At 55.3% G+C, this 56,925-nt stretch carries 54 protein-coding genes and 5 pseudogenes (2 of these 59 cut by a window edge); 31 read left to right on the forward strand and 28 right to left on the reverse strand.

The window, feature by feature from the left end; all coding sequences use genetic code 11:
• The 5 genes and pseudogenes from N6V40_RS05320 to N6V40_RS05340 all read right to left on the reverse strand — a co-directional run.
• A pseudogene (locus tag N6V40_RS05320) lies at positions 1-1,187 on the reverse strand (ATP-binding cassette domain-containing protein) (its annotated part extends 114 nt beyond the left edge of the window); the annotation flags it as partial.
• A gap of 85 nt (positions 1,188-1,272) precedes the next feature.
• Positions 1,273-1,980 (reverse strand): ABC transporter permease, encoded by a 708-nt coding sequence (locus tag N6V40_RS05325; protein WP_262199302.1) that lies wholly within the window; start codon positions 1,978-1,980, stop codon positions 1,273-1,275.
• Positions 1,977-2,909 (reverse strand): ABC transporter permease, encoded by a 933-nt coding sequence (locus N6V40_RS05330; RefSeq protein WP_262199304.1) that lies wholly within the window; start codon positions 2,907-2,909, stop codon positions 1,977-1,979. The genes N6V40_RS05325 and N6V40_RS05330 overlap by 4 nt, the downstream gene beginning before the upstream one ends.
• Positions 2,910-2,915: 6 nt before the next feature.
• Entirely contained in the window at positions 2,916-4,577 is a 1,662-nt protein-coding gene (locus tag N6V40_RS05335; protein ID WP_131089218.1) for an ABC transporter substrate-binding protein, read from the reverse strand.
• 131 nt (positions 4,578-4,708) lie between these two features.
• Complete coding sequence (locus tag N6V40_RS05340) at positions 4,709-5,317, reverse strand: NAD(P)-dependent oxidoreductase (protein ID WP_131089217.1); 609 nt, start codon at positions 5,315-5,317, stop codon at positions 4,709-4,711.
• 84 nt (positions 5,318-5,401) lie between these two features.
• Between N6V40_RS05340 and N6V40_RS05345 the strand changes: the two genes are divergently transcribed.
• Positions 5,402-5,785: a winged helix-turn-helix transcriptional regulator gene (locus tag N6V40_RS05345; RefSeq protein ID WP_262199307.1), complete on the forward strand. Its 384-nt coding sequence runs from the start codon at positions 5,402-5,404 to the stop codon at positions 5,783-5,785.
• A gap of 74 nt (positions 5,786-5,859) precedes the next feature.
• Positions 5,860-6,741, forward strand: coding sequence for an acyl-CoA dehydrogenase family protein (locus N6V40_RS05350; protein WP_262199308.1), 882 nt, complete (start codon positions 5,860-5,862; stop codon positions 6,739-6,741).
• Between the two features lie 7 nt (positions 6,742-6,748).
• Here N6V40_RS05350 and N6V40_RS05355 read toward each other — a convergent pair whose 3' ends face one another.
• Both N6V40_RS05355 and N6V40_RS17595 read right to left on the reverse strand, forming a co-directional pair.
• Positions 6,749-7,084: an NUDIX hydrolase gene (locus tag N6V40_RS05355; RefSeq protein WP_262199309.1), complete on the reverse strand. Its 336-nt coding sequence runs from the start codon at positions 7,082-7,084 to the stop codon at positions 6,749-6,751.
• 8 nt (positions 7,085-7,092) lie between these two features.
• A pseudogene (locus N6V40_RS17595) lies at positions 7,093-7,332 on the reverse strand (NUDIX hydrolase); the annotation flags it as partial.
• Here N6V40_RS17595 and N6V40_RS05360 point away from each other — a divergent pair.
• Complete coding sequence (locus N6V40_RS05360) at positions 7,225-7,473, forward strand: hypothetical protein (protein WP_262199310.1); 249 nt, start codon at positions 7,225-7,227, stop codon at positions 7,471-7,473. The pseudogene N6V40_RS17595 and the gene N6V40_RS05360 overlap by 108 nt on opposite strands.
• 238 nt (positions 7,474-7,711) lie before the next feature.
• A pseudogene (locus N6V40_RS05365) lies at positions 7,712-8,490 on the forward strand (3-hydroxybutyrate dehydrogenase).
• Positions 8,491-8,531: 41 nt separating this feature from the next.
• On the opposite strand, the gene N6V40_RS05370 reads toward N6V40_RS05365, so the two are convergent.
• The 6 genes from N6V40_RS05370 to N6V40_RS05395 form a co-directional block, all read right to left on the reverse strand.
• A complete protein-coding gene (locus N6V40_RS05370) occupies positions 8,532-9,545 on the reverse strand; it encodes an MFS transporter (RefSeq protein WP_262199311.1) in 1,014 nt (337 codons plus the stop codon).
• Positions 9,546-9,877: 332 nt separating this feature from the next.
• Entirely contained in the window at positions 9,878-10,396 is a 519-nt protein-coding gene (locus N6V40_RS05375; RefSeq protein WP_131089211.1) for a VOC family protein, read from the reverse strand.
• Between the two features lie 133 nt (positions 10,397-10,529).
• Entirely contained in the window at positions 10,530-11,240 is a 711-nt protein-coding gene (locus N6V40_RS05380) for a TetR/AcrR family transcriptional regulator (protein ID WP_131089210.1), read from the reverse strand.
• 264 nt (positions 11,241-11,504) lie between these two features.
• Entirely contained in the window at positions 11,505-12,515 is a 1,011-nt protein-coding gene (locus tag N6V40_RS05385; protein ID WP_262199313.1) for a cytochrome P450, read from the reverse strand.
• 20 nt (positions 12,516-12,535) lie between these two features.
• Positions 12,536-13,162, reverse strand: a complete 627-nt coding sequence (locus N6V40_RS05390) for a flavodoxin domain-containing protein (RefSeq protein WP_262199315.1) — start codon at positions 13,160-13,162, stop codon at positions 12,536-12,538.
• Positions 13,163-13,219: 57 nt separating this feature from the next.
• Positions 13,220-14,509, reverse strand: coding sequence for an FAD-dependent oxidoreductase (locus N6V40_RS05395; RefSeq protein WP_131089208.1), 1,290 nt, complete (start codon positions 14,507-14,509; stop codon positions 13,220-13,222).
• Between the two features lie 256 nt (positions 14,510-14,765).
• On the opposite strand from N6V40_RS05395, the gene N6V40_RS05400 reads away from it, so the two are divergent.
• From N6V40_RS05400 to N6V40_RS05435, 8 genes are all read left to right on the forward strand, one after another.
• On the forward strand, positions 14,766-16,235 hold the full coding sequence (locus N6V40_RS05400; protein ID WP_131089207.1) for an APC family permease: 1,470 nt from the start codon (positions 14,766-14,768) through the stop codon (positions 16,233-16,235).
• Positions 16,236-16,353: 118 nt separating this feature from the next.
• Positions 16,354-17,229: a Gfo/Idh/MocA family protein gene (locus tag N6V40_RS05405; protein WP_131089206.1), complete on the forward strand. Its 876-nt coding sequence runs from the start codon at positions 16,354-16,356 to the stop codon at positions 17,227-17,229.
• 95 nt (positions 17,230-17,324) lie between these two features.
• Positions 17,325-18,134 carry a cyclase family protein gene (locus tag N6V40_RS05410; RefSeq protein WP_262199316.1) on the forward strand — a complete coding sequence of 270 codons (810 nt, stop codon included), beginning with the start codon at positions 17,325-17,327 and terminating at the stop codon, positions 18,132-18,134.
• A gap of 154 nt (positions 18,135-18,288) precedes the next feature.
• Positions 18,289-19,200: a hypothetical protein gene (locus tag N6V40_RS05415; protein WP_131089204.1), complete on the forward strand. Its 912-nt coding sequence runs from the start codon at positions 18,289-18,291 to the stop codon at positions 19,198-19,200.
• A complete protein-coding gene (gene iolC / locus N6V40_RS05420; RefSeq protein WP_242632494.1) occupies positions 19,197-20,171 on the forward strand; it encodes a 5-dehydro-2-deoxygluconokinase in 975 nt (324 codons plus the stop codon). The genes N6V40_RS05415 and iolC overlap by 4 nt, the downstream gene beginning before the upstream one ends.
• Before the next feature lie 78 nt (positions 20,172-20,249).
• Positions 20,250-21,389 carry a Gfo/Idh/MocA family protein gene (locus tag N6V40_RS05425; protein WP_131089203.1) on the forward strand — a complete coding sequence of 380 codons (1,140 nt, stop codon included), beginning with the start codon at positions 20,250-20,252 and terminating at the stop codon, positions 21,387-21,389.
• On the forward strand, positions 21,386-22,390 hold the full coding sequence (locus tag N6V40_RS05430) for a sugar phosphate isomerase/epimerase family protein (protein ID WP_262199317.1): 1,005 nt from the start codon (positions 21,386-21,388) through the stop codon (positions 22,388-22,390). Before N6V40_RS05425 ends, N6V40_RS05430 begins: the two co-directional genes overlap by 4 nt.
• A 76-nt stretch (positions 22,391-22,466) precedes the next feature.
• Positions 22,467-22,691, forward strand: coding sequence for a hypothetical protein (locus N6V40_RS05435; protein ID WP_131089201.1), 225 nt, complete (start codon positions 22,467-22,469; stop codon positions 22,689-22,691).
• Positions 22,692-23,038: 347 nt separating this feature from the next.
• Here the strand turns inward: N6V40_RS05435 and N6V40_RS05440 are convergent, their stop codons facing one another.
• A complete protein-coding gene (locus N6V40_RS05440; RefSeq protein ID WP_262199318.1) occupies positions 23,039-24,100 on the reverse strand; it encodes a YeiH family protein in 1,062 nt (353 codons plus the stop codon).
• A 72-nt stretch (positions 24,101-24,172) separates the two neighbouring features.
• Here N6V40_RS05440 and N6V40_RS05445 point away from each other — a divergent pair, with 72 nt between their 5' ends.
• Positions 24,173-25,102 carry a LysR family transcriptional regulator gene (locus tag N6V40_RS05445; RefSeq protein ID WP_131089200.1) on the forward strand — a complete coding sequence of 310 codons (930 nt, stop codon included), beginning with the start codon at positions 24,173-24,175 and terminating at the stop codon, positions 25,100-25,102.
• 113 nt (positions 25,103-25,215) lie between these two features.
• Here N6V40_RS05445 and N6V40_RS05450 read toward each other — a convergent pair whose 3' ends face one another.
• Entirely contained in the window at positions 25,216-26,553 is a 1,338-nt protein-coding gene (locus N6V40_RS05450; protein ID WP_131089199.1) for an MFS transporter, read from the reverse strand.
• 152 nt (positions 26,554-26,705) lie between these two features.
• Here N6V40_RS05450 and N6V40_RS05455 point away from each other — a divergent pair, with 152 nt between their 5' ends.
• The 3 genes from N6V40_RS05455 to N6V40_RS05465 are packed head-to-tail and all read left to right on the forward strand — an operon-like array spanning position 26,706 to position 30,220.
• Positions 26,706-27,578 carry a shikimate dehydrogenase gene (locus N6V40_RS05455; protein ID WP_131089198.1) on the forward strand — a complete coding sequence of 291 codons (873 nt, stop codon included), beginning with the start codon at positions 26,706-26,708 and terminating at the stop codon, positions 27,576-27,578.
• Positions 27,578-29,431 carry a bifunctional sugar phosphate isomerase/epimerase/4-hydroxyphenylpyruvate dioxygenase family protein gene (locus tag N6V40_RS05460; protein ID WP_131089197.1) on the forward strand — a complete coding sequence of 618 codons (1,854 nt, stop codon included), beginning with the start codon at positions 27,578-27,580 and terminating at the stop codon, positions 29,429-29,431. The genes N6V40_RS05455 and N6V40_RS05460 overlap by 1 nt, the downstream gene beginning before the upstream one ends.
• A gap of 18 nt (positions 29,432-29,449) precedes the next feature.
• Positions 29,450-30,220, forward strand: coding sequence for an IclR family transcriptional regulator domain-containing protein (locus N6V40_RS05465; RefSeq protein WP_131089196.1), 771 nt, complete (start codon positions 29,450-29,452; stop codon positions 30,218-30,220).
• Positions 30,221-30,234: 14 nt separating this feature from the next.
• Here N6V40_RS05465 and N6V40_RS05470 read toward each other — a convergent pair.
• Positions 30,235-31,475: pseudogene (locus tag N6V40_RS05470) on the reverse strand (PLP-dependent aminotransferase family protein).
• Between the two features lie 178 nt (positions 31,476-31,653).
• Positions 31,654-32,043: a helix-turn-helix domain-containing protein gene (locus N6V40_RS05475; RefSeq protein ID WP_262199320.1), complete on the reverse strand. Its 390-nt coding sequence runs from the start codon at positions 32,041-32,043 to the stop codon at positions 31,654-31,656.
• A 380-nt stretch (positions 32,044-32,423) separates the two neighbouring features.
• On the opposite strand from N6V40_RS05475, the gene N6V40_RS05480 reads away from it, so the two are divergent.
• On the forward strand, positions 32,424-33,599 hold the full coding sequence (locus tag N6V40_RS05480) for an NAD(P)-dependent malic enzyme (RefSeq protein WP_262199321.1): 1,176 nt from the start codon (positions 32,424-32,426) through the stop codon (positions 33,597-33,599).
• Between the two features lie 161 nt (positions 33,600-33,760).
• Positions 33,761-34,279: a hypothetical protein gene (locus N6V40_RS05485; RefSeq protein ID WP_131089192.1), complete on the forward strand. Its 519-nt coding sequence runs from the start codon at positions 33,761-33,763 to the stop codon at positions 34,277-34,279.
• Positions 34,280-34,840: 561 nt separating this feature from the next.
• On the opposite strand, the gene N6V40_RS05490 is transcribed toward N6V40_RS05485, so the two are convergent.
• Positions 34,841-36,343, reverse strand: coding sequence for an amino acid permease (locus tag N6V40_RS05490; protein ID WP_396268417.1), 1,503 nt, complete (start codon positions 36,341-36,343; stop codon positions 34,841-34,843).
• Between the two features lie 180 nt (positions 36,344-36,523).
• Here N6V40_RS05490 and N6V40_RS05495 point away from each other — a divergent pair, with 180 nt between their 5' ends.
• Entirely contained in the window at positions 36,524-37,369 is an 846-nt protein-coding gene (locus N6V40_RS05495) for an HpcH/HpaI aldolase/citrate lyase family protein (protein WP_131089190.1), read from the forward strand.
• Between the two features lie 124 nt (positions 37,370-37,493).
• Here the strand turns inward: N6V40_RS05495 and N6V40_RS05500 are convergent, their stop codons facing one another.
• The 4 genes from N6V40_RS05500 to N6V40_RS05515 form a co-directional block, all read right to left on the reverse strand.
• The gene (locus N6V40_RS05500) at positions 37,494-38,984 is read right to left on the reverse strand and encodes an alanine/glycine:cation symporter family protein (protein ID WP_262199323.1); all 1,491 of its coding nucleotides are present in this window, start codon (positions 38,982-38,984) and stop codon (positions 37,494-37,496) included.
• Between the two features lie 175 nt (positions 38,985-39,159).
• Positions 39,160-39,282, reverse strand: coding sequence for a type B 50S ribosomal protein L36 (gene ykgO / locus N6V40_RS05505; RefSeq protein ID WP_131089188.1), 123 nt, complete (start codon positions 39,280-39,282; stop codon positions 39,160-39,162).
• Positions 39,283-39,320: 38 nt separating this feature from the next.
• Complete coding sequence (locus N6V40_RS05510; protein WP_262199324.1) at positions 39,321-40,361, reverse strand: GTP-binding protein; 1,041 nt, start codon at positions 40,359-40,361, stop codon at positions 39,321-39,323.
• 100 nt (positions 40,362-40,461) lie between these two features.
• The gene (locus N6V40_RS05515) at positions 40,462-41,319 is read right to left on the reverse strand and encodes a fumarylacetoacetate hydrolase family protein (RefSeq protein ID WP_131089186.1); all 858 of its coding nucleotides are present in this window, start codon (positions 41,317-41,319) and stop codon (positions 40,462-40,464) included.
• Positions 41,320-41,534: 215 nt separating this feature from the next.
• Here N6V40_RS05515 and N6V40_RS05520 point away from each other — a divergent pair, with 215 nt between their 5' ends.
• From N6V40_RS05520 to N6V40_RS05540, 5 genes are all read left to right on the forward strand, one after another.
• On the forward strand, positions 41,535-42,176 hold the full coding sequence (locus N6V40_RS05520; RefSeq protein ID WP_131089185.1) for an ABC transporter permease: 642 nt from the start codon (positions 41,535-41,537) through the stop codon (positions 42,174-42,176).
• A 52-nt stretch (positions 42,177-42,228) separates the two neighbouring features.
• Positions 42,229-43,431 carry an ABC transporter ATP-binding protein gene (locus tag N6V40_RS05525; RefSeq protein ID WP_165477343.1) on the forward strand — a complete coding sequence of 401 codons (1,203 nt, stop codon included), beginning with the start codon at positions 42,229-42,231 and terminating at the stop codon, positions 43,429-43,431.
• Entirely contained in the window at positions 43,428-44,156 is a 729-nt protein-coding gene (locus N6V40_RS05530; protein ID WP_131089183.1) for an ABC transporter permease, read from the forward strand. Before N6V40_RS05525 ends, N6V40_RS05530 begins: the two co-directional genes overlap by 4 nt.
• Positions 44,153-45,130, forward strand: a complete 978-nt coding sequence (locus tag N6V40_RS05535) for a glycine betaine ABC transporter substrate-binding protein (protein ID WP_131089182.1) — start codon at positions 44,153-44,155, stop codon at positions 45,128-45,130. Before N6V40_RS05530 ends, N6V40_RS05535 begins: the two co-directional genes overlap by 4 nt.
• Positions 45,131-45,509: 379 nt before the next feature.
• Positions 45,510-46,058, forward strand: a complete 549-nt coding sequence (locus N6V40_RS05540) for a YceI family protein (RefSeq protein ID WP_262199326.1) — start codon at positions 45,510-45,512, stop codon at positions 46,056-46,058.
• Between the two features lie 115 nt (positions 46,059-46,173).
• Here N6V40_RS05540 and N6V40_RS05545 read toward each other — a convergent pair whose 3' ends face one another.
• Positions 46,174-46,620, reverse strand: coding sequence for a DUF4190 domain-containing protein (locus N6V40_RS05545; protein ID WP_262199327.1), 447 nt, complete (start codon positions 46,618-46,620; stop codon positions 46,174-46,176).
• A gap of 214 nt (positions 46,621-46,834) precedes the next feature.
• On the opposite strand from N6V40_RS05545, the gene N6V40_RS17600 reads away from it, so the two are divergent.
• Together N6V40_RS17600 and N6V40_RS05550 are read left to right on the forward strand one after the other, a co-directional pair.
• Entirely contained in the window at positions 46,835-47,215 is a 381-nt protein-coding gene (locus tag N6V40_RS17600; RefSeq protein ID WP_396268623.1) for a LysE family translocator, read from the forward strand.
• Positions 47,098-47,445 (forward strand): LysE family translocator, encoded by a 348-nt coding sequence (locus tag N6V40_RS05550; RefSeq protein ID WP_262199701.1) that lies wholly within the window; start codon positions 47,098-47,100, stop codon positions 47,443-47,445. The genes N6V40_RS17600 and N6V40_RS05550 overlap by 118 nt, the downstream gene beginning before the upstream one ends.
• A 58-nt stretch (positions 47,446-47,503) precedes the next feature.
• Here the strand turns inward: N6V40_RS05550 and N6V40_RS05555 are convergent, their stop codons facing one another.
• Both N6V40_RS05555 and N6V40_RS05560 read right to left on the reverse strand, forming a co-directional pair.
• Complete coding sequence (locus N6V40_RS05555; RefSeq protein WP_262199328.1) at positions 47,504-47,875, reverse strand: ATP-binding cassette domain-containing protein; 372 nt, start codon at positions 47,873-47,875, stop codon at positions 47,504-47,506.
• A gap of 20 nt (positions 47,876-47,895) precedes the next feature.
• Positions 47,896-48,183 (reverse strand): ABC transporter ATP-binding protein, encoded by a 288-nt coding sequence (locus N6V40_RS05560; RefSeq protein ID WP_262199329.1) that lies wholly within the window; start codon positions 48,181-48,183, stop codon positions 47,896-47,898.
• Between the two features lie 20 nt (positions 48,184-48,203).
• Here N6V40_RS05560 and aztB point away from each other — a divergent pair, with 20 nt between their 5' ends.
• The 4 genes from aztB to aztD are packed head-to-tail and all read left to right on the forward strand — an operon-like array spanning position 48,204 to position 52,426.
• Positions 48,204-49,073: a zinc ABC transporter permease AztB gene (aztB, locus tag N6V40_RS05565; RefSeq protein WP_242632491.1), complete on the forward strand. Its 870-nt coding sequence runs from the start codon at positions 48,204-48,206 to the stop codon at positions 49,071-49,073.
• A complete protein-coding gene (locus N6V40_RS05570) occupies positions 49,070-50,317 on the forward strand; it encodes an ABC transporter (RefSeq protein ID WP_131089177.1) in 1,248 nt (415 codons plus the stop codon). The genes aztB and N6V40_RS05570 overlap by 4 nt, the downstream gene beginning before the upstream one ends.
• Positions 50,317-51,240 (forward strand): metal ABC transporter substrate-binding protein, encoded by a 924-nt coding sequence (locus N6V40_RS05575; protein ID WP_262199330.1) that lies wholly within the window; start codon positions 50,317-50,319, stop codon positions 51,238-51,240. Before N6V40_RS05570 ends, N6V40_RS05575 begins: the two co-directional genes overlap by 1 nt.
• A 19-nt stretch (positions 51,241-51,259) precedes the next feature.
• Positions 51,260-52,426, forward strand: a complete 1,167-nt coding sequence (gene aztD, locus N6V40_RS05580; RefSeq protein WP_262199331.1) for a zinc metallochaperone AztD — start codon at positions 51,260-51,262, stop codon at positions 52,424-52,426.
• 80 nt (positions 52,427-52,506) lie between these two features.
• Here the strand turns inward: aztD and N6V40_RS05585 are convergent, their stop codons facing one another.
• From N6V40_RS05585 to N6V40_RS05595, 3 genes are read right to left on the reverse strand one after another with little or no spacing between them, the layout of a single operon-like run.
• Positions 52,507-53,139: a LutC/YkgG family protein gene (locus N6V40_RS05585; RefSeq protein ID WP_262199332.1), complete on the reverse strand. Its 633-nt coding sequence runs from the start codon at positions 53,137-53,139 to the stop codon at positions 52,507-52,509.
• On the reverse strand, positions 53,136-54,587 hold the full coding sequence (locus tag N6V40_RS05590; protein ID WP_396268625.1) for a LutB/LldF family L-lactate oxidation iron-sulfur protein: 1,452 nt from the start codon (positions 54,585-54,587) through the stop codon (positions 53,136-53,138). The genes N6V40_RS05585 and N6V40_RS05590 overlap by 4 nt, the downstream gene beginning before the upstream one ends.
• Positions 54,588-54,604: 17 nt before the next feature.
• Entirely contained in the window at positions 54,605-55,369 is a 765-nt protein-coding gene (locus tag N6V40_RS05595) for a (Fe-S)-binding protein (protein WP_262199334.1), read from the reverse strand.
• Between the two features lie 111 nt (positions 55,370-55,480).
• Here N6V40_RS05595 and N6V40_RS05600 point away from each other — a divergent pair.
• Positions 55,481-56,925: pseudogene (locus N6V40_RS05600) on the forward strand (L-lactate permease); it runs 267 nt beyond the window's last position.

Here is a 56,925-nt window from a genome sequence, read left to right on the forward strand (position 1 = left end):
GATTTTCCGCGGCTCAACGCATCGGTGAGCAACTGTCCTACGGTGTAGCGCGGATCAAATGAGCCCAGCGGGTTCTGATAGATCGCACCCATCTGCTCTCGCAGGTTCTGTCGCTGTGAGGCAGTGCTGGGGGAGAAGCGCTCGCCGAGCAATTCGACGGTGCCGCTATCGGGCTTTTCCAGACCCAAAACCATACGCGCGGTCGTGGTTTTTCCCGAGCCTGATTCGCCCACAATGCCCAGCGTTTTACCTCGCGGTAGCTCAAAGCTGACCGAGCTGACGGCTAGGTGCTTGCCGAAGCTCTTGGATAAGTCTTTTACCGACAATGCCGGGGAGTGTTGTTCGGAGTCCTGAATCTTTCGTGCCGGACTTGTTGTTTCCTCGGCTCCAAGATCCGAGAGCGCGGTGAAGCGAGGGACCGAGGAAGGCACGGCCCGTAAGAGCTTGCGGGTGTAGTCATGTTGCGGGTGTTCCAGGATTTGCTGTGTAGGTCCGGACTCAACAATCTCACCGTGGCGCATCACTGCAATGTCATCGGCGAGGTGGGCTACCTGGGCCAAGTCGTGGCTGATCATGAGGATGCCACGGCCCTGTTGTTTCAGCGCGCGAAGCTGCGAGAGGACTAGAGCGGTAAGTTGCGAGTCCAACGCGGTGGTGGCCTCATCGGCAATGACCACCTGCGGGTTGCCAACCAAAGCCTGCGCAATCAACGCACGCTGACGCATACCGCCCGAGAGTTCGGTGGAGCGCTGCTTGGCTCGCACGTCAGGTTCTGGCATGCGTACGGATTTGAGCACTTCGAGAACTCGCTGTTTGCGTTCTGCGGATTTCAACGCAGTGTGTTCTTTGAGCCCGTCATTGATCTCGCGTCCCACCGGGCGTAAAGGATCCAACGCCATTAAGGCATCTTGCAAGATCAGGGAGAGAGTATTTCCGCGGATTTTCTGCCAGGCTCGGTCCGAAAGCGAACGAGCATCGTGCCCACAGATGTCCAAGGTACTTGCGGTGACGGTGCCACCGGAAAGTCCGAGAAGACTTCGTGCGGTCACCGATTTTCCAGACCCTGATTCGCCCACCAAGGCAAGGACCTTTCCCGCCTGAACGGTAAAGGAAATGTTTTTTACTGCCGGTGTTCCGTCAAAACTTACGGACAGATCTTTGACGGTGATCAGAGTTTGCTCGCTCATAGTGACTTCACCTTTCCGCCCAAAGCGCGGCCAATCAGGGTTGCAGAAACTGCCACGGCAACGATGGCCAAGCCAGGGAACAGACTCATCCACCACGCGAGGTGAAGGTAGGTGCGTCCTGCCGATAACATGGCGCCCCACTCAGGTGCTGGAGGGGCGTGCCCAATCCGAGGAAGGATAGCGCTGCCGCCCAAATCACTGCTTGACCGATGCCCAAGGTGACCAGCGCCAACAGTGGTTTCAGTGCGTTCGGGATTAAGTGGTTGCGCGACTTGCGCCACGTGCCACGTCCTAGGACCGTGGCAGCTTCAAGCATCTCTGAATTCTTCAGACTACGGATTTGGCTGCGTACCAGTCGGGCATAACCAGGGGCCGTTGACAGGCCCACGGCAACAATGGCCGGTCCGACGCCGGGCCCGGTGAAAGCAATTATCAGCAGGGCCATCAACAGAGATGGAATAGCGTAGAGGGCCTCAAGGATGCGCAAGATGATCTCATCAAGCCAGCGCGGAGACAGCGCAGCAATGGTGCCCAGCACGATGGCTAGTCCCATGCCCAATGCCGTCGCGGCCAAACCAATGGCTAGCGAATCGCCGGCCCCGTGGATGACGCGAGTATAGATATCGCGGCCCGATTCGTCGGTACCGAAAAAGTGGGCCAGCCCTGGCTTTGCAAACGCTTGCGTTGGGTTGATGGCCAGTGGGTCACCGGGAGCCAAAACAGATGGTGCCAACGCCATCAGTAGCCATAGGCCGATAACCAGTAGGCAACAGATTTTTGCGGTGCGGCTCATCGTGACTCACCTGCTGGATTGATCATTCGTTCAATGCCTTCGGAGATGGCCATAACCACGATGTAAACCAACGCGGAGAACAAAGCGATGCCGGTAACCATGGGAATATCCCGGGCCAGCACCGCTGAGAGTAAAGAACGTCCCAGTCCCGGGCGGGCAAAAATCGCCTCAACCACTACCGCGCCGGAGAGTAATGAAGAAAATGCCCAACCGGTCAGGCTCAGTGCGGGCAGGGCGGCATGGCGCAGGCCATGGCGCCAGAAGAGTTTCAGTCGGCTTTCACCGCGAGCTCGGGCGGCCAGCGCAAACTGGCTACCCATTGCTTCGCTGAGTGAATCTCGCATTAGCTGGGTGAGGAATCCAGCCAAAGGCAAAGCCAGGGTGAGAATCGGAAGTACCAAGCCGCGGCTGGTGCCGTTATCCACCGCTGGAAGCCATCCCAGCGCTGAGGAGAAGAGCATGATCAGTACGGCACCCAGCCAGAAGTGTGGAACCGCAGCAGCAATGATCTCTAGCAGGCTTCCTACCTGGTTTCCGATGCGGCCTGCACGCATGGCCAGTGCAGAAAAACAGAGCGCCAAAAGCCAGGCGGCGGCCAGCGCCATCAACGATAGCCATAGGGTGTTGGGCAGTACCTCGCCCATTACCTGGGTCACCGGCTGTTTCAGCGAATAGGAGGTGCCAAAATCAAAGGTGGCGAGCTTGCCAAGGTACAGCAAGTACTGGGTGATGACCGGTTGGTCCAGTGCATACTCGGCTCGGGCCGCGGCCAAAGCTTGAGCGGAGGCTTGAGAGCCTGGTCCGCCCATAATTGCCTCGGCCGGGTCGCCGGGGATCAACCGGATGGCGATGAAGATGGCCGAAGCCACCAGCCATAACACCACCAACGCCCCGCCGACCTTGCGACCGGCCCAAGCCAGCGTGTTCATCAGATGTTACTGATCCAAGAAGGTGTCGAAGTAGATCGGGGAGGACACCGCAGTGGTGGCGCCGACACCGTGCACGTTCTTGCCGTAGAGGAAGTGGTTCTGCTGGTCATAGAGCGGCAAAACGTAGTAGCCCTCAAGCACAATCTTCTGTGCCTGCTCGTAGAGCGATGCGCGCTGCGCTTCGTCCTCGGTCTCTTCGGCCTGCACCAGTAACTTGTCTAGTTTGTCGTTTTTCACCTGTGCATTGTTGGCGAAGTAACCCGACGGTGCTGGAACGGTGGAATCGGAGTGGTACAGCACGCGCAGTACCGATGGGCCAACCTTGGTGTAAGGAGCCGAGACTAGGTTGTACTCATGCTTGGCCAGTGCGCCGTACCAGCTGGACAGGTCAAGCAAGTCGATCTTCACTTCAAAGCCCACGGCCTTGGCCTGTGCTTGGAACTGCTCAAACAGGGACTGCTCGGCAGGTACAGACTGGTTGGTGGATACCGGGAAACGCACGGAAAGGCGCTTGCCATTCTTGGTGCGGTAACCCTGAGCATCACGTTCGCTCCAGCCGGCCTCATCAAGCAGGGTATTGGCCTTGGCAGTATCGGTGCCAAAGAGCGCTTCATCGGAGTAACCCAGTGGTTCTACCGAGGAGAGCAACGAGTAGCTACGCTTCGCTGTGCCGAAGAATAATGCGCCAACACCGGTGTTGGCGTCCACTGCGCGGATAAAGGCTTCACGCACTTTTTGGTCATTAAATGGTGCCTTGGAGCTGTTGAGCTCAATGCGGTTTGCCGAACCCGGACGCGGTGCATCCAGGTGGCCTAGGCCAGCATCTGCTGCAGACGCGATGGTATCTGGCTGGGCGTTATCAATGACATCAACTTCGCCGGACTGCAGGGCCGCATAACGGGTGGCCGCTTCCGGGATGAAGCGCCAGGTAATGCCGTCGAGGTAAGACGTGGAATTAGCACGCTGATCATTAGGGACCGGCAAGACGTAGTCATCGTTGCGGACCAAATTGACGGCCTTCTGATGTTCCCACGAAGCCACCTTGAAGGGACCGGTGCCAACTGGCGAAGTGCAATTGGTGGCCTGATCTCGCTCTAGTGCTTTGGGGGACTCGATGGCGGTCCAAGGCATAGAGAGCGATTCAAGCAGAGCGTTATCTGGGGAGGAGAGTTTCAGCGTCGCGGTCAGCTCATCTTTAACCTCAACCCGAACAACCTTGCCCACCGCGAGGTAGCCGGTGGAGGAAGCGGTGTTTGGGTCCTTGAGGTGTTCAATGTTCTTTTTGATTGCCTCGGCGGTGAGCTTGGTGCCGTCGGTGAACTTGATACCGTCATGCAAGGTAATCGTGCGGGTCAATCCGTCTTCGGAGACTTCGGTCTTTTCGGCCAGCCAAGGGATGATCTTGCCTTCAGAATCTTTGGTGAACAAGGATTCAAGGAATTGGCTTGCTACCAGGGCTTGTGGGTAATTGCCGCCCACATGCGGATCGAGGCAGCTTGGCTCGGCATCGCCCGAAGCGTAAACCATGGTGCCGCCGGTGACCGGTTTTGCATCTTGTGTTGATGAGCCGGTGCTGCCCGCAGATGAGCAGCTGGCCAGAAGTGCGCCGATCAGAGGCAGGGCAAAAGCCCCGGCCAGAATGCGCGAAGAGCGCGAGTTGCGTTGCATGAGAAGTGACTTACCTCGGTGAGCTAGTGGAATGACCATTCCAACTTTAGCCCTGTGCAGAGAATTCGTCAGATCGGCGCACTATGGCGCCGATCTGACGAACTTCAACGCAGGTTGGGCAACGCCAGTTTTTACTTTTCGCTGGCTACGGTCAGGCGACGGTTCTCGTGAGCTGGAGTTTCGATTTCGTCGAGAATTGCGACGGCGAAGTCCTGGCTGGAAACAAAATCGCCAGCAGGTGAATCGGTGCCCTGCGCGTAGCTACCGGTGCGGCGACCTGGTGCAATCACTGGAGCTGGTGCAACAACGGTCCAGGTGATTCCAGAGACCGAGGTGAACATGTCATAAACAGCTGCTGCGGTCAGTGCTTCAGCCTTGTAAGCTTCTGGGAAGTCTGGGCTTTCGACCAAGCGAACACCGTTAACTTCGGTTGCGCCTGCGCCGCCAACAACGATCAGGCGAGCTGGGATGAGGGTTTCGGTGATTTCCTCGAAGGCATCCAGGTATTCCTGGTGGTCCCCGCCCGTGCGCGATGGTGGCACGGAAATGACGATAACGTCATTGTTCTTGCCTAGATCGCGGTAGGTTGCGATGTCGTTGAGTTCAGCTGCGACGGCGGTGGTGCCGGCAACTTCGTTGCCTGAACGAGTTACCGAGGTGACTTCGTGTCCGCGGGAAATGGCTTCTGCAACAACTTCAGTGCCGACCATGCCAGTGGCTCCGTAAACTGCAATCTTCATAGTGAATCTCCTTGGTAGTGGAATGCGTTATGACACGATGGTATCCTTTGAATACTGACTACTACAACGAAACTAGGTTTCCTAATGGATAGCCATGAGTCATTTAACGTCTTCGTGCAAAACTGTCCTTCACGTGAAATTATGCAACGACTAGGGGATAAATGGACACCTCTGGTGCTGCTCGCGCTTGCTGAAGGACCACAACGTTTCTCTGTATTACGTTCGCGGATCGGTAGCGTCACCCCAAAGGTACTGACCAGCACCCTGCGCACCTTAGAACGCGACGGACTGGTCAAGCGAACGGTTTTTGCGCAGGTGCCGGTTCGTGTGGACTACGAACTCACTGATGTTGGACTCAGCCTGCTTGATCCCATGGAAATTCTGCGTCGTTGGTCAGAACAGCACGCAGCTAAGGTGCTCAAAGCACGCGACGAGTTCGATGCCCGCGATGATCTGATCCGTAGCTGACCTCGCCCTTGAGTTGTCGCCCAAGTCACATAGACTGTGCTCACATAGAGCAATAACGGGCAAAGGAGCCGGTGGTGTTTGAAATAAGCGACGACCAGAAATCGCTGATCGGCATGGTCCATGATTTCGCGGAAACCAAGATCGCACCGATGGCCCAAAAATGGGATGAAGAGCAGCATTTCCCCATTGATGTCCTCGCCCAGGCAGGACAACTGGGCATGGGTGGCATTTATGCCTCGGAGGAGCACGGCGGCTCGGCGCTCACCCGCAGCGACGCGGTGCTGGTCTTCGAGGAACTGGCCAAGGCAGACCCGACCCTTGCCGCCTACATTTCCATCCACAACATGGTGGTCTGGATGGTCGATAGCTTCGGCAACGACGAACAACGCGCAAAATGGCTGCCGGACCTGATCAGCATGGAACAGCTCGGCTCGTACTGCCTGACAGAACCGGGTATCGGCTCCGATGCCGCGGCCCTGAGCACCCGCGCCCGCAAAGACGGAGACGAATACGTGCTCAGCGGTGTCAAGCAATTCATCTCTGGTGCCGGAAGTTCCGGACTCTACATCGTCATGGCCCGCACCGCGGATACCGGCGCTCGTGGCATCAGCGCCTTCCTGGTTCCAGCGGATCTGCCGGGACTGAGCTTTGGCGCCAATGAGAAGAAGATGGGCTGGAAGGCGCAGCCCACACGCCAGGTCATCATGGAAGGCGTGCGCATTCCCGCCGAAAACCTGCTGGGCGAGGAAGGCCAAGGATTCTCCATGGCCAAGAAGGTTGCCACCGATGCCGGATTCAACGTGGCCAATAGCGCCATCCAATTGCACGGAGGCTATGGGTACCTTGCGGACTACGGCATGGAGAAGATCTTCCGTGATCTGCGAGTGCACCAGATCCTGGAAGGAACCAACGAGATCATGTCCCTGATTGTCGGGCGCAGCCTGCTCGATAACTGAGCAGGAATCAGGAACCTGGTGTGCCGATTTCGCTGGCGCGCACCGGGTGCGCGGAATACGAATCGCGGGGGTCTGGATGCACCGCGGTGATCACCGCATCATTGGCGATAATGGCCTGCACTGTTCCCAGCTCCATGGCATCAAGCAGGGTCCGCTGGGTTGGGCGCATCATCTTCAGCTCACCGCGTTCAAGCGCCGCAAAAAGCTCCTGCGGCTTAGCCCAGTCGGAGCGCACGGCTTCGGTGGTCTGGTGTGCAGGTTCCTGATCCGCAGCCAGCGCCGCGACAAAAAGTAGGTATCGAACCGGCGAGGGAAGCCCGCGGGAGTCACCCAATTGGCCCACGGGAAGAGCTGGCCGGGGTCGAGGACCAATCCGGTTTCCTCGAACACCTCGCGCAGGGCGGCGGCCAGGATTTCACCGGCCTTCTGCTGGGCGTTGGCTTCGCCCTGATCCCAAACGGAGGTACGCGCCCAGCGTTCGGCGTGAGTCCTGATGATCATCGGATCCAGCTGGCCGCTGCCGGCCGTTTCGCTGTCCTTGGGATCAACCCTGCCCCCGGGATAAACCACCATGCCAGCGGCAAAATCCATGGTGGCTACGCGATGCTGGACAAAAACCTCAAAGCCTTCAGCGCCTTCGCGCAGCATCAGGACACTGGCTGCGCGCCGAGTGGAACCGCAGGTGCTGGATCGTTGGTCGGTAAAGTCGTCATTGGCTGCCGATTCCTTTGAATGATGTACGGCCCTGACTTGTGAGGCAGGGGCAGGTGATCTTGTTTCAGCATATCCTCCGGAGGTTGACCGCTGTGTGCTGCCTCGGATCCTTCCTTGTGCATGAACGCACATTGACCTGCGGAATCTGCACAGCGTGAATCGTTGACCCGTGTCGGGAACTGGCCATAACTTTGCAGTAAACACCCGAGGTTCGGGTGCCTGCCGCAATGGTGCGCATGAAGGGATATCACCGGCCATGACTCAAGAATCAGAACTGCCAACGAGCACCACGGGCGGATTGCACGGCCGGCGCGCATTGGTCACCGGGGAGCCTCGGGAATCGGTTTCGCCTGCGCCCAGGCCTTGGCCCAAGCCGGTGCCAAGGTGACAATCGCTGACCTGAACGAGGAAGCAGCCCAAAAAGCGGCGAGCAAGATCGGCGGAACAGCGTGGGCAGTGGATCTTTCGGATACCGCGGCACTGGAGCAGCTCAGCATTGATACCGACATCTTGATCAACAACGCCGGCATCCAGAAAGTGGCCGCGATCCACGAATTCGAACCCGAAGCCTGGCGGCTGATCCACCGGCTGATGCTGGAAGCGCCCTTCCTGTTGATCCGCGCAACCCTTCCCGGAATGCGCGAGCGCGGCTTCGGGCGGATCATCAACATCTCATCGATTCATGGCCTGCGCGCCAGCGCTTTCAAGAGCGCCTATGTTTCGGCCAAGCACGGTCTGGAAGGGTTGTCCAAGGTCACTGCGCTGGAAGGCGCGGAGCATGGGATCACCAGCAACTGCATCAACCCGGGCTACGTCCGTACGGCCCTGGTGGAAAAGCAGATCGCAGACCAGGCCAAGCTGCATCAGATTCCGGAGTCGGAAGTGGTACAGAAAATCATGCTCACCGAGTCCGCAATCAAGAGGCTCGTCGAGCCTGATGAAGTCGCTTCCCTGGCTGCTTGGCTCAGCTCCGATAAGGCCGGCATGGTTACCGGTGCCTCCTACACCATGGACGGCGGGTGGAGCGCGCGGTAGATTCAGGGGCGTTTCCCCGAAGCAGGCCTGTGCGTACTTGCTTAGTGGGTCGCTACTGGCTCTTTCTTCGGTTCCAATACGTTGGCGGATGCTAGGCAGATAACCATGCCAATGATTGGCAGGATGAAGGCGTTGTTGATTCCAAGCTGGTCGGCGAGCCAACCGATGATCGCGGGACCGGCGAGCACCGCAATATATCCAGCGCCGACGACGCGGGCTAATTCTTTGGCATTTGAACCATGAAGGTTTCCTGTTGCGGTAAATACCTGCGGGACACAGCCAGAGAGGCCTAGCCCCGTAGCAGCCCAGCCAATGCACGCAAGCGGAAGGACTGGAGAGCAAATGACGGCTATGAGCCCGGCGATCGACAGGGCAGCGCCATAACGGAGAATTCGCGCGGGACCGATTCGTTCCGCGAGACGGTCGATTGTGAATCGTCCAATTGTCATTGCGCTCACAAAGCACGCCAAGGCTAGTGCAGCACCGCTGGATGTCGCGTCCAAGTGCTCCTGGGCGTGAAGGCTGCTCCAATCCATGGCAGATCCTTCGGTCAGCAAGAGCAGGAACGCCAAGCATCCGTAAGCGATGAGCTGCATCGTATGGCGTTTGCTTCGGTGAACCTTGCTTGAGGTAGCGGTTGAGCCGGTCACAATTGGTGGAGTCGGGTCTGTCTGAATTGTCATCAGCGTTTTTGCTGAGACAACAAGCAAAATGAGCACCATTAGGGCAATGGTAGGCAGCGTGAACCGATAACTGATGTTTAGAGCAAATGCGCCGGCTCCGATCACTGAGCCCAGCACACTGCCTACGGAAAACATGCCGTGGAAAGACGACATGATGGGCCGTTGGTACTCGCGTTCAACTTCTACGGCGGCGGCATTAGCTCCTACTTCAATGATCCCCACGCTAATGCCCAATGCCAGTGAAGCTATCGCTGCAGATGCCCAGGTCGAGCAGAAAAGTGGAGGAACGATGGTTATCGAGAGCGCCAATGAGCCGATGGCTGCGACTTTCCCGCTCCCGAATTTGTTGGCGGCATATCCGCTGGCCTGCATTCCGAAAATGCGCCACCGCCCAGTATGAGCAGGATGATCCCTAATTCGGATGTACTTGCGTGTAGATTGAATTTCAAAATTGGCAGGTGAACTGCCCACGACCCCAGAACCAGACCGAAAGCGACAAATGCCGCGAACACGGCGCGCCGACGTCGAGTCAGTTCGCCTCGTGCCGGGGAATTCGAAATGTGCATTGCAATTTTAACCTTTGAAGATTGTGGAAGCCGGGTGTGGCATAACGCTTGAGAACTTGTAGGGGAGTGGTTCAGTGAACTTGGAAACTACCGGATGCCTTCAGCGGAAAACATCAGCAGTTTTCAGTTTCTTGGGAATTAGGCCCAGCGGGGCAATGCCATTCGTGCCTGCGTCGTTGATTCGTAAGGCATTCCAGGAGACCACTGAATGAGTTCGAGTACTAACCCCCATGTGGTTCTGAAATAGGCCCACCTTAGTCCTTCCATATCCTGTTCTTCCTGGATGATGTCCGAAATTTGAGTGGTGTCTAGACGACTTGCTAATTCGTCGCTTGCCTTATCAATGTCGTCGACATGCAGGCATAGGTGCCAGCCTCCTGGATCCGCAGGTCGAGGCGCTGCATCAGGAAGGGTGGCAGTTCGATTCGTGTACTCAAGTAGCTCGATATTGAATGAATTACCCAGTACCAGGTTCGCTTGTCGCAGTGTTCCTGGCTCGGGTTCCAGCTCACCAGGCCAGACATATCCAAAATCATCAAACGGACCTGCCTTGATAACCACTTCGAATCCTAGGGCATCGACAAAAAAGTCGACTGCTTCCTCAAGATCGGGGACAGACATGCCGATATGGTCGAATGCTCTTTTAACTGTGATCATTTATCTCTCGATGTCTAGGGTTGCGAAAGCATCTTCTGCTAACTAACGGTCGGTAGGCAGAGATGGATATAAGGATTTGTGTTGAGAATTGGACAAAGAAACTAAGTGTTGATTCTGGTGGTGATCGGGCCGGTTAGGAAGCGGCCAATCCGAGAATTTGACGGGCGATGGCCACGGCTTGATCAGCGCCTCGAGACAGGCCCTTGGCTGTCTTTGTAGGTTCGAACCATCTGGTTGAACCCTCCAGCAGTGTGTTGACCATTTTCACCTTGATCGAGACATCTTCGAGTCCGAGGTCACGAGCAACCGCAATGTACAGCGATTCGTATAGATCGACCCAATGCGCCACTTGCACGCTGAGATCCACAGGAAGGATTTGCACTGATCGGTCGATACCAACAATCAAATCCCACAAATTGCTTTCGGGCAATTGAACCTGGCGTACGAAGTGGAGCCGGATCATCGAGTCGAGAAAGGACGAAGCGTCCTTCGCGGGGCGAACTGCATCAACAAGGGCGCTGCAAAAATGATGGAAGTGCCAGCGCAGGGATTCCGCGATGATTTCGTCGCGACCACCTGGGAAATGCGAATAAATTGTAGGTGCCTTGATATCAAGTTCTTTTGCCAACGTACGCATGCTAACGGACTGCATCCCGTGTACTACGCACAGCCTTAGGAATGCTTCGACGACACGACGCTTAGCAGGAGACATGTCGTCTATATGAGCGGTATCGAACTGACGCGCGAATTCATCCAACGCAAGCTGGCGAAAAGTTGTCGCCATAGGCTCTGACGTTGTCTTTTTCTTTTTTGTCGTTGCTCCATTAGCGGTCATAACCATCATCTTATCTGTTTATCCTGCAAATCTAACTTGCTCGCAGCTTGCTCTGCTCCACTGTAAAAACTGTTGTCTCCCGTTCGAATGTACTGTTCAATTCGAGATTGCGAGTTTTCGACGCAATGATCTTTCCTACGTAAAAGTCGAGTCCAGTTGGAGCTGATCATTAGACCTTCATTGAGGCAAAAGCTGACTAGTTTGCGTTGGTGCGATCAAGGCGATCGCTTGGTGGAGAGCTTTGCGGAGCTCTCCACCAAGCAAAACGGGTTACTACGACAGAGTGACAGGCATCTTGTCGTATGCGACTAATCGATCCGTGATGACGCGAATTGGCTCCTGAGCAATCGTGACTTCGGTAAATCGCTCCGCAATCATTGTGAAGATGATGTCAATTTCAGCACGGGCAATCAACTGACCTGCACAACTATGGGTACCCAAACCGAAGGTAAGGTTTCGGCTCGCATCGATCGGCCGCGTGAAATCAAACTTGTGTGGGCTGTCAAAAATTTTCGGATCGCGATTCACGGCCCCGATAGGGAATTTGACCATTGAACCAGCCGGAATGGAGATGCCCGCAATTTCGATGTCTTGGGTCGGGAATCGGGTAAGCAGGAGTTCGACGGGATTTAGCCGAGCGATCTCGTTGACAATCTGTTCGCGGGCTCCTGGATTATCCCGGTACTCTCGAAGGACTTCTGGATGCTCGGCGAAGATCTCAAGTCCGGCGCCTACTAGATATGCTGGATTCGGGGCGCCTGACATGTAGAAAAGTACCATATTTTCCAGAACTTCTCGTTCGGTGATTTCACCCCGTTTGCTTGCCGCTAGCAGCTCATCTGCCAAACCGTTGCCTGGACTCTCTTCCTTTTCCTTGAGCAGCTTCGCGGTTGTGTTAAACATGTAGTCTAGGCTTTCGATGGACTTTTCGCGCGTTCCAGGGGCAGGATCAGTTGCCTGAATCAACATTGCATTCCACAGTGCCCAGAACAGCGGCTCTACTTCGCCGTCTGGGAATCCCAGTACCTGCGCCATGGTTGTATGAGTCGGAACAACGCCCAAATCGAAGTGGCCGTCGATTACCTGTCCTGGCTTGTACCCAGCGAGGATTTCCTCCATGGAAGTCTTCGTCGCTTCGACCCACTGCTTGATCAGCTTCGGGGTGAACCAGCGAGAAAACAATCGACGTGCCTTTGTGTGATTAGGCGGGTCAAGAGAGAGAACGGTATTTCCAAAAGCCTTCCATGGATTCTCTTGAATCCAATCTGGCTCACGGATGCTCATGCTTGGTTCCTTGACGAATTTCATCGCCTCATCGTAGCCAAGAACGACGAATGTCGTGTCGTCAGTCTGATGAACGGGGCCCAGTTCGCGAGCTGCGTCGTACCAGGGATGAGGATTTTTTGGAAGTCTTCGTTGCTCCATGGGAACAGGTCTGAAGAGTGTGAGCTTTTTTCCACTTGTTCGGATTCACCTTCGGCATTGAGGATGGGCAGGATCTCGTTCGTGAGCCATTCTTGGGCAACCTGCGCGGGATCGAGTCCGGTCACTGCGTCATGCTTTCCGGTTGGCCCGATTTGTTCAGCTCCTAGGTCGATCAAAAGCGTAGAAACTGTTGCTACCGCGTTGTTGTAGTTTTCGTAGGTGCGATCTCCCAATCCGAAAGCGGCGAACTTGAGTCCGCTTAGATCTGGGCGTTCAGCCGACAGCGCGTCGTAGAAAGGTTCTGTCGTTGCCGGCAGCCCGCCCTCGCCGTAGGTGGAAGTAACGAAAATGGTGAGTTCTGCGTTGGAAACGTCTGAAACACTGGTGTCGGGCAGTTCGCCTAAATTGCTCGTGAACCCCGTGGAGGAAAGCGCTGCGGCGATCTCATCTCCCACCATTTCTGCGTTTCCGGATTCTGTTCCATACCAAACGTTGACTCGAGTCATCGGTGTTTCCTTTTGTGATTAGGTGTTGGTTGATTAGTGCGGTGAAGCAAGAAGTTATTAGCTGCGCGTCTGTGCGACTACGTCGCTCATTTCGGACCATGATGTGAACTTTTGCCTGATGCGACCGGGCCGTGCCCTAGTTACTTCAGCTTCATCAATGGCTTTCCAATCAGAAAACGAAACCGGAGTTTGAGCCAGGAATGGTGCAACGCCGGCCAAACCCGTGAGTTTAGATTGTTTTCCCACCTTTGCGGCGACCAGTTGCGCAGTCTGTTTTGCAAGCGCTCGGTTTTCGGCGAGGTTTCCTAGCCGGCCGGTAGCGCACCCGCCGGCGCGAAATACATTGTCGGCAGGAACTTCGCCAAAACCGATACGACGCTCTTCGAAGCCAATCGCAGTAATGACAGCCGATGCCCGAAAGGACGTTTTGGGAGACTCTGCGGACAGGTGAGCGTCAGATGTTCCATTTTGAGTTCTGACAGTTATTTGATTGGCATAGGCATTGTCTTCTTGGAGGTCGATTTCGCGCAGTTTCTGGTTGAAGAAAACTTCGACGCGAAGTCGTTGATGGCGCGTTGGCCCCGAGAATGTGTCAGTCCTTTCCGTGGAGCGTCTTCCGTCCAGATAGACCTCAACACCGGGGATGGAGCACAGCTCCTTGAACATCGACGGGTCCCAACGAACTTGTTCGTAGGGGCTTCGGGAGAGCAACGTGATGCGAGTGATTTTCGACGGCGCTAACGCTTCTCGAGCCGCGTCATCGACATCCGATCCATCAAAACCCTCATCTGACTTGGCGAGTAATCTCGCTACATCCATTGCGACATTTCCTGAGCCGATGATGAGAACAGAGTCGCCTAACTCCACAGTTTCTTTTGTGCGAAGGTCACTGTCTGGATCGGCGTTGAGGTAGCGAAGCAACTGGCTGGCACCCCAAATCTTGGCACCGGGGTGGACCGGCACAGGAAGTGCCCGTTCAGAAGGAAGCCCTGTCGCTATGACTACAAAATCAAAGTTTTCCTGGAGGACTTCAAAAGGGAGATCTTGCCCGATTCGAACGTTGCCTACGAATTCGACTTGGTTCGATCCGAATAACCGCTCAAACTGCCGAGTCACGTTTTTCATTCCTTGATGGTCAGGAGCCACTCCGTAGCGTAAAAGTCCGTATGGAGCAGGCCTGGCTTCGAAGACTGTAATGCGTACTTCGGGGATACATTTGAGCATTGCGAGTGCGGCGAAACATCCGGTTGGGCCGGAGCCAACAATCGCAACGTGGGCTGAAATTTTTTCATCATTTTGTCCACTGTCCGGCATGATGCCTGACAAATAATTTGTAGAAATGGACATAATATCTCCTAATGAGACTATAGACACGTCTAGTATCTATGTAGAACATGATTCTTGATTACCATAACGCTACCTAACGTTCGTTAGGATGTCTAGGGTGAATTTTTCGGAGTTCGTAAACGTCTTGTAAACAAAAACAAACAACCTCTTCCCTAACTTACGATCGTTAGGTAGCGTGGTGACAATCGCACCGGTGCTGCGCATCACACGACCGGCAAGTGCGGTTCGTTCCCTCCCTCTCTCCAAGGAACCCACCATGACTAAAACATCCAAGGATGTAGGGGCGTTGCCTACGCAACTCCCGTCATCAACTACTCGATTGTCAGGAAATCTAGGTGCAACGTCGCTAGTTCTGAGCGTCCTCGCCTTTTCCGCTCCCATTGTGACCGTTTCGGGATATATTGCCTTCGCAATTGGCTTTGTTGGTGAAACGGCGCCTCTGGCCTGGGTCGTGGCAACTATCGGTCTAGCGATCTTTTCGGTTGGCTACACCACCATGACTAAGCACATCAAACGCCCAGGAGCTTTCTACGCCTACATTTCACTGGGGCTCGGGAAGACGCTTGGACTTGGCGGAGCCTACCTAGCAACGGTTTCGTACATGCTGATTACGGTTGGCATCTATACATTTACCGGGACAATGGTTTCTTCTGCTGTGGAAGCCTTAGGCGGACCAATTATCCCGTGGTACTTGTGCACTGCAGCCAGTTGGATTGTCATCACCGTCCTTGGCCACTTCCAAATTGAACTTTCCGCCAAGGTACTGGGCATCGTCATGGTCCTGGAGATTATCTTGGTAGCAATTTTCAACGTCGTCGTTCTCGGCAAGGGCGGTGAAAGCGGGCTGTCAGTTGAGCCCCTGAACCCAGCCAAGTTCTTGAATGCCGGCACAGGCATGGCATTGTTGTTTGCTTTCGGAAATTTCGTCGGATTTGAAGCAACTGCTCTGTATCGGGACGAAGTTCGAAATCCAGGAAAGACGATTCCTCGGGCAACGTATATGGCTGTCTTCCTCATCGGCGGGTTCTACGCGATTTCTGCGTACTCAATGATTACCGCCTATGGATCAAGCGCGGTCTCGCATGCGGTTGATGACCCAACAACGATGTTTGATTCAGCGATGGCAACTTACGTCAGCAACAGCTTGGCCACAGTGACGCTGGTTTTGGTAGCAACTTCAGCGCTGGCATCGGTGCTATCTACACACAATGTGGTTGCACGATACCTTCAAAACCTCGGTGCAGATCATGCTCTTCCGAGCTTCTTGGCTGCTGTACACCCGGTTCACAAGTCGCCATACAAAGCGTCGGGAACGAACTCCGTTCTGGTTGGCGTACTTCTCATTCTTGGTGGGCTCATCATTCACGACGAGGACCTAGTTATCGGAACTGGCAGTGGCTTGGGAACGGCAGGGGTTCTGTCCCTGATGGCCTTGGTGAGTTTTGCAGTGGTCCGATACTTCGCTATGGCTGGCCGCCCGGCAGGCGAATCAGTGTGGAGGGTGAAAACTGCGCCTCTGATCGCCGCATTCATTCTTTGTGCAGTCGTAGTGTTTGCGCTTGTTCGATTCGATCTTCTCGTCGGCGGAGAGCCAGGAGAACGGCTTTGGCTCCTGCTGATCCCGATCCTGTTCATCAGCGCGGGCTGTCTGGTTGCGATTCGGATGAAACGTCTGCATCCCAATTTGTATGGCTGCCTTGGCCGTGCAGAAGGTGACCGATCCTAGCGGAGCTTTCAAGCTCGGAAATTTGAAGTGGGCTAAATCGCTCATTGAATTCATTGCATTGCGGAAGACGTCGACTGTCTCCGCAATGAACAGAAACAACAAAAGAAAGTAGGACAAGATGACTGCAGTAAAAATTGGACTCGTTGGCGCCGGCCCGTGGGCAAAGATTTTTCATGCGCCAATGATCACCGGAGGCCCTGAAGCGGAGCTTACGGCTGTCTGGGCTCGTCGACAAGAAGCTGCCCAGGAAATCGTTGATGAGTTCGGAGGCGTGGTCTCCGGCTCCTTCGAAGACTTGGTCGAGTCCGTAGATGCAATTGTCTTCGCCGTCCCGCCATTCATTCAGGCGGAACTGGCGGCAAAGGCCGCGCCGGCCGGCAAACCGATGTTGTTGGAAAAACCACTTGGTGTGGATCTTGAACAGGCCGAGAAATTAACGAGCACCCTGAACGAAGCCAACGTAGCTACGCAGGTCATGTTCACTAACCGGTTCAGCCCACGCATTCGTGAATTCTTGGCTGATGCACGGAAACAGAAGCCGATTGGCGCTGTTGGAAGCTACATCAATCAGGCAGCACTTCCAGGTGGCACTTTTGCAACTCCTTGGCGAATTGAAAAAGGCGGCCTCCTCGATCTTGGGCCGCACGTTCTGGACACTTTGGACGCGGCAGTTGGGCCTATTACCCAAGTTCGCGGTGAAGGCGATCCACAGCGCTGGTACATCTTGACGGCTACTCATGAGAACGGGGTTTTGAGCCAGGCCGCTTTGTCGCTCACTAGCCCCGTCGTCACTGACGTAGCCGGCGTCAAGGTATATACCGAAGACGGCGAACTCGAATGCGAATTCGTGGGCAAAGACGGTGACCCTGAGACGCCTCACGTTATTCGCCGAGAATTCGCCGAAGTCGTAAGGTCTGGCAATTCTCACGAGATTGACGTGAATCGAGCCCTCTATATCCAGCGATTGCTTGAACAAGCAAAGACCGCCAACTAAGTAATTCGGATTGCCTGGTGCCATAGGCGGTATCCGAAGATTTACAAAATTGGACGCGGGCCCTTGATGGCCACTCAAATTTGAAAGGTGGACACATGTCTCAGAACGTCATTGCCACTACTATCAACGAACTGCTTGGCCCGAACGCGCCGAAGAATTGGGGCAAGTGGGGCGAGCAAGATGAGGTCGGCAGCCTCAATTACTTGGATGCAGCCCAAATTCTGAAAGGAATTGCATCAGTCCAGTCCGGTGAGGTTCATACGCTTCAGGTACCCATCGGTGACCCCGACCTTCCTGATCCGGTGTGGCCCGGCCGTGAGCCCGCAGTACGCACCCCAGTCATGGACGAAGGTTATTTCATCAGGGGTGAAGAAGAAGAACCGTCCGATGGCCATCATTGGGCGGACGACAAGATCGAAATGTTCACGCAGGGGTCGACGCAGTACGACGCGCTAGCTCACTACTGGTACGACGGCAAGGTCTGGAATGGTTATCCGGCGGAAAGCACTGTGGGCGAATTGAGCAAGGCATCGGTACTGCCAATTGCTGAACGCGGTGTCGTTGGCCGAGGTGTTCTGATCGACGTGGCGCGTGCCCGCGGCAAAGATGCGCTTCAACGCGGTGAAACCATCACTCTGCAAGATCTTTTGGATGTCGCCAAGCTTCAAAATATCGAAATTTCCAATCGCGACATATTGCTGATTAGAACCGGCTGGATTGGCTCGTACTATCGGACCCAGAGCTCTGAGTTCTTTGACGATTGGAACGAACCAGGATTGATCTACAGTCCCGAACTAGTGGATTGGTTCCAGGAAATGGAAATCCCGAACTTGGTTACTGACACCATTGCGAACGAATTGAGCTTCTACCCCGGGGGCTCCAGCTTCCGCTGCATTGCGCCTTGATGCGCAATCTCGGGGTCGCCTTCACTGAACTGTGCCAATTGGATTCGTTGGCTGATGCCTGTGCAGCAGACAAGCGGTGGAAGTTTCTCTACACTGCTGCGCCCCTCAAGATTGTTGGCGCAAGCGGCGCCCCAGTTAATCCGGTGGTGATCCGATGAGCGCTCATATCGAAGAAACAAGCTACGAGACAAATGTCGATCCTGTCCCACGTGGCCCAATCGATGTGTTCCGTGATGAGTACGGAATGTTCAGTATGGTCGCAGTAGATCAGCGAGGCTCGCTACGTCACATGCTGAGTGAAGGCCGGCAGGGTGCTGCAATTGCGGACGATGAATTGTCCAGTTTCAAGACTGACTTGGCTCTGGCTATCGGGGACCAGGCAAGCGGCCTATTGCTTGACCAAGATTACGGGCTAGCAGCAGCGAGAAACGCACAGTGCCCGGTAATCCTGGCCGCCGATATCTTGAGCTCCAGCCAGCCTGGTGGTCCCATGGACATCGCTCAACTTGATGATTCTGTGACTCTCGAAACTGTTCAAGCTTTTGGCGCGAAGGCTTTGAAGTTTCTACTGCCCTGGCAGCCCAACCGCAGAACCGAAGCCGTCGAGCTTGCTCATGCCTTCATGGAGCGGTGCCGCGAGTTTGGAATTCCGGGAGTGCTCGAGGGCGTTGTCAGGCCACGCGAGGGGCATCTGGAATCGGCCGAAGGCTTCTCGGAAGCGCTCATCATGGCCGCATCGGACCTGTCCAAGGTGCAGCCAGACCTATATAAGACCGAGGTCCTCTATGGTGGCGAACAAGATCGAGCACTGGCAGTAGCAACAGCCAAATCAATCACTCGCGAACTTGACTGCCCTTGGGTTGTTCTTTCCTCCGGCGTTTCTGCCGAAGAATTTCCTGAAGCGGTTTTGGCAGCAGTGACGGGTGGAGCAAGCGGGTTTCTGGCTGGTCGGGCTGTTTGGAGCCGTGCAACGAGGGCGGCAGATCCTGGCGATTACCTGCGCTCTCATGCGCCAAAGAACTTGCAATCAATAGCAGAGCGAATTCGAAAGACAGAAGAACGATGAACAACAGGATGGACCAAAAAGCCGATGTCGTGGTGATAGGTCGAGTTTGCATCGACCTGTATCCGGAACAATTCGGAGTCGGGCTTGAGGAAATCACCAGCTTCAGCAAGTCGATTGGAGGCAGCGCAACGAACGTTGCGGTAGCTGCAGCACAGCTCGGAAATTCCGTACGGCTGATCAGTCGCGTCGGTGACGACCCGTTCGGGGAGTATGCCAAAAATGAAATTGCCCGCCTTGGTGTAGACAACACGGGGATAACAGCCGTAGCCGGAATGAAATCGGTGCTGACTTTTTGCGAAGTCTTCCCACCGGATAATTTCCCTCTGTATATCTATCGCGAGCCTACTGCTCCGGATATGTACATTAATGGTGACGAACTGCCTTTGGACCTCATTGCGAAGAGCCCTATTTTCTGGGCAACCGCCACGGGCTTGTCTAAGGAACCGACGCAGTCTGCCCACATCATGGCCTGGGAAAAACGCGGGCGTAAGCCCAACACCATCTTGGACCTGGATTATCGTCCGATGTTCTGGAAAGACGAGGACCAAGCGCACCAAGCCGTTTCCAAGGCGCTGGACCATGTCACGGTGACAGTTGGAAATCTCGAAGAGTGTCGAGTTGCAGTAGGGGAAACTGACCCGGACCGGGCAGCAGAGGCCTTGCTGGATCGTGGCGTGGAATTGGCGATCGTCAAGATGGGCCCCGAAGGCGTAATGGCAAGAACCCGTACGCAACGCGTTGAGTCCAAGCCGATTCCAGTAGATGTAATCAACGGCCTGGGAGCAGGTGACGCATTCGGAGGTGCATTGTGCCATGCGCTGCTCAGAGGGATGTCGTTGCAGGAAACACTGGACCTCGCTAATGCCGCAGGCGCTCTGGTCGCGACGAGACCGCAATGTTCATTGGCCATGCCGAGCTGGGACGAGCTCCATGAGTTTTCCGTTCAGGCACACGGCATTCCAGCCAACTGATGAACGACTCTGCAGGATTACCAGGTGCATTCCCATCTGATCTGCATAAAACAGAAATAACGAGCATAAGGAAAAACAATGAACGAGATTAGAGTTGCAATTATCGGTGGTGGCGGCTTCATGGGGTATGCCCACAGCCTTGGATGGGCATTGGCTCCCATCACAGCCGATGCAGGTGCAGTCGTTCGCAAGGCCGTACTTGTTGAAGCCGATGAAGAACGGGCAAAGTCGGCAGCGCAACGACTAAATTGGGAAGAATGGTCGGATGACTGGCGTGCTGTTATCGCCAGGGACGACATTGATGTTGTCGATATTGTGACTCCTCCAGGGTCGCATGCAGAAATCGCTGTGGCAGCTCTGCAGGCCGGTAAGCATGTGTTCGTCGAGAAGCCCATCAGCAATACGCTTCAGGACGCAGAGATCATGCAAGCAGCGGCCGAAAAGAGCTCATCGGTGAGCCAAGTGGGCTTCAACTATCGCCATGCAGCTGCAATTACCTTGATCAAGAACATGCTTGACGACGGGACCCTGGGCCATCCATTGCAATTCCGTGCTCACTACACGCAAGATGTCGGAGCGCTCGGACGTGTCTTGAGCGGGTGGCGCGCCAAGAAGTCTGCCGGTGGATCTGGCGTTACAGGCGATATCGGTTCTCACATCATCGATTTGGCTTCGTATCTCGTTGGAGACATTGAATCGGTTAACGCAATTGTCGGCGCAAAGAATCCGAAAAGTAACACTGCGTGGCTTTCGGACGAAGAAAGGAAAGCCGGAGACCATCTCGATGACGCGGCTTTGTGGATGACCAAATTCGAAAACGGCGCAATTGGTTCATTCGCGGCGACGGTGTACGCCTCGGGGCGCAAGAACCGGCTATTTTTTGAACTTGAATGCACGGGCGGCACCGTTGAATTTGACTGGAACCACACTGACGAAATCAAGCTCAGCTTGGTCAGTGATGACCCAGACAAGCAAGGCTTCCGGACTATCACGTTGAACGAAAATCACCAGGATTACTGGTACCCATTGGGCGGTATGGGAACGGGTTATGCAGATGATGCATCCCTGCAGCTTCAAAAGTTCGTACGTGCCATCGTCGAAGGACGGCCGGGTACGCCAGGGTTCGCGGAAGCGACACGTACTCAGCGCGTCATTGAAGCTGTAATGCAATCTGCTGATAGCCACCAATGGGTAGCGGTAGACGAGGTGACGGCATGAGCCTGGACTTGAGATGGAGCACTGACATTGTCACTTTTTTCAACCCTGAATATTGGGATATGCCCGCTGAGCAGGCCTACAGCGAGTGGGAAAGAAAAGTTGACGAGGACCCTCATCGGTTCTTTGACAAAATGCTGGACGGCGCTGCCGAAGCACAACTTAGCGGCATCGAATTAGCGCCAGCACCCGGTGGTTGGGTTAATGCGTTGCGTGCTTATGGGACCGCTACTGCTTTCAAGAAGGAGCTAGACCGGCGCGGCCTCGTACTTTCATCGAGCTATGTGTTGCCGACAGCGCTCAAGGCAGTCGTGGACGCCCCAGACGCCAAGAGCAGGGCCGTTGCCCTGAACCGGCTTCATGAGGAGACGGCGCAACATGCCGAATTTCTTCGTGAGGTGGGATGCCAAACGTTGATTACTAGCACCGTGCCCAGGGCAGAGTTCTCGGAAACGGCCGGAGTCGAAGCATCGGCCGATTCATTCGCGAAGCCTGCCGATCCTGATCTTATGGGATCCATCGCTGACGTGCTGGAAGGCGCAGGGAAAATTGCTTCCGAGAGCGGAGTGCATCTCGCGATTCATACAGACGCCTATTCACTGGCATCACGAGTCGAGGATATAGACACCCTGATGAGCATTACGGATCCGAATTTGGTGAAGCTGTGCATAGATGCGGGGCATATCGCTCTTGACGGAAGCGACGCGGTGAGCGTGGTTCGCAAGCATGCTCTACGTGCGCCGATACTTCATTGGAAAGACTGTGCAGCACATTTACCCCCGCACAAATTGAGCGGAACACCGATGGAACGACATGACGTGATGATCAAATCGTTCCGAGTTATGGGTGAAAAGGGAATTGTTGATTGGCGCAAATGGACCATGACTCTGAAAGAACAGCAGTGGTCTGGCTGGGGTGTAGCGGAAATCGATATGTCTGTTGATCCGATTCGTGAAATTCGTGATGGAATCGAATACTACGATTCTGAACTCTCCCAGAATTGATCACTAATGTTCCGGTCTCTTAAGGCAGTTCGGTAATTTCATAGTGCCTGAGGAGCAAGGGTTAAGAGGCATCACCATGGCTTACGAAGATGTAGTCATCAATACTCTATTACGTGCTTTGGATCCCCAAGGCGTAAATGCTGCAGGCGAGCGAGGCATACCAGCCGCGGGGCGTAGCCGGCAAAATGACGAAGAAGTCGTCGAGAGAGAAGATCATGTAGATTTCGAATTCCTTGCCACTCCTGCGGAAAGGATTTTGTCGTTCTTCAAGAGACAACATCGCGAGATAGCGTCTGACTAAACGACAACGGAACCAGAGGGTTAGTGGGAAAGGTTTACAGCGGACCGGCTTGGTGCGCCATCGTGATCCTTGGTCTTAAGTGCGCGGCAAAGGGACTTGTCCAGGATTCAGAGCTTCGGATGATCGAGTTCTGAATTCAGGCAAGTTCCTTTGCCGCATTCTCTGGAGACTTCAAGAGGCAAAGTCGTGCCGCTCCCAGAAGGTGACCCGCAATCCGTGATGAAGGGTCCTAAAAGACAACTTGGCTTAATATTTGCCAATAGAACTAGCGCGTCAATATTGGCTTTTGGCCAAGGCCCGTTTCGAGGAAAGTCTCGCGTGGCCGACGTCCTCTGCTGGCTACAAAACTAGGCCGGTGGGAAAAGCACGGTTCCGCTGGCTGCCACCGTGATGATGATGAGTGTTGCGATCACGCCCAGAAGCAACGCCTTGACGCCGGTAGTGAAGATGCTGCGCAGGTGGACCCCGAGCCCCAGGGCAAACATGGCCGCAGACAAGAGCAGGGTTTGCACGGTGGAAGCGCCGTCGATGAACACCTCGGGGAGATCCATGGTGGTGCGCACCAGCATGGTGGCCAGGAAACCAATAATGAACAAGGGCACCAGCGGCGGATTCTTGTCGCCGCGAACGCTGTGCTTGCGCCGCATATAGATTCCGACTCCGGCAACCACCGGAGCGAGCAGGAGAACCCTGGCCAGTTTCACGGTGACGGCCACGGCCAAGGCGGCTGCCGACACCGAGCCAGCGCCGGCCACAACCTGTGCCACCTCATGGGTTGAAGCGCCCACGAGCATGCCGATGCCGCGTTCATCCAAACCCAAAAACAGGCCCAGCGCGGGCATGGCCGGAATCATCAGGGTTCCGAAAAGCACCACTAGGCCAACTGCTGTGGCTACTTGATGCTCCTTGGCCTTGATTGTTCCTTCAGCCCCAGCCACAGCTGCCGCGCCGCAGATGGAAAAGCCAATGGCAATCAACAGCCGTTGTTCCAGGTCCAGACCCATCAGCTTGCCGATCCAGGCGGTGAGCAGGAACGTGACGGTCACCGATGAAACCACCACCAGCAGCACGCCGGGGCCAAGAGCAAGGATGGATTCCAAGGACAATTGGAATCCCAGAAAGACGATTCCCCACCGCAGCAGCTTCTTTGCCGAAAGTGCCACTCCGGAATCAACAACATGAGGCACTGGCGCCAGGTTGCGCCACAGGGCGCCAAGCACAATGGCGATGAGCAACGCGCTCACGGAACTGGTGAAATGGCGGGCGAGCATGCACAGCGCGCCGACGGCCAGGCACAACAGCACGCCAGGGACCGGGCCGGAGAGCAGCCGGGTGGCCAGCGGCGTTCTGCTGGCCATGCCGGCATCGGAAGCAGAAGCAGTGCTGGTCGAGCCCGAGAGGTGGTTCATGCTCACCATTCTCCGCCGATGCGCTAGCCAGCGGTATTCGCCTCCTGGCTATCGCGGGCATATGATCATGATATGGATAGCGATTCGCCAGCAGGGCAGAGCCTGTCTCATTGGCTGCAATTCTCATCATTGGAGTTGCTGGTTGGCATTGCCGATCACGGGAGCCTCAGCGCAGGCGCCCGGGCGGCCGGCATGGCGCAATCCAACGCCTCGCGGGCGCTGAAAACCCTCGAGCGCCGATTGGGATATGCGCTGGTGACCAGGAAAACCAGCGGATCAACTCTGACCGCAGAAGGAGTGCTGACCGTCCAGTGGGCGCGTGAGGCGCTCGCCGGGTTGAACGCATTTTCCGCCGGTGTGCGCTCGCTGGCCGAACATGGCAACAAGGAGCTGGAATTCGGGGCCAGCATGACGGTGGCAGAATACCTGGCCCCGTCATGGATCGGGCAGCTGCATGAGAAGCTGCCCAGCGTCATTCCGCGAATGAGGATCATGAATTCCCACGACGTGATCCAGGCGGTGGAACAGGAGCAGCTCGGCTTCGGATTTGTTGAAACACCTCAGCTGCCCACGTCTCTCAGGAGCCGTGAAGTGTTCCGCGATGAAATGCTGGTCGTGGTTTCGCCTACCCATCCTTGGGCAGCGCGGAAGAATCCGGTGACCTTGGAAGAGCTGCAGGAAACCGCGCTCATCGAGCGCGAGGAAGGCTCGGGGACCAGGGCCTTTTTGAATTCCTTGTCCGCCGTTGAACGGGCCAAGCCGATTGCGGAATTCAATAGCAATGCGACCATCGCCCAGCTGGTAGCCGGAGGCATGGGGCCGGCAGTGCTCAGCCAGCTGGCGGTGGAGAACCTGCTCAATCAAGGGTCGTTGGTTGAAGTACCGTTTGCCGGCCCGGCGTTAATGCGCGAGTTGCGCGCCATTTGGCGTGAAGAGCGTGCGCTGAATGCCAATGAGCGGACGCTCCTTGGCATCGCCATCAACGAGTCTCCCAACGCTTGAGATCCAGGCGGTCCCGGGCGGCATTCTTGCGTCCCTTAAAATCAGTATCCCGGCCGTTTGGCATTCCTTGAAGGGAAGGCAGGCCAAACGGGCCGGGATGCTTGCAAAGACGGCTAGGAGACCTTCTCGACCGCGTGGCCCAGCTGCTTGGTGGGAACCCGATAGGTCTCGCGTGCAGTCAACGCCGAGAGCGAGGAAATGACGGCGATCGCCGCGGTGAACAGGCTGATCTGGACCCAGCCATTGGCTTCAAGCCCGCCCAAGGCGGCGACGATGGACGGCGCGAAGCCCGCCATCAGGAAGCCCAGCTGGGTGCCGATGGCCAGCCCGGAGAAGCGCACCTGCGAGGAGAACATCTCTGCGTAGAAGCTCGGCCAGACAGCGTTCGCTGCCGCATAGGCGCAGGAGAACACCAGCACCGAAAGGGTGAACTGCGCCAGCGCGTTGCTCGACTCCATGGACCGCAGGTAGAACGGCATGATGGCCGCCGAACCCAGCGCGCCGTAGATGAACACCGGCTTGCGGCCGATCTTGTCTGCCAGCATGCCGAACAGCGGCTGCGAAATCAGGGCGCCGATATTACCGGCGACAACCAGCCAGAGAGTAATGGATTCGTCCATGTTGCCGATGGTCTTGCCGTAGGAAATAGCCAGGGTTCCATAAACGGTAGAAACGGCTGCGATGAAGGCACAGAATACGACGCGCAGAACGTCCTTCCAGTGGAAACGAAGCAGTACAGCCAACGGAAGCTTGGCGATTTCATTGTTCTTCTTGGCTTCTTCAAATTCTGGAGTCTCATTCAACGAACGACGAATGAAGAAGGTAACGATAACAACCAGGGCCGAAAGCCAGAACGGGATACGCCAGCCGATGCCGTACTTGATCTCATCAGGCAAGGCCACCACAGGAATAAAGATCATGGCGGCAAGAATCTGACCACCCTGAGTGCCCGTCAACGTCCACGAGGTGAAGAAGCTACGGCGGTTATCCGGCGCGTGTTCCAGTGACATAGAGGAAGCACCTGCCTGCTCGCCAGCTGCCGACAGTCCTTGGCAGAGGCGGGCGAAGACCAACAAGATAGGCGCCAGCCAGCCGACCTGGTCAAAGGTAGGCAGGCAGCCGATAAGGAAGGTTGAAGCACCCATCAAGATGAGGGTGAACATCAAGACTTTTTGCCGTCCAATGCGATCACCAAAGTGGCCCACAAAGATCGCGCCAACTGGCCGGGCGACATAGGCGAAGCCGAAGGTTGCCAGCGACATAACGGCGGCGTTGGTGTTTGTATCAGGGAAGAATATGTGCGGAAAAATCAGTGCAGCCGCTGAACCGAAGATGAAGAAGTCATAGTATTCAACAGCGCTTCCCATGAAGCTAGCGACGGCAGCTTTGACCGGGGTGCGGCCCTGACTGCCTGAATCGGCTGATGCGTTGAGGCTATCTGGAGATGGCATCGGAGGTACTCCTCGTCGAGTGTTTAAAGCTGAAGCTCAAGAACAGTGTTCGCTATGCGTACACTTGTTCGGAATGTGTTCATTGCATTACAGTAGATGTAAATCACATCTCAGGCAATACCTGAAGTAAACAAGAAGAGTTGCGGGAGAAAATGAGTACACGTGCGGAGTCTTATCTGGTCGGTTTGATCGGTGATGGTGTGATGCCGTCGCTCACCCCACCGATGCACGAAAGAGCTGCCGAGGTTCACGGTCTGCGATACCTCTACCGGCCTATTGACCTGACCGAACTGAAACTACCGGCCAGCGACATCGGAGAATTGCTCATTGCCGGAGCAAAGCTTGGTTTTAACGCATTCAACGTTACCCATCCTTGCAAACAACTCGTACTTGATCACTTAGATGACATCTCACCCACCGCCAAAGCCATCGGTGCGGTTAACACCGTGGTCATCACCGACGGCAAATTCCACGGGCACAACACCGACGCCTCAGGATTCTCTCGCGCTCTCGACACCGGTCTTCCCGCAGCTAACAAGCAGCGCGTCCTGCAGCTAGGAGCCGGCGGCGCCGGTGCCGCCGTCGCGTACGCATTGCTGGATTCTGGAACCCAAGAACTGCATATCGTTGATCTTGATGAAGAGCGCGTGAATCATCGAGTCCAAGAACTTCGCAAAAACTTCCCCAAGGCCAGCATCCACGCTGCCACGCCAGATCAGGTGCCTGAGTTGCTGGCACAAGTTGATGGGCTACTTAATGCCACGCCGATTGGCATGCATCACCACCCAGGGGTGCCACTAGATATTGCCGCTCTGGAAGCCCGACACTGGGTCGCAGATTGCATCTACCGCCCGGTGGATACAGAACTGATCGTGGCCGCTCGAAACTTGGGCTGCCAAGTTCTGGACGGCGGACATATGGCTGTGGGACAAGCCGTGGACGCTTTTGAAATCATCACCGGCATCAAGCCAGATGCCCAGCAGGTGCGCGAGCACCTGCTGGAACTGCTGGAAAAGGGACTGTAATGCGTACATCCATCGCCACCGTATGCCTCTCAGGAACACTCGAAGAGAAACTGCTGGCCTGCGCCAAAGCAGGGTTTGACGGCATCGAAATCTTTGAACAAGACCTCCTGGTTAGCCCGATGTCACCAGAAGAAGTCAAAGCCATGGCGCAACGACTGGGGCTAACCTTGGATCTGTTCCAACCCTTCAGAGATTTTGAGGGAGTCACCGAGAGTCAGCTGAAAGCTAACCTGCATCGGGCCGAAGCGAAGTTCCAACTCATGAATCGACTGGGCATGGATTTGATGTTGTTGTGCTCCAACGTTGGCACCGCAACCATCAACGACGACCAAGTGTTTATCGAGCAGATCCGACAGCTCTCGGATCTGGCGGCAAAATACAATGTGCGCATTGCCTATGAGGCGCTGGCCTGGGGCAAGTACGTTGACACCTATCAGCACTCTTGGGAGATCGTGAAGCAGGTGGACCGCGCGAATGTGGGCCTGTGCATCGATAGCTTTCACATTCTTTCGCGCGGGGATGACCCGGCAGAGATTGCGAATATCCCTGGCGAGAAAATATTCTTTGTTCAGTTGGCTGACGCCCCAGTGCTTTCGATGGATATCTTGTCGTGGTCCCGCCACTACCGGCTCTTCCCGGGGCAGGGTGGATTTGCACTCGATCAGTTCTTGGCGGAACTGGTGCGCTCGGGATACAGCGGCATCATTTCCCTTGAAATCTTCAATGACGTATTCCGTCAGTCCAACGTAGAGCGTACTGCCATCGACGGCCTGCGGTCCCTGCAATGGCTTCAGTCTCAGACGGCACAGCTACTAAAATCCAACGGCGAACAGTACGCGCTGGAGCTCAAAGAACTTCCTGGCATTCAAGACGCCACCGGATTCGACTTTGCTGAGATTCGTACCGAGGATCCTGAACTTGTCGGCGGGATGCTGGCCCAACTGGGCTTTAGTTTCCGCGGCCAACACCGCCGTAAGCCGGTGCAGCTATGGACCTCGGGGGACGCGCGGATCATCATCAACTCGCAGCGCAGTCGCGGAGTTGAAGCAGCGGTGTCCGGTTTTGGCGTTCAGGTACTAGATCCCGGTGCGAGCGGCGAACGGGGCAACAGCTTGTTGGCCACCAAGGTCCCGCGCTTGCGAACCTTTAATGAACAAGAACTTCCAGGATTTGTTGCCCCTGACAGCACCGAGATTTTCTTTAGTTCGCCAGAGAATACACAAAACTGGATCATTGAATTTGAAGAAGCGACGCTGCCTAATACGGGCGTCAACGATGGGCCCATCCTGTGCATTGACCACATCAACCTGGCTCAACCATGGCAGTGCTTTGATGAATCCGTGCTGTTTTACAGCAGTGTCATCAACCTCAAAGCACAGCCGGGAACCGAAGTTCCTAGCCCCATGGGTCTGGTGCGTTCGCAGGTGCTTTCCACCGAGGATTCCAGCGTGCGTCTGGCGTTGAATATTGTTCCGCATGGTCTGGAGAGCGCCATCGAGCGCAACCATGAATATCCAGAACATGTTGCCCTGCGCACCGAGGACATTATTGGGTTGGCCAAGGATGCTCGCGCACGAGGCATGGAGTTCTTGCAGGTTCCGGCGAACTACTATGAAGACTTGGCCGCACGCTTTGACCTTGATTCGCAACTGCTCACAACGCTCAAAGAATTGCACCTGCTCTATGATCGTGATGAAGCGGGGGAGTTCTTGCATTTCTACACCAAGACCATTGGCAACATGTTCTTGGAGGTAGTTGAACGTCGTTCTAGCTACGATGGGTATGGAGCGCCTAATGCTCCGGTGCGACTGGCCTCTCAGTTTGAGAGCAACCGCTGGAGCAGAAACCTATAAAGCTGGGGAGAAATACACGTGGCAGAGCGGCCAGATTACTTTGTTAAGTCTGCGGATAAGACTTTGGCCGTGCTGCTCGCATTTTCAGCTGGCAACACCGAATTGACCGTCTCTCAAGTGGCTACGGCAACGGACCAGACCCGCGCTTCGGCTCGCCGGTTCCTGCTGACCCTTACGGACCTTGGCTATCTACAAGCTAACGGCAACGCGTATCGGATGACCCCGCGCGTTTTGGATATCGGTGCTGCCTATTTGTCGGGACTCACTCTGCCACAGGCAGCGGTGGGTCACCTACAGTCTCTGGCGCGCGACTTGGAAGAGACCGCTTCATTATGTGTGCTTGAAGGCCAAGACATTCTGTACGTTGAACGCGTTACTGCACCACGACTGCACGCGCTAAACGTCTCCATCGGCAATCGACTGCCGGCCTGGGTGACATCGATGGGCCGTGTGCTGATCGCTCACCTAGAGCCTGCCGAGCAAGAGGCATTCCTTGAGCGGGTAGATCTGCACCCGTACACCGAACACACGGTGGCTGATCTTGCGGCATTAAAGAAGGAACTGGCAAAGGTCCGCGAGCAGGGATGGTCACTGGTTAATCAGGAACTCGACGAGGGACTGCGCGGACTGGCTGTTCCGGTGCTTCGCGGTGGGAAACTTCTAGGCGCGCTGAACATCTCGGTACAGACCAGCCGGAACAACTCTGAAGTCATCGAAGAAGAGCTGTTGCCAAGGCTGCGACGTACCGCCAAAGAAATCGCTGATGACTTTGGCGGTCGCCTGAGCTAAGCGAGAGGCGGACCCTAGCTAGCGTTTGCTTCGATAGCGGAAGCTAGCAGGGTCGATAGACGCTGCACACCTTCAGCGATGGTGGCCTCATCAACGGCGCAGAACGCTAGACGAAGCTTGTTATCTGCCTGTCCGCTTGGGCTGAACGCCGCTCCTGGAATGAAAATGACTCCGGCCTTCACGCCAAGTTGCAGCAGCGCATACGTGTCGATTCCTTGGGGAAGAGTCAACCAGATGAAAAATCCACCTTCAGGTCGCGTGTAGCTGACCTCTGCTGGTAGGTACTTTTCTAGGGCATCAAGCATTGCGTCGCGACGGGAACGGTACAGATCGTTGTATTTAGTGATCTGTCCCTTCCAGTCATGCTCTTCAAGATAAGCACTGATGATCATCTGATTCAGGGTTGGTGGGCACAGCGCCACAGCTTCGCCAGCCAAGTAGAAACGACGGAACAGATGGGTAGGCACTGTGGCCCAGCCAATGCGTAGACCGGGTGCAAAGATCTTGGAGAAGGAACCCATGTAGATGACGTTCTCGGGATCCAAGCTGCGCAGGGTTGGCGCCGCTTCTCCCTCGTAACGCAGCATTCCGTAAGGGTTATCTTCCAGAATCAGAATGCCTTCTTCACGGCAGATGGCCACGATTTCTTCGCGTCGCTCGGCTGCCAGCGTGATGCCTGAAGGGTTGTTAAAATTCGGAATGGTGTAGAGGAACTTGATGCGTTCCCCGGAGGCTCGCAGCTCAGTGATGCGCTCACGCAACGCTTGAGGAATCAGACCATTATCGTCGGTGCCTACCGGACGTGCTTTGACCTGGTAGGCCTCAAAAGTATTCAGCGCACCAACATAGGTCGGGTCCTCGCACAGTACGGTATCCCCAGGATCGCAGAAGACCTTGCAGGCCATATCTTGTGCCGATTGGGATCCGTTGGTTACCACTACGTCTTCAACTTTGACGTTGGTGATTCCTTCTGCGGCCATGACATCGAGGATCTGCGCGCGGAGTTGAGCGGTGCCCAAACCGGAGCCGTACTGTAACGCTTCAGGCCCCTGCTCGGTGATGATGCGCTGGGAGATTTCACCAATCTTTGCCAGTGGCAGTAATTGCAAAAAGGATTGCCGCCAGCAAGGGAAACCAATGAAGGATCCAAGGAGAGTTCAAAAACGTCTCGTACCGCAGACTGTTTGATACCTGCTGCCCGCTCGGAGAGCAATTCTTCGTGGGCAGATGTTAGGGACTGGGGTGCGGTGCTCATGGTCCTCCTTGGCCAAGGCTCCCACTGATGTAAGGAGCGCGCTCCTCGCATTCAGGCTCCATGCGAGGATGTGTTTTCAAATAGAATACTTTGGTATTCCAACAGGAAAACTCGCGGTTGGCAAGAACTTCAGCAATGTGCGGCCATTGCCCTTAACCTAGGACAGGTATTCGTCCGGCTACTTCTCGGATTTGGCGCGAGAATCTAACCAATCCTGAATGGAGCTAGGGCGGATACGCCGGTGTGTGCCGCGGTATTCCACCTCGATAATTCCTGCATCAGCAAGCTTTCGAAGGTAGCTATTTGAAATGCCAGCCATCTGAGCGGCCTGAGAAGTGTTCAGCAGTAACTCTGGAGTTCCGATGCTGACCGACTCTCCATTGGCAAAACGCGCGAGCACTTCAATGAGCGCCTGATGAGCTTCCTTAGGTAGCTGTAGTGCAGTGCCATTCACAAACACCGTGGTGTCGTTTGATTCATCCAGCGCGCGTCGCAACCGTGTGGTGGTCTTTTCGTCGAGTGACTCGAAAGTACGTACTCTGCCCAAGGCTGAAGTCGGTGATGCCATGGAATTCATTTTGCCTCAAGTTGCGCACCAAGTGCGTGCAATGAGCACCAGAGGTGGATATTGCTACGGCAAGTCATATTAGAGCTCCACGACGAAAGGGGGTTGTATTGCGACAAACGGTTCCCGTATGGTGGAAATTGTAGGTCTAAAGAAAGTACTGACCAGCCATCTTCCGGCACACCACGACGGAACCTTCAGCCTTACCCGGCGGAGCTCCTCGGGGAACTGTGTACATAGAAGCTTGATGCCCTCCTTAATTGCGTCGGGTCAAGCTCTGTTGCGGTCGGATGAATGGTCATGCGCGTTCCTACGCTATGCCACAAGCTTTGTGGGTACTGCGTTTTCGTCGTTCAAAACTTTCTTGAAAGAAGAATCATTCAATGTCGATTGAATCCGCCAAAGACCTGTCCACCATCACCGATGCAGAAGTATTCGACGCTCACATCGGTGGCAAACTCACCGTTCAGTCGCAGATGCCACTGAAGTCCAAGCGTGATCTGTCCATTGCGTACACTCCCGGAGTAGCCAAGGTTTCCCAAGCGATCGCTGATGATCCAGCCATGCACTCCACCCACACCTGGGCCTCGCGTCTGGTTGCCGTCATCTCCGACGGCACCGCAGTGCTAGGCCTGGGCAACATCGGTGCAGCAGCGTCGCTGCCGGTGATGGAAGGTAAGAGCGCACTATTCAAAGAATTCGCTGAACTAGATTCCATCCCGCTGGTACTGAACACCACCGACGTTGATGAAATCGTTGAGACAGTGATTCGTCTACGCCCAAGCTTCGGTGCGGTAAACCTCGAAGACATCTCGGCGCCTCGTTGTTTCGAGATCGAAAAGCGCCTCATAGAAGCGTTGGATATCCCAGTGATGCACGATGATCAGCACGGCACCGCCGTGGTGGTCCTGGCTGCACTTATTGGGGCCGCTCGTCAGACCAAACGGGACATCAGCTCGCTGAAGGTTGTTGTCTCCGGCGCGGGTTCAGCCGGTGTAGCCGTGACTAACCTGTTGCTCAAGGCAGGAGTGGATGACGTGATCGTTCTCGATTCGCGGGGAACCATTCACCGCGAGCGTGATGACTTGAACCCCATCAAGGCCGAATTGGCAGGACGCACCAACCGTGATGACGTGATGGGCGGATTGGCTGAAGCCTTGGAAGGCGCTGACGTAGTGGTGGGACTATCTTCGTCGAAGTTTGACGAAGCAGCATTGGCCAAGATGAACAAGGATGGCATCATCTTTGCGCTGTCTAACCCGACTCCGGAAATCATGCCGGATGTGGCCAAGAAGTATGCGGCAGTGGTTGCCACCGGACGAAGTGACTTCCCAAACCAGATCAACAACGTTCTGGCCTTCCCTGGAATCTTCCGTGGTGCGCTGGACTCGGGCGCCACGAGAATTACCGAGGAAATGAAGGTCGCCGCGGCTCATGCCATCGCTGATTTGGTCGGTGATGACTTGGCTGAGGACTACATTGTTCCTTCGGCTCTGGATGATCGAGTGATGCCAGCTGTAGCCGCCGCGGTGGCTGCTGAAGCACAGTCGGCTAAGTAGTCTCGTAGGCACCTGTCGGTGTCGTACCTAAGGCGTTGCCTGCAATCGATGTGATTGCGGGCAACGCTTTTTTGTTGTCCACACCTAGTTTGATTCTTAACCTCCAAGCCTGATATCAGCGTGAGACTTGCTGACATCACATCATGCAAGGAGGAGTAGTAGTGAGAGACTTCGTAACGAAATGGTGCACGATCAGAAGCACCTTATCCACTGCGGAAGAAGCGGCCTTTCTGGCCGAATTAGAGATAAAGCGCCGCGGCTATGCGTTGTTTGCCTACCGTATTCCTCTGTCGCCGCTTGTCATGGCATCAACCAAGGGTCTTGAGGATTCGGGCCACGCTGAAATCGCCACCCTTGCCGGCAGTGAAGACGAAGCCTTTGGCTTATTGAAGTACCTTGCTGAACAAGTCCTCGACCACGGCCGACATTTCACAGAGGGAACCAGCGGAACAGCCTTCTTTGGAGAATTGAAGTTCCACGACTTGTCTGCCGAGGCGTATCTCCTTGATGCCTTTGAGGATTTTGACGACTTTGAAGACCCTGAGGACTTTGACGATCTTGATGACTTCGACGACGCGCTGGGCGAGTATCGTCCACGTTTGTTAGTTTGCGAGTCTCCATCGCGCAGATCAACGCCGGCACGCAAGGCGCTGCACCAGGTCCAATGCAAAGCAGCCTGAGCTCATGGACAGCAATCGAAGTAAGAAGGAGCGCAAGCATGTGCGATATGTGTGATGGGATGAGCCTTGCAGATGTGGAGGCCAGAAGCGATCAGTGCATTCGTGATTTTGGACGTCAGGTACTTTTTGTAGAACCGGGCCGATTCAGCCAGCCCTACGCCTACACCATCGGGCTCAGCCTGCGAGGGCATCCAGAATTTTGGTTCGTGGCCTGAACTTTGCCGATAGTTTGTACCTGCTCAACGGCCTTTCAGGATCAGTGTTAGAGGACAATGAAGTTTTTGCGCACGGCCATAACTGTTCGTGGAATGAGACCACGTTGTTGTACTTCTCGAAGATTTCCAGAGGGATCAGGCACGAGGCACCATGGGCTTTTAGTCGGTACGGCGAGAATATGAGACTGCTAGAAGTGCTCTTTGTGAGTCGAGATCTTCCCTTTGGCGCGATGATATCCCCAAATAATTGACCCGTTGCAGTCCTTGCCTGGATAAAGAAAAGCCGTGATCACCCGAATGGATTCGGATGATCACGGCTTTGCCTCAAAAGGAAGATTGATCCTTATTAGTGCTTCTTCGAAGCGAGGTAGGCTGCTGCCTCACGCTTCTCTGCAGCTACACGCTCCACATGTGCTTGACGCAGCTTATGATGCTGAGGATTATTGCGCAGCAACAGATAGCCGATACCAACCACAACGAACCAGATTGGCGTTGACAACAGGCCAGTCAAGGTGTCTGCATCCTTAGTGAAAGCCCACAGTAGGAACACGAAGAACGCCATGACTACGTACGGCATGAAGGTGCCGCCCGGCATCTTGAAGACCGACGTGTCATGAGCCTGCGGACGACGCTTGCGGTAGACCAAGTAGCTGATCAAGATGATCGTCCAGACGAACATGAAGCACAGCGAGGAGATCGTGGTGACTACCGAGAAGCCGGTGGACTTATCCAGACCGAAGACCAGCAGAACAATCGAACTGAGCAACACAACGCCGGAAAGGAACAACGCATTGCGTGGAACCTGACGGCTGGTGAGTTTGCCGAAGAGCTTTGGTGCATCACCGTCGGTTGCCAGTCCAAAGACCATACGCGAAGTTGAGTAGATGCCCGAGTTAGCCGATGACGTCGCAGAAGTCAGCACCACGGCGTTAACCAGGTGAGCTGCAGCGCCAAGGCCTGCCAGCGAGAAGAGCATCACGAATGGCGACTGATCAGCGGTGAAGCGATCCCAAGGAACGACCGACATCAAGATGGCCAGCGAACCTACGTAGAAGAGCAGAATACGCACTGGGATGGCGTTGATAGCCTTTGGCAGGTTGTGTTCCGGGTTCTTTGTTTCAGCAGCTGCGGTACCAACTAGCTCAATACCAACAAAGGCGAAGACGGCGATTTGGAAGCCCATAACGAAGCCCATGAGTCCGCCACCGAAGAATCCGCCTTCACCGTTGAATAGGTTCAGGAAGGAAGCCTGAGCGCCATCGTGCTCGAAGCCGGTGACGATCATGACCAGGCCGACGACAATCAAGACAACAATCGCGACAATCTTGATCAATGCGAACCAGAACTCGGTTTCACCAAATCCGCGTACTGAAGGTAGGTTCAGCAGAATCAGCAGCACGATGACTGCCAATGCTGGGATCCACAGCGGAATGGTTGGCAGCCAGTAAGTGACGTACACCGAGGCGATCACAATGACGTCGGCGACGCCGGTAACAATCCAGCAGAACCAGTAGGTCCAGCCGGTGAAGAAGCCAGCCCATGGTCCAAGGATGTCTCCGGCGAAGTCGGAGAAGTTGCGGTAATCGGTGCGGCTGAGCAGTAATTCGCCCATAGCGCGCATCACGAAGTACAACATGAAGCCGATGACCATGTAGACCAGGATGACCGATGGGCCAGCAACAGAGATGGTTTTTCCCGAGCCCATGAATAGGCCAGTGCCGATTGCACCGCCAATGGCAAGGAGCTGAATGTGTCGGTTGGACAACGCTCGTTTAAGCTCGGGTCCAGTCTCTGCGGGATCAGTAGTTTCTATATTTGCCACGCAGGGTCCTTTATCGTGCAGCTTCATCGTGAAGCATAAATCTTTGTGGAGACAGATTCGCCTAGTGCCACGTCTAGTGACATTACCGGAAAAAGTCTCGTTGTTTGTAATTGTCCTCACATCAGACTGTGTTGGTCGGCTCAATTGAGGCAAATAGTGTACATACCTAGTGGAAGCCCTCAGGCCCAAGTGAGTAGTCTGGGAACTATGGCAATTCGAAATCGTCGAGCAGCGGCTCTTCCGGCAAAACTGTCCCGTTCCTGGCTTTTGGTGAACGCAGCAAAAGAGGAGGACTTTGCGCCGGCTCTCGCGAGCGAGGCCGACTCAGTCATCTTCGATATGGAAGCTGCTGTCCCTGATGACAAAAAACTTCAAGCTCGTGACAATGTAGTCCGCGCGCTGTCCAATGGCATGACCGCATGGGTGCGCGTCAACGGCATTGATACCGACTTCTGGGCCGATGATCTTGCAGCCCTGTCTGAGGCACCAGGTCTGCGCGGCATTATGCTGGCCATGACCGAGCAGCCAGAGCAGGTCACCTACAGCGCCATGCGTCTGCGCGCGGGCACCCCGGTGCTGGCCTTGATCGAAACCGCATTGGGTATCGAGAATGCTACCTCGATCGCATCGGCTCCTGGCACTTTCCGTCTAGCCTTCGGCGTGAACGACTTCCGCAAGGACACCGGTGTCTCTGATGATCCACTGGCGCTGGCCTATGCTCGCGGCAAGCTGGTCATCGCATCACGTGTTGGAAAGCTTCCCGGCGCCATTGATGGTCCACCACCAGCTGGTTCTGATGCGGCTAAGGTTTCTGAGGAAACTCGCGTCACCGCATCCATGGGTATGACCGGTAAGCTCTCGCTCTCCCGCGACCACGTGGACGGCATCAACGCTGCGTTGGCACCTAGCGAAGATGAGCTGTCCTGGGCAATGGAACTTCTCGAAGCCCACGCCGCTGGCGCTTCGGTGGGTGACGGCTCGTACTTGCCGCGTTTGGCCCGTGCGCAGAAGATTGCGGATCTGGCTGACTCCTACGGACTGTGGAACGCCTAAGCTTTCCGAGGGCTAGTTGCGAACCTGGTTTAACAGCAAATGATCTCGGTGCGGATCCTGGAAACAGGATCCGCACCGAGATCATTTTTTGCATCAATTCGCGCCTAGCTCATTAAGCGAGGTGTTATCCGCTATGTGCTTGACGATGTTGGGAGGAACCAACAACGTCACCGGACTTCCACTCACTCCAGCCATCGCGGTCCTTCATGAAGTCCTCAATCTGTGCCTTGTTGGCTTCCAGCTTCGGATCATTCTTGAGATACCAGCGGGTTTCACGAGCAATCAAACCGGACATGATGAGCAAGCCCACGAGGTTTGGTAGGGCCATAAGACCGTTCATCATGTCGGAGAAGTTCCATACGGCGGTCAGCTCGGTGGTGCAACCTACGTAGACAATCAACGAGAAGAGAACGCGGAATGGCATCACTGCGCGTCGACCAATCAAACGCTCAATATTGCGTTCACCGTAGTAGCACCAGCCAAGGATGGTTGAGAAGGCGAACATAACCAGGCCGATGGTGACAACCCAGTGTCCCCACTGGCCGGGCAGGCCGTGGGTGAAGGCTTGGCCGGTCATCAACGCGGCGGAGACTTGCGCGCCGGTGGCTTCATCAATCTTGTTCCAAGTACCGGTGGTGATGATCACCAATCCGGTGCAGGTAACTACGATGATCGTGTCGATGAAGGTCTGAGTCATGGAGACCAGACCCTGACGGACCGGGTGGGTGGTCTGTGCCGCGGCAGCCGCGATAGCCGCCGAGCCCATGCCGGATTCGTTGGAGAAAATACCGCGAGCAACACCGTACTGTACGGCGATGATGATTGCAGACCCGGCGAAGCCACCTACGGCCGAGGTGCCGGTGAAGGCGTCAGTGAAGATCTCTGCAAAAGCGGCGGGGATGCCACCGACATTGGCAATCAAGATGTAGATCGAAGCAACCACATAGAACACGATCATGATCGGCACGAAGCCGGCGGTGACCTTGCCGATGGACTTGATGCCACCAACAAGGACAGCCAGTGATAGAATGGTGAGGATCAGGCCCGTGACCCACGGGGTGACGCCAAAGGAATTATCCAGGTTGGCGGCGATCGAGTTTCCCTGGGTCATATTGCCGATGCCGAAGCTGGCCAGAGTCGCGGCGACAGCGAAGAACAAAGCCAAGAATTTACCGAATGGGCCTTTGATACCGCGCTGCAGGTAGTACTGCGGTCCGCCGGATTTTTCACCTGCAATATCCGTGCCGCGGTAGCGGACGCCGAGGTAAGCCTCGGAGTACTTGGATGCCATTCCCAGCAGGCCGGTGACCCACATCCAGAACAGCGCGCCCGGTCCGCCAATGCCGATGGCTGTTGCCACGCCGACGATATTGCCAGTTCCAACCGTGGCGGCCAAGGCCGTCGTCAACGCTTGGAACTGCGAGACGTCGCCTTCAGCACCATCATCTTTGCGTTTGAGCAATCCTAGGCGAAGCGAAGCGGCGAGCTTGATAAATTGCAATCCGCCGAGGCGAATGGTCAGGTACAGGCCAGTGCCTAGTAGCAACGGGATCAGACAGAATGGTCCCCAAATAACTGATGAAATATCTCCGAAGAGAGTTCCCAGAGCTTCCATGTATACAACATCCCTTGTGCGAGTGAGTGACAAAGAGAAAGCTTGTAGCTCCCATAGCTGACATCTTATGGCAGAGTGCGATGTGTGTCACTGAATGCTCTGGTGAGCGGGGTAATCATCACGATGGACGGCGCCTTGCCGGCATCGAAGACGCGATGCCGGCAAGAGAGGACCGTTAGCCCTGACGAGCCTTGAGTCTTGGATTCTTTTTATTGATGACGTAGATACGTCCGCGACGCCGAACCACTTGGGATCCTGGCGCATTTTTAAGGTCGCGAAGAGAGTTGCGAACTTTCATTTTTCACCTCCTTTGGGGCAGGTCATGTTGGCGGTAACTCAGGATGCGGAGAATAGCCCTTGCAGCTCTTCCTCTGTCACCTGGCATTGGTGGAATAGGTTAGTAATCTCGTCTGCTTCGTGTTCTGAGCCGTAGAGCAAGAGCTCGGAAGTGGCGATTTCAGTTGACCATGAGCCGGTATTTTCCATCCAGAGACGCGGTCCTGCACTTCCGATGGCTACTCGTTCACTTAGTGCACTGGCCACCCAGAGTCGTCCCCGGATGCAGGTACAGGTCGCGGCTAGCGCAGGGAGCGCTTCACGGAACCGTTCGGGATGAAGGGGTCGTTCTGCGATTAGGTGGATTGGTGCGTGTTTTGTTGGTGACGAGGCTTCTGAGATATCAGGTATGTGCCCAGCACTGGTACGTTGCTGGGCGGCACCGGGATTGAACGAGCCGACCTGGCTGTCATGACTGCAGATAGTGGCGTGTGGGGCCATCTGTTGAACCACGCCAAGTCCGGTGTCAAAGTCTTCGCCGCCAATGCGACGAGGCCCCTTGGGGGATTCCAGCAGCCGTGTGTGCATCCCCTCTACGGGTAGGACCGTGTCAGCTTGCATGAGCTCGGTGAAGAAAAACTCTCCGGCGGTGCGTTGGTCGCGCTCCATGGAGCTGAATCCTGACTCCCATAAGGAGTGCTTGTCCCACATGTGATCTTCAAGTTCAGTGGGGTCCAGCGAGAGTGCGATGCTGTTGATGCTGATGTCAACAGTGGCAAGCTTTTGGGCCAATGTTTCCAGCACCGACCCGCTATGCCACGTTGCGGGCAGACCTAGGAGCATTGTGGCTTCGTTATCCTGGGGCGCCAGCCGTTCAATAGCGGGAAAGATTTCGTATTTGACGGCGCAACCGATGCACGGATGTTCGAGGACCGCTTCACCATGCTCGACTGCAGCGTTCCCTGCAACGGTGCGTACCAAACGATTTCCCTCGATGAAATCGTAGGAAAGGATTATGGCCTCTGGATAGTGGCGCCGTAGGTGTTCCAGCCCAGCATCGCGGCAGGAGGTGTCGAGGGCAGAGAGGACGATAACATTCACGTCTTGAAGACTATATGAGAATGAGTCTCAATAACAAATAATGAAGCGCGGACAAAAATGGCCTGCCAGTTCTAACTGACAGGCCATGAGGGAAAGCTAGCTAGTGCTGTGCAGCGTTGAAGGTTGTGCGAGCAACACCTAGGCCATCGATGCGAGTTTCCAGCACGTCACCATGCTTGAGCCACGGGTGACGACCGTTTTCGTCGCGACGTCCCAGTGCCACTCCAGCAGGAGTACCGGTGAGGATGACATCGCCTGGCTGAAGTTCGTTAAACGTCGACAAGTAGGACACCAACTGCTCAGCGTTGAAGATCAAATCATCAATCTGGCCTTCCTGGACGATAACTCCGTTCACGGCACTGGTGATTTTTGCTGCCGGATCTAGCTCATCTGGCGTCACCAGCCATGGACCTAGCGGAGTGGAGTGGTCCCAAATCTTTCCTTGAAGCCATTCGGAGCTTCGTCCTTGGAAGCCTCGCATCGACACGTCACTGGATACGGCGTAACCCGCGATATGTGATGCGGCATCTTCTTCGGCGATACGCCGGCCCGGCGTACCAATGATGATTGCTAGTTCAGCTTCATAGTCCACCCGGTGATCTTCGACAGGGATTTCTACTTCGTCGTTTGCGCCGCACAGCGACGAAGCGAACTTCGCGAACACTGTGGGGTATTTAGGCAACTCTTGACCAACTTCAGCAGCGTGGGACTTGTAGTTCAGTCCGATGCAGTAGATCTTTGACGGGTTAGGAATCAGCGGCGCGTAGTGAGCTTCACCTTCAGCAATAGACTCACCCACCAGTGCACGAGCGATGACTTCCTGCTGCGTTGGCTCATCCAAGCGCAGGAATCGCTGGACGGTATCAAGGTTGTCTAGGTAGTAGGCTCGGCCATCTTCGATGACGGCTGCGGTGGTGTGTCCTGGTTCGCTGGTGAGGCGGAGCGTTGCAAGTTTCATGATTCCATCTCACTACATTTCTCGTTGAAATCACACCCTGTTTCAGGTTCCCACAAGCATTGTTTTGAGCAAGCTAACTGCCCATGTACCAAGTCAGGAAACGCCGCGAACCTTGGTGAGCTAGATAACCCCCGGTAAGCTCAGGGCAGGAACAGGGCGATTTATGCGTCCTGAGATCGAGCTTGATACGTAACTAAAGTGAAGTAGGTTTTAATGTGGGTGAATTTTTTGAGGAGCGATATCGCAATATCCTCTTCTCCTCCTGGCAACACTTTTCGCTTGTCCTGCAGTGCCTGATTCTGGCAACCATCATTTCAGTAGTGCTTGCCGTACTGGTGTATCGCAATAAGGCATTATCTGGAATCGCGAACTCCGTCAGTGCCATCGGCCTGACCGTCCCATCCTTTGCACTGATCGGTTTGCTCATTGTCCCGTTTGGTTTTGGTGTCGCACCAGCAGTGATCGTTGTGACCTTCTTTGCCGCCTTGCCGATTCTGCGCAACGCCATCGTAGGCCTGAACAACATTGAACCAACCATTGTCGAATCAGCCAGGGGCATCGGCATGAGCCGAATGAAAACCCTTGTTTCCGTTGAACTGCCCATTGCTTGGCCAGTGATCCTCACCGGCGTGCGTGTTTCGGCGCAGATGGTGATGGGTGTAGCCGCCGTTGTTTCCTACGCCTTGGGCCCTGGACTTGGCGGATTTATCTTCCAAGGTCTTTCCCGTTTAGGCGGCGCTAATGCCCTTGAATCAGTGGTTACCGGCGTTGTCGGCGTCGTGATTCTGGCTCTCATTCTTGACCTGATTTTGCTCGGCATCGGCCGACTAACTACCCCGCGAGGTATCCGTGTCTGAAAATAAGAATTCCGAAACTTTGACTGCCCAGAATGTCACTGGCGCTTCGATCATGCTTGAAGAAGTCACCAAAACCTACCCCGGGCAGAAGAAATCTGCCGTCGGGGGACTCACCCTGGAAATTCCAGCCGGTTCAATCGTGATGTTTGTTGGTCCTTCCGGTTGTGGCAAGACCACCACACTGAAGATGATCAACCGTCTGATCGAGCCCACCAGCGGAAAAATCGTCATCAACGGCGAAGACGTGACCGGAATGAACGGCGATGAACTACGTCGTCGCATCGGTTACGTCATTCAGGCTGGCGGCCTGTTCCCGCACATGACCGTGGCAACTAACATCGCCATGGTTCCTAAGATGCTGGGCTGGTCAAAGGAAAAGATCGCTGCTCGTGTTGATGAGCTTCTCGAGTTGGTCTCGCTGGATCCCGAGATGTACCGCGACCGCTTCCCGAAGGAACTTTCCGGCGGACAACAGCAGCGTGTTGGTGTAGCCCGCGCCTTGGCCGCTGATCCACCGGTCTTGCTGATGGATGAGCCTTTTGGCGCGGTGGATCCGATTACCCGTCAGCGACTTCAGGATGAGCTTCTGAATATTCAGTCTGAAGTTCAGAAAACCATCGTCTGTGTCACCCACGACTTTGATGAGGCCGTGAAGCTGGGGGATTGGATTGCCATCTTCAACGAAGGTGCACAACTGGAGCAGTACGATTCGCCAGAACGAATTCTGGCCAACCCCGCCAGCGAGTTTGTCGAAAACTTCATCGGCTCAGGCGCCGGGCTCAAGCAGCTGACCTTGACCCGAGTCAACGAAGTTGAGCTGGAAGAAGCAGTCACAACCACTCCGGGCAAGCGAGCTTCAGAGGTGCTTTCCCATCTGCAGGGTGCCGGGCGCAAACACGCTGTGGTCTTGGACTCGCGTGGCCGCCCATTGCGTCGCTTGGATCGACGTCAGCTATCGCGTGCAGAAATCATCGATGGCACGCGTGATCAGAATCTGCCAGTAGTTGGCGAGCAGGCAACCCTGAATGACGCGCTGGATACGATGCTGGTAGCCAGTTCCGAGTCCGCTTTGGTCACCGGTCGTCGCGACGTGCTTCTTGGCGTCATCTCGGTGCAGACCGTTATGGAAGCCATTGCGGCAGCTAACGGTTCCCAGGATGGAGCCCACAACGCGCCGGTCGGTTTGAATTCTGGTGCGATCAATGTGGTGGACATTGAAAGTGAAGCCATCACGCCGGATGGTGAACCCGTATGAGCGGAGAAAAACGAAGCCTGATATGGCAGATCATTGGTATTGCCATCGCCTTCGCGGTGCTGGTTATCTGGCTGTTAAGCGCAGATCTCACCGAGACTGAGCGCCAGACACTGGATCCCGCCACCATTTGGGGCTACACGCTTCAGCATCTGCAACTGACGGTGATTGCAACGATCATTGTTCTGATTATCGCCATCCCGTTGGGCATCCTACTGACCCGTCCCTCATTGCGGCGCGCTGCCCCAATCGTTCGCGCCATCGCTAACTTCGGGCAAGCTGCACCGGCTATCGGTGTCATTGTCTTGTTAGCTTTTTGGCTTGGCTTTGGATCGAAAACTGCCATCGTTTCACTGGTGATCTACGCGATTCTTCCGGTGCTCTCCAACACCATCGTGGGATTGCAACAGGTTGACCAGCGCATCGTGGAAGCCGGGCGCGGTATTGGCATGTCTTTGATGTCTGTGCTGTTCAAGGTAGAGCTGCCTCTGGCAGTTCCGGTCATGCTTTCGGGCATCCGCACCGCATTGGTCCTCTTGGTGGGTACAGCAACGCTGGCCACTTTCATCAACGGGGGTGGACTGGGCATCTTGATCACTACCGGCGTGAACCTGAACCTGAACGTCGTACTGATTACCGGTTCCTTGCTGGTGGCTTTACTGGCTCTGACCATTGATTGGCTAGGGCGAGTAGTTGAACAGGTTGCACGTCCGAAGGGACTGTCATGAAACACGTACTAAAACTATCGGTGTTGTCCGTTGCCGCCGTGATCGGTTTGACCGGTTGCGGCCTGAGTCCATCCACTGGCACCGTTCCAGAAGTGGGGCCCGGGAAAATTCAGCCGGTTGCCGACGCTGCTGATGCTCCGAAGGTGACCGTGACTTCTAAGTCGTTCACCGAGCAGCTGCTGTTGGGCAAGATCTCCGTGATTGCCTTGGAAGCTGCCGGATATGATGTCACCGACTTGACCAACGTTCCGGGATCTCAGCCTGCACGTCAGCTCTTGCTCTCTGGAGATGCAAGCATGCTGTGGGAATATACCGGCACAGCCTGGTTGACGTACCTCGGGCATGAGAAACCAGTGGTTGGCGAAAAAGCTCAGTGGGAAGCGGTGCAGAAGGAAGACGTGCCCAATGGCATCAACTGGGGCAAGCCGGCACCACTGAACAATACGTACGCCATGGCCATGAACGAAAAGACGGCAAAGCGTCTGGGCATCACTAAGCTCTCAGAGCTGAAGAGTTTGGATACGAAAGACCTAACCTTCTGTGTTGATCCTGAATTCAACTCACGTCGTGATGGTTTGACTCCAATGCTGGAACACTATGGCATTGATCGTGGGTCTCAAGTATCTGAGAACAACATCGGTCTCTACGACGTAGGTGCCATCTATCAAGCAACGGCTTCAGGAGCCTGTGACTTCGGAGAGGTGTTCACCACCGACGGTCGTATCAAGGCGCTGAATCTGACGGTGCTGGAGGACGATAAGAAGTACTTCCCAAGTTACAACGCTGCTCCGGCCTTCAACGAGGCATTCTTGAAGGAACATCCAGACGTCAAAAAGATCATGGGTGAGATCGCTCCATTGCTCACCGATGAGGTGTTGATGGAACTGAACTACCAAGTTGATGTGGTTGGGCGCGAACCGGCGGACGTCGCCTTTGAATGGATGGTTGGCGAGGGGCTAGTCTCCAAGCCGTAGGCCTGATCTTCTTACTGCTCAATGACAACTGCTCACTACCAAAGGCTGGATCCTGACACTTGAAAGTGTCGGGATCCAGCCTTTGTCATTGAAGATTCACGGGAAGTTATTCCCAACGGCAAGTGATGGGCGCATGATTGAAAAGGTGAATGAGACTGGTGTGGCTGTTCGCGGACACGTTCAGGGCGTCACAGGAGCCGAGGCAAAATAAGTTTTCTGGCAAACATTCAAGTCAGAAACGATTTATCGGGTTGAGTCTCTAAAACGAGGAAAATTTTTAGCAAAGTTGTTGACGCTTCAACTTTCTTCGTGCAATACTTGTATCAGCAAAACAAATTGAACCGTCAACTAATTGTTGGCGTGATGAAAGGACTTAGATATGACTGCATCTGCACTGACTTCCGGCACCTGGAACCTTGACGCTTCACACTCCGAGGTCGGCTTCTCGGTCCGTCACGCTGGTATCTCCAAGGTTCGCGGTAGCTTCACCGAATTCGATGCAACCCTGACCGTCGGCGAAACCCTGGCTGACTCCAGCGTTGTTGCCAACGTTCAGATCGCCTCGGTCAACACCAAGGACGCAAACCGCGATGGACACCTCAAGAGCGCTGACTTCTTCGACGCCGAGCAGTTCCCAGCCATGACCTTCAAGTCCACCGGCATCAAGGGTGACTCGGAAGAATTCGTCTTGGTCGGCGAGCTGACCGTCCGTGGCGTTTCGAAGGAAGTTGAATTCGACGTAGAGCTTGGTGGCCAGGCAGTGGACGCATTCGGTGCAACCCGCGCTGGCTTCTTCGCAAGCACCACCATTTCCCGCAAGGAATTCGGCATCACCTGGAACGCAGCTCTTGAAGCTGGCGGTGTTTTGGTCAGCGACAAGGTCAAGATCGAAATCGATGCTTCCTTCGTGCTTCCAACCGAAGCCTAAATAAAACTTCCCGAAGGCCGTCGCATGGGGTGACGGAATAGAGGGCCGATACAGACAAAGCCTCCGAACCATTCGTGGTTCGGAGGCTTTGTTGTTAAGTGTCTTTTAGCTGAACCTAGAAATCGTACGATCCATCAGAAACGCCCGGAGCGAAGAGCGAGAGTGCGATGGTGCCAACGATGACCGCGATCCAAAGCAACCCGATAATAGTGCCAATCCAACCGGTCACCTTGCCCACGGTGGCGGCGGTATTAAACTCACGCTCTGCGCGGGTGGCTTTAACGATAGCGATGGGACCCAAGATGATGCTGAGGACAAATATAGAAAGAATGCCGAGGATCATGGATGTCTGGGCCAGTTCGCTACCTGCGATCTGATTCTGATTTGGGTACCCCTGATTTGGGTAACCCTGATAACCCTGTTGGTACGGCGAGCTCTGATTAGGCGACTGCTGGTATCCGAACTGCTGATACTGACGGGACTGGCCATTCTGCTGATTTTGTCCTTGGTTTGGCTGGCCTGAAGTGTACGGATTCTGTGGTTCGCCATTCGGAGTCGACATTGCGGCCTGCTTTCAAACTAGGTGGTTAGTTCATTAAATCAATCATGCGGCCAATTCACGCAAATAAATTGTGTTTGGGTCAATGAGGTGTCACTTCCGGGCGCTAGAAAAGTCATCATGAGAAAGTCATCAGTTAGTCGGGCGAGCCAATTGGTTTCTAGAATGGTGAATCATGACTTGGGCTTCGTTTTGCGCGTATCTTGGCGTGTGCGTGATGGTGACACTTTCACCCGGACCAGATACTTTTTTGGTACTGCGCTATTCGCTGGTTCGTCAGCTACACGGAGTCATCGCGGCTCTAGGGATGATGGTGGCCATCTTTGCCTGGGCCACCCTGGCCGGGGCCGGAGCGGCTTCGGTCATTCAACGATTCCCTATCGTTGAGACGGTCATCTCGACTCTCGGTGGACTGTATCTGATCTATCTCGGGCTCTCTGGTTTTTCAAATCACGAGCGGTCGCTAAAGCCGACAGCGCTATCGCTCGCACCGAAACCCGTTCCACCACCGCGCGGCAGGTTCACTCGCTGGGCAAAACTTTTACCGCCGGCATGCTCTCGGCTGCGCTCAATCCGAAGCTGGGCCTACTGTTTCTAGCGATGATGCCAAGCTTTATTCCCCAAGGTTCTAATACCTTCGTGTGGGGCATGGGGCTGGGCGCAATCTTCGCTTCGGTTGGATTCATCTACATGCTGATTTTGAGCACGGCAGCGTCAAAAGCGATGCACTGGTTCAAGCGCCCAGAGATCGCTTTGCGCTTGGAATGGGTTGCTTGCGCAGCGCTATTCATCATGGGTGTGGGCGTACTTGTCCACGCGTTCTTTTAGAACGAGGCACGGCATAACACTCATATCGAGAAGGCATCTGTAGCATCGATAGCTAGCGTTAGGTGGCCAGGCTTGGTATTGGGCGCTGCGCAATAGCGCCGTCGCGCAAGGTAATGGTTCGATCCGCAAGCATTTGAGAATCGTGATCATGGGTCACCAGCACCACCGCTAGGCCATGGTCCGCTTCGGCGCGCAAAATCTTATGAATCGCATCCCGACTTGAAGTATCCAGCGAAGCCAGAGGTTCATCGAGCAGTAGTACGGGAGTTTGCTGGACCAATCCTTGAGCAACTAGCGCACGCTGGCGCTGCCCGCCGGAAAGCGTGGAGAAATTTCGGCGTTCAAATCCACTAAGGCCCACGCGCTCTAGTCCCTGTGCGACGACCCGATTGCGTTCTATTCGTGTGGATCGGGTGTGCCATGTCCCCATCGCTACAACATCGGCCACACTCAGTGGCAGAGCCGGGGAGTGTTGGGTCTTTGAACCACCAGCGCAACTGGAACCGGTCGTTCGATGTGACCGTGGCTGGGCAGCATGACACCAGCAATCAGTTCAAGCAATGTTGACTTTCCTGACCCATTGGCGCCTGTGATGGCCAGTATTTCTCCCTTGTTGATAGTCAGTGATACTCCGTGCAGTATTTCTTCCTGAGCATAGGAAAAATGCACCGAGTGAACGTGGATCAAAGTGTTGGGTGTTGTCATAGCTCCAGTGTAGCAATTGATAATGATTCTCATTTAAGGTTACTCTGTGTCATGTGTTGATACTTCCTTTCACTTCTGAGTTCATGGAGCGCGCCCTGATCGGCGGCAGCTTGGTCGCAGTTATTTGTGCCATCGCCGGTACATGGGTCGTGATTCGTGGGATGGCTTTTCTCGGCGAAGCGATAGGCCACGGCATGCTCCCTGGAGTTGCCCTCGCGACCGTATTGGGACTGCCGGTAATGCTCGGCGCTGCGGCCAGTGCCGTGGTGATGACTGGCCTACTTGGTGCAATGCAACGGAAAGGAAAACTTTCCTACGACACCAGCATCGGTCTGGTCTTCGTGGGCATGCTGTCACTGGGAATCATCATCGTCTCCCACTCACGTAGCTTTGCCACGGACGCCACAAGTATGCTCTTTGGCGACATCCTGGCCATCAACACTGCGGACCTGTGGCTTCTAGCCGGTGCCTTGTTGCTGAGCGTGGCCATTGCCGTGAAGTTTCACCGAGCCTTCGTAGCTAGTGCGTTCGACACTCGAATCGCCTTGACCTTGGGCTTCAAGCCAGGACTAGCACAAATCATGCTGGTGCTTTTAGTAGCGCTGTCTATCACAGCCTCCTTCCGGTCTGTCGGAACGTTGCTGGTGGTTGGCATGCTACTGGCGCCAGTCGTAGCGGCCAAGGTTTGGGTAGCGCGCATTCCCGCCATCATGATCCTGGCCGCCGTTTTCGGAGTGCTCAGTGTGAGCGGCGGACTACTAATTTCTTGGTACGCACAAACGGCAGCGGGGCCTTCAATCTCTTGCCTGGCCATTTCGTTGGCCGGCATTTCGGCCTTGATTCAAAAGCTTCTGAGTACTCACAAGTGCATGCCTGAAACGACACACAATAAATCGCTACTACACGTTGAAAGTGCCACATGAAGGCTCAGTCCTACTCACTTACCGCAGTACTACTAAGCGCAGTACTACTGGCGGGATGCGCCGCCTCTCCGTCCGCCACCAACGACGATAGCGCCGTGGAACCGGCAGATCACGGAGCCGTTGAAGGAGCACAAGAAATGCCCGAGGCACCACTACATCTAGTGACAGTGGACGCTAGCGGCACAAGCGGAATGCTGGATCTGCTCACCGATGAAGAAACTGAACTGAGCGAGCTAAAGAACATCCAGAACCTCCAAACCGAGGGACGCTACCTCTTTGCAGATACGGGGGCAGGGGTAGACATCGTTGATAGCGGGATGTGGAGCTGGAACCACACGGACCATTTCCATTACTACCGCGGCACACCGCAAACTGTCGGTCATCTCGATGGCGAGGGACCAGCGCAGATCATCGGTGGACCGCTCTCCACCGCAGGAAGTACCGGTGTTTATTTCCCAAAGACGGGAAGGGGAATTCTTCTAAAGAATTCTGAACTGGCCAAGGGTAACGTCAGTGAACAATTCACTACTCAAGCCTCACCTCATCAAGGTCTACTGACTCCGCTGGGAGAAGGTGCCATAACTAGCGAAGCTAAAAGTGAAACGGCTCCGGCACAAGTGCAATATTTGGACGCCGAGGGCCACCCGGTAGACGGTGCAAACGCTCCCTGCGCTAACCCGAGTGATGCCACACAGACTGCTGCAGGACTCGCTATCGCGTGTGAAGAAGGCATCCTCGTTGCCAACGAAGAACAGCCTGGACACCCAGAATTTGAACTGGTGAAATATCCCCAAGGGACTACCGCTGATGAACGAGTTGACCAGCTTGAACATCGCAAGGCCCGCCCTGTGGTGGCTGGTCTGGCAGGGGAGCGAGGGGCTTGGGTTATTAATACCCGAGACCTGAGCATGAACAGAATTATGGAGGATCAGAACCTCCTGAAGGTCACTGCCGTGGGGGATAAAGACGGCAACGTGGTGGCTGTAGATGCAAGCGGACGGGTGCTGGTCTACTCCACAGAAGCCGGAAAAACTACCGGAGTCAGCAAGCCAGTGCTTCAGGAAACTGTGAAAAATCCTCAGGCCTTGGCGAGCACAAATTTGGTCGTCGATGCTCAGCGAGCCTACGTGAATGCCCCTGCGCAGAAGAGAGTGTTTGAAATCGATTTTGCTGATTCAGCACGGATCGCCCGCACCCTTAGCCCGCAAATAGATCCGACCTGGATGACTCAGGTGGGGAATTGATGAGCAACAATATAAGGCACTCAGGTAAAGCGCTGGCCTTGCTGCTGGGCGTATCGCTGTTACTGACTGGCTGCATCGGCACGGCACAGCAAGATGAGAAACCGAGCATTGTGGTCACCACCAACATTCTTGGAAATGTTGTGCAGAACCTAGTCGGTGACCAAGCCCAAGTTCACACGCTGATGCCCCCAAATGTTGATCCGCACTCCTTTGAGATCTCCGCGCAGCAAGCCGCCTTGCTCCATGATTCAGACCTGGTGGTTTCCAACGGGTTGAATTTGGAAGAAGGCCTGCAACATCAGCTGGACGCGGTTGATGAGGCCGAAAACAACCACTTTGTCGCCAGCGATCATTTTGAGGTTCTAGAGGTTGCAGGGTCTAACGGTGCAGCCGACCCACATTTCTGGACCGACCCAGCAAAGATGATCCAGGTGGTTGACGCCTTACACCAGCAACTCAAGGATCTCCCCGGAATTTCTGCGGAACAGTTGGCTTCCGATACCCAGGGGTACCGCGCCGAGCTCACTGAGCTTGAACAGCAGATGACCGCTTCTTTCGCGCAGATTCCCGAACAGTCTCGGGCGTTGGTAACCAACCACCATGTTTTTGGTTATCTCGCCGAACGCTTCGGATTCAAAACCATTGGGGCAGTGATCCCTTCGGGGACAACACTCGCCTCTCCAAGTGCAGCGGATCTAGCGTCGCTGGCCGAAGCCATTCGTAGTTCAAAGGTCCCCGCGATCTTTGTTGAGTCGGCCCAGCCGGGCAAGCTGGCACGCGCCCTGGCCGATGAAGCCCAAGTAGAGGTACAAATCGTCGAATTGTATTCAGAATCGCTCACGCCACCGCATCAAGGGGCCGATAGCTATCTGCAGATGATGCAAGTGAACACCGAACGAATCACCCATGCCCTGCGCAACTAAGCGCAACAAGAAAGGAATCATGAATCTCATCTCGCCTCGCACCCTCAAAGCCGGGTCAGCTCTAGCCGTCCTAGGTCTACTGGCCACCGCATGCACCGCACCCAGTGCTGCCGAATCCGAAACTGTGTCACCAACTAGGATCGCGGTGACCTATAAAGACGGCGTCTCAGTACTCGACGGGAAGTCACTGAAAGTACTCAAGAGTTTTGACACCGAAGAATTCACGCGATTGAACTCGGCAGGAGATGGCAAAAACTTCCTGCTCACCACCTCCAAAGGATTCCAAGTTCTGGATGCAACGGCTCCTGAACTGACCGAGACCACCTTTGTCGCCGGAGCTGCTGGACATGTGGTTCCACATGCTGGCAAGACAGCGCTCTTTGACGACGGCAGCGGAACCACCACGATCTTCGACACCAATAAGCTCGCGGAGGCCGATGGAAAACTGCCGGAGGTTCAAACTGTCGAATCCCCAGCTCATCACGGGGTCTCGGTGGCCTTGGACGACGGTTCCTTGTTGACCACCGTTGGTGATGACACCTCACGTACCGGTGTGAAACTGCTTGATGACAAACAGCAGAAGATCGCCGAAAGCACCGATTGCCCGGGAGTGCACGGTGAAGGTACCGCTGCAGATGGCCGTGCAGTCTTCGGCTGTGAGGACGGGGCATTGGTATTTGCTGACGGAAAATTCACGAAGCTCACCGCACCTGATACCTATGGTCGCATGGGCAACGCCTACGTCTCACCAACCAGTGAATTAGTCATTGGCGACTACAAGGATGACCCAGATGCCGAGGGCAATTTGCTGCACCAGATCACCCTGATCGATACCGCCAAGCTCAGCTACAAGGTAGTAGATCTGCCCAAGGGAATTGAATACACCTGGCGCGGAGTCACCCGTGGTCCACAGGATCTTGGTTACCTGTTAGGTACCGACGGTAAGATCCACGTGATTGATCCAAGCACCGGGAAGATCACCCGTGACATCGATGTTATTGACCCGTGGGAAGGACCGGCCGAATGGCAGGAAGCCCACCCGTCCCTGCGCATTGATGGCAACACCGCCTACGTCAGCGAACCAGCTAAGAAGTCGGTGTACGCCATCGACCTTGAGACCGGTAAAAAGACTGCGACCGTGAGACTGGACGCGGAGCCTAACGAAATGGCTGTGACCACCAAGTAGAGCTTGCAGAAGAAATAGTTGTGGCCGATTGCCCGCCCGAATCTGGGTGGGGAATCGGCCACAAGTCTGAGCGCGTCGAATTACAGACCGCGCACCATCAGTACATCCAAGGTTCGTGGACCGTGCACACCCTCAACACGTTCGAGCTCGATATCACTGGTGGCCGAAGGCCCAGAAATCCAAGTTAGCGGGCGGGTGATAGAAAGCCGTGGCATGGCTTCGGGCAGTAGCTGCACAATCGTGGAGATCGGCACAATGCACACGTGGTGATCCGGTACCAACGAGATGGCACGACGTCCCTGATCTGGCTGACCATCAAGGATGATGGTGCCCGACTCCGCGACGGAGACTGCTGAAGAAGTCACCACCGCACTGGTGGCATCTAGTTCGGCCACGCTCAAGCGGGCGCCGGGAGCATCAAGACGCTGTTCCACATCTTTGTCTAGCGCCGAAAGCCAGTGGGTATCTAGGCCCTGCGGGTAGACAACACTGCTGGCGTCCTTGAGCTTGGCTGCCACAAATTCAGGAATCTGCGCCGCATCGATGACCTCAACGCCGGCCTTGTAATCCACCAAACGGTCTACCAAGAGTTCGATGAGCTGCTCTTCATTCATGGCGGAGGTGGTGCGGTATTCGCGCGGCACTTCTTCGGTCACCGGGGTATCGGCTAGGGCCGTACGAATCCTTGAGAGGATCTCATCTTTGGCGCTCACTTGGACTCCTTTTCGTCGCTCCACCAGTCGCGGAAAGACTTACTTGGTGGTGCGGGAATGTCGCGGCTCTGGGTCCACCCGGCAGCGATGCCCGGCAGCTTTTTGATCTTCTTATCCTTACCGGCGGCCAATCGACCCAGTGGCAGTGCTTTTTCGAGCAGACCAATATTTTTGCCCTTGCCCAAAGCCCAAGATCCGCCCTTCATCAATAGATCCATCTGGGTAGGCAGTTTGTGCTTGTCACGTTTGGCATCCACATCTTCGCCGCGCAGGTGCACAAGGATTTCTGGGATGTTGATCTTTACCGGGCAGGCTTCATAGCAAGCCCCACACAGTGAGGAAGCGTAAGGAAGAGATCCGTTTTCCTCAACCTCGATGCCGGTGAGCAGCGGGGAGAGGATCGCGCCGATCGGGCCCGGGTAGGTTGAACCATAGGCGTGACCGCCCGTGCGCTCGTAGACCGGGCAGACGTTCATGCAGGCCGAGCAACGAATGCAGTTCAGCGCGGTGCGGCCAAAACGATCGGCCAGGGCTCGGGTGCGTCCGTTATCGAGCAAGACGATGTGCACATTCTGCGGGCCGTCGTCTTCGGTGACACCGGTCCACAGTGAGGTGTACGGGTTCATGCGCTCACCGGTGGAGGAGCGTGGCAACAGCTGCATGAAGACCTCGATGTCCTCCCACTGCGGCAGTACCTTCTCGATACCCATCACGGTGATCAGGGTCTCTGGCAGGGTCAGGCACATGCGGCCGTTGCCTTCGGACTCGACCACGCCCAAGGTGCCGGTATCGGCTAGGGCAAAGTTGGCTCCGGAGATCGCGACCTTGGCAGCCAAGAACTTCTTGCGTAGGTGGGCACGAGCCGCTTCGGCCAACTTGGCTGGCTCATCGGTCAGGTTCGGATCCACCACCGGCATCTCCTTCAGGAAGATGTCGCGCACCTCGGTGCGGTTTTTGTGGATGGCAGGAACCAGGATGTGGCTTGGCTTGTCGTGGCCTAGCTGGACAATCAGTTCGGCAAGGTCGGTTTCAAAAGCACTAATACCTTCGGTTTCCAAGTGCTCGTTGAGGCCAATTTCCTGAGTGGCCATGGACTTAACCTTGACCACCTCGGTGGAGCCGGTGGCTTTAACAAGATCGGTGACAATCTGGTTCGCTTCATCCGTGTCACGGGCCCAGTGGACAATACCGCCGCGTGCGGTGAAGTTCTTTTCGAATTCCAGCAGACGCTCTTCAAGGGTGGCCATCGAATTGTTCTTGATGACGCTGCCCGCATCACGCAGGGCTTCCCAGTCGGGGAGTTCACCAACGACCTTCAGGCGCTTATCGCGGATGGTGTGGGTGGCATGGCGCAGGTTTTTGCGCATCTGGGTGTTGCCCAGTTCGCGGTGCGCTGCCTGGGGGAAAGGCTCGGATTCGAACAGGTTGCCCTGTCCGCCAGCGGGCATGCCGAGGAATACCTGAGTCACAGTGACACCGTCTCTTCCATGGTGCTGGCCAGAATGTCGGCCAGGTGCAGGGTTTTTGGTTTGGCTCCGGTGCGGGAAAGGCCACCGCCGATGTGCATCAGGCAGGAGGCATCACCGCCGGAACAGGCCGAAGCGCCGGTGGAGCAAATGTTTTTCACCTTGTCATCAAGCATGGCCGAGGAGACATCCGCGTTTTTGATCGAGAAGGTTCCACCAAAACCGCAGCACTGGTCGGCCTCTGGAAGTTCATTGACGGTAATACCGCCGACGGTCTTGAGTAGGTCCAGCTGTCGATCGCCTAGTCCCAAGGACCGCATGCCGTGGCAGGACGGGTGGTAGGTGATGGTTTCGGGGAAGTAGCTGCCTAGTTGTTCGGCCGCATTGGTGATGCCAAGAACGTCCACCAGTAGCTGGGTCAGTTCATAGGTGCGCGCCCCAACGGCCTTGGCTCGTTCCTTGAGTTCTGGTTTGCCCAAGCGATCAGCTAGGTAGGGGTGCTGGTGCTTAACCGAGGCAACGCAGGAACCGGAAGGGGCGACTGCAACGTCGTAGTCGTCGGTGTCGAAGGCATTGATGTGGTTTTCGACCACGGGCAAGGCTTCGGGCATGTAGCCGGAGTTCATGTGCATCTGCCCGCAGCAGGCTTGTGCCCTGGGGAAAATTACCTCATGTCCCAAGCGTTCGAGCAACTTCACTGTCGACTTGGCGGTTTCTGGATACATAGCGTCCACTATGCACGTGGCAAAGAGAGCGATTCGCATAATAAATGACTCTTTCAGAGTGTGGTCTGACCATACTATGCGAAGAAATTCGTAATAGTCAAGACTTGTTGTGATGACACTCACGTTGTACTCTTGGTGGTCGGACCACATATGGTCAGACCATCTTCTAGTAAGGACGCCCACACCGTGTTTACACCATCTACCGAGCCGATAGCGGGCAGTGTTGCCCTCTCGGCGCTTGTTGCTTTAATCCCTTTGATCACCTTCTTTGTACTGTTGGCTGTGATCAAAACCAAGGCGCACTGGGCCGGATTGGGATCTCTGGCAGTCGCCATTATCGTCGCCATTATTGGATGGAAAATGCCGGTATTGATGGCACTGAACTCCGGGGCGATGGGAATGGTTTTGGGGCCTTCCCGATCGTCTGGATCGTGGTCATGGCCATCTTCCTCTACCAAGTCACCGTCAAATCCGGACGCTTTGAAGACCTGCGTCGTGTCTTCGACGTGATCGGCGGCGGGGACGTAAGAATTCAGGCTGTGTTGATCGCTTTCTGCTTTGGTGGGTTGCTTGAAGCGCTGGCTGGATTTGGTGCACCGGTAGCCATTACCGCCACCATGCTGCTGGCTTTGGGGCTGTCTCCGCTGCGTGCGGCTTGTGCCGTGCTGATTGCCAACACTGCACCAGTGGCTTTTGGTGCGGTGGCCATCCCCATCACTACCGCTGGTGCGTTGACCGGAATCCCGGCTCATGAAATTGGTGCCGTGGTAGGCCACCAGTCGCCGCTGTTGGCGTTGTTTGTACCAACTATCTTGGTGCTGATCCTTGACGGTTGGCGCGGTGTGCGCCAGGTGCTGCCAGCGACCCTGACTATCGGTATTTCCTTCGGTATCGCCCAGTGGCTGTGCTCCACCTACTTCTCGTACGAACTCACTGATATCGTGGCCTCGTTGGTTGGATTGGCCGCAGCGGTCATCTTATTGCGCTTCTGGACTCCTAAGGGTGCATCCGAAGCACGCCAGCGCGTGTTGACCGCTGAGGCTGCTGCATTGCCGGTGGAGCAGGGCACTAAATTGCACGGACTAAATACCTGGATGGCGCTGTTCCCATACTTGCTGGTCATCGTCATCTTCGGCCTGGCCAAACTGTGGAAATTGGGAATCGACATCCCAGCGTGGCTGGCTAGTACTGACATCAAGTTCGGTTGGCCAGGACTATATGGGGAAGTGGTGGACTCCAGCGGCAAGGCTGTCTCGTCAACCATGTACACCTTCTCGTGGTTGTCCTCGCCGGGTACTCTGCTGCTGATCACCGGCGTGATTGTTGCTTTTGTATATTCACGCAATACCTCCGGCGGCAAGTACGCCTTGACCTTTGGTGAAGGTCTGTCGGAAATCGGCAAGACTATCTACAACATGCGATTTGCCGCGTTGACCATCCTTTCGGTGCTCGGCTTGGCCTATGTGATGAACCTGTCCGGCCAGACCATTACGGTGGGCACTTGGCTGGCTGGAGCCGGTGGATTCTTTGCGTTCCTTTCACCAATTCTTGGCTGGATCGGCACCGCCGTGACCGGCTCGGATACTTCTGCGAAC

The organism is Glutamicibacter sp. M10, from assembly GCF_025452055.1.
Lineage (GTDB): Bacteria > Actinomycetota > Actinomycetes > Actinomycetales > Micrococcaceae > Glutamicibacter.

Coding starts and splice junctions, on each gene's coding strand:
- N6V40_RS05535 (WP_131089182.1), top strand. CDS start 44,153: ATGAAACACGTACTAAAACTATCGGTGTTGTCCGTTGCCGCCGTGATC.
- N6V40_RS05435 (WP_131089201.1), top strand. CDS start 22,467: ATGGCTTACGAAGATGTAGTCATCAATACTCTATTACGTGCTTTGGAT.
- iolC (WP_242632494.1), top strand. CDS start 19,197: ATGAACAACAGGATGGACCAAAAAGCCGATGTCGTGGTGATAGGTCGA.
- aztD (WP_262199331.1), top strand. CDS start 51,260: ATGAATCTCATCTCGCCTCGCACCCTCAAAGCCGGGTCAGCTCTAGCC.
- N6V40_RS05525 (WP_165477343.1), top strand. CDS start 42,229: ATGCTTGAAGAAGTCACCAAAACCTACCCCGGGCAGAAGAAATCTGCC.
- N6V40_RS05540 (WP_262199326.1), top strand. CDS start 45,510: ATGACTGCATCTGCACTGACTTCCGGCACCTGGAACCTTGACGCTTCA.
- N6V40_RS05495 (WP_131089190.1), top strand. CDS start 36,524: ATGGCAATTCGAAATCGTCGAGCAGCGGCTCTTCCGGCAAAACTGTCC.
- N6V40_RS05335 (WP_131089218.1), bottom strand. CDS start 4,577: ATGCAACGCAACTCGCGCTCTTCGCGCATTCTGGCCGGGGCTTTTGCC.
- N6V40_RS05330 (WP_262199304.1), bottom strand. CDS start 2,909: ATGAACACGCTGGCTTGGGCCGGTCGCAAGGTCGGCGGGGCGTTGGTG.
- N6V40_RS05590 (WP_396268625.1), bottom strand. CDS start 54,587: ATGCCCGCTGGCGGACAGGGCAACCTGTTCGAATCCGAGCCTTTCCCC.
- N6V40_RS05400 (WP_131089207.1), top strand. CDS start 14,766: ATGACTAAAACATCCAAGGATGTAGGGGCGTTGCCTACGCAACTCCCG.
- N6V40_RS05425 (WP_131089203.1), top strand. CDS start 20,250: ATGAACGAGATTAGAGTTGCAATTATCGGTGGTGGCGGCTTCATGGGG.
- N6V40_RS05560 (WP_262199329.1), bottom strand. CDS start 48,183: ATGAGAATCATTATCAATTGCTACACTGGAGCTATGACAACACCCAAC.
- N6V40_RS05575 (WP_262199330.1), top strand. CDS start 50,317: ATGAGCAACAATATAAGGCACTCAGGTAAAGCGCTGGCCTTGCTGCTG.
- N6V40_RS17600 (WP_396268623.1), top strand. CDS start 46,835: ATGGTGACACTTTCACCCGGACCAGATACTTTTTTGGTACTGCGCTAT.
- N6V40_RS05450 (WP_131089199.1), bottom strand. CDS start 26,553: ATGCCATCTCCAGATAGCCTCAACGCATCAGCCGATTCAGGCAGTCAG.
- N6V40_RS05415 (WP_131089204.1), top strand. CDS start 18,289: ATGAGCGCTCATATCGAAGAAACAAGCTACGAGACAAATGTCGATCCT.
- N6V40_RS05445 (WP_131089200.1), top strand. CDS start 24,173: ATGGATAGCGATTCGCCAGCAGGGCAGAGCCTGTCTCATTGGCTGCAA.
- N6V40_RS05595 (WP_262199334.1), bottom strand. CDS start 55,369: ATGCGAATCGCTCTCTTTGCCACGTGCATAGTGGACGCTATGTATCCA.
- N6V40_RS05340 (WP_131089217.1), bottom strand. CDS start 5,317: ATGAAGATTGCAGTTTACGGAGCCACTGGCATGGTCGGCACTGAAGTT.
- N6V40_RS05515 (WP_131089186.1), bottom strand. CDS start 41,319: ATGAAACTTGCAACGCTCCGCCTCACCAGCGAACCAGGACACACCACC.
- N6V40_RS05570 (WP_131089177.1), top strand. CDS start 49,070: ATGAAGGCTCAGTCCTACTCACTTACCGCAGTACTACTAAGCGCAGTA.
- N6V40_RS05430 (WP_262199317.1), top strand. CDS start 21,386: ATGAGCCTGGACTTGAGATGGAGCACTGACATTGTCACTTTTTTCAAC.
- N6V40_RS05555 (WP_262199328.1), bottom strand. CDS start 47,875: ATGGGGACATGGCACACCCGATCCACACGAATAGAACGCAATCGGGTC.
- N6V40_RS05410 (WP_262199316.1), top strand. CDS start 17,325: ATGTCTCAGAACGTCATTGCCACTACTATCAACGAACTGCTTGGCCCG.
- ykgO (WP_131089188.1), bottom strand. CDS start 39,282: ATGAAAGTTCGCAACTCTCTTCGCGACCTTAAAAATGCGCCAGGATCC.
- N6V40_RS05385 (WP_262199313.1), bottom strand. CDS start 12,515: ATGAGCATCCGTGAGCCAGATTGGATTCAAGAGAATCCATGGAAGGCT.
- N6V40_RS05480 (WP_262199321.1), top strand. CDS start 32,424: ATGTCGATTGAATCCGCCAAAGACCTGTCCACCATCACCGATGCAGAA.
- N6V40_RS05370 (WP_262199311.1), bottom strand. CDS start 9,545: ATGCAGGCCAGCGGATATGCCGCCAACAAATTCGGGAGCGGGAAAGTC.
- N6V40_RS05345 (WP_262199307.1), top strand. CDS start 5,402: ATGGATAGCCATGAGTCATTTAACGTCTTCGTGCAAAACTGTCCTTCA.
- N6V40_RS05395 (WP_131089208.1), bottom strand. CDS start 14,509: ATGTCCATTTCTACAAATTATTTGTCAGGCATCATGCCGGACAGTGGA.
- N6V40_RS05325 (WP_262199302.1), bottom strand. CDS start 1,980: ATGAGCCGCACCGCAAAAATCTGTTGCCTACTGGTTATCGGCCTATGG.
- N6V40_RS05530 (WP_131089183.1), top strand. CDS start 43,428: ATGAGCGGAGAAAAACGAAGCCTGATATGGCAGATCATTGGTATTGCC.
- N6V40_RS05380 (WP_131089210.1), bottom strand. CDS start 11,240: ATGATGGTTATGACCGCTAATGGAGCAACGACAAAAAAGAAAAAGACA.
- N6V40_RS05375 (WP_131089211.1), bottom strand. CDS start 10,396: ATGATCACAGTTAAAAGAGCATTCGACCATATCGGCATGTCTGTCCCC.
- N6V40_RS05545 (WP_262199327.1), bottom strand. CDS start 46,620: ATGTCGACTCCGAATGGCGAACCACAGAATCCGTACACTTCAGGCCAG.
- N6V40_RS05475 (WP_262199320.1), bottom strand. CDS start 32,043: ATGGCATCACCGACTTCAGCCTTGGGCAGAGTACGTACTTTCGAGTCA.
- N6V40_RS05390 (WP_262199315.1), bottom strand. CDS start 13,162: ATGACTCGAGTCAACGTTTGGTATGGAACAGAATCCGGAAACGCAGAA.
- N6V40_RS05440 (WP_262199318.1), bottom strand. CDS start 24,100: ATGAACCACCTCTCGGGCTCGACCAGCACTGCTTCTGCTTCCGATGCC.
- N6V40_RS05455 (WP_131089198.1), top strand. CDS start 26,706: ATGAGTACACGTGCGGAGTCTTATCTGGTCGGTTTGATCGGTGATGGT.
- N6V40_RS05460 (WP_131089197.1), top strand. CDS start 27,578: ATGCGTACATCCATCGCCACCGTATGCCTCTCAGGAACACTCGAAGAG.
- N6V40_RS05500 (WP_262199323.1), bottom strand. CDS start 38,984: ATGGAAGCTCTGGGAACTCTCTTCGGAGATATTTCATCAGTTATTTGG.
- N6V40_RS05405 (WP_131089206.1), top strand. CDS start 16,354: ATGACTGCAGTAAAAATTGGACTCGTTGGCGCCGGCCCGTGGGCAAAG.
- N6V40_RS05490 (WP_396268417.1), bottom strand. CDS start 36,343: ATGAAGCTGCACGATAAAGGACCCTGCGTGGCAAATATAGAAACTACT.